Annotated in this window: 55 protein-coding genes, 1 other RNA gene and 1 pseudogene (2 of these 57 only partly in view); 30 read left to right on the top strand and 27 right to left on the bottom strand. The window is 45.8% G+C overall.

Annotation, left to right across the window (positions count from 1 at the left end; all coding sequences use genetic code 11):
- A protein-coding gene (putA, locus tag ACVLR6_RS08140; RefSeq protein WP_455994936.1) for a trifunctional transcriptional regulator/proline dehydrogenase/L-glutamate gamma-semialdehyde dehydrogenase crosses the window boundary here: on the bottom strand, nt 1-2700 show its 5' portion. The gene continues 1053 nt to the left of window position 1, outside the view; 2700 of the gene's 3753 nt are visible here — the first part of the coding sequence; it begins with the start codon at nt 2698-2700; its stop codon lies off the left edge, out of view.
- A gap of 129 nt (nt 2701-2829) precedes the next feature.
- Here putA and ACVLR6_RS08135 point away from each other — a divergent pair, with 129 nt between their 5' ends.
- Complete coding sequence (locus ACVLR6_RS08135; RefSeq protein ID WP_005178547.1) at nt 2830-3312, top strand: Lrp/AsnC ligand binding domain-containing protein; 483 nt, start codon at nt 2830-2832, stop codon at nt 3310-3312.
- A gap of 93 nt (nt 3313-3405) precedes the next feature.
- Here ACVLR6_RS08135 and putP read toward each other — a convergent pair whose 3' ends face one another.
- Nucleotides 3406-4914: a sodium/proline symporter PutP gene (gene putP / locus ACVLR6_RS08130; RefSeq protein ID WP_168397887.1), complete on the bottom strand. Its 1509-nt coding sequence runs from the start codon at nt 4912-4914 to the stop codon at nt 3406-3408.
- Between the two features lie 424 nt (nt 4915-5338).
- On the opposite strand from putP, the gene aspA reads away from it, so the two are divergent.
- Nucleotides 5339-6787 carry an aspartate ammonia-lyase gene (gene aspA, locus ACVLR6_RS08125; RefSeq protein WP_016659035.1) on the top strand — a complete coding sequence of 483 codons (1449 nt, stop codon included), beginning with the start codon at nt 5339-5341 and terminating at the stop codon, nt 6785-6787.
- Between the two features lie 89 nt (nt 6788-6876).
- On the opposite strand, the gene ACVLR6_RS08120 is transcribed toward aspA, so the two are convergent.
- Together ACVLR6_RS08120 and ACVLR6_RS08115 are read right to left on the bottom strand one after the other, a co-directional pair.
- Nucleotides 6877-7581 carry an SIR2 family NAD-dependent protein deacylase gene (locus ACVLR6_RS08120; RefSeq protein WP_455994932.1) on the bottom strand — a complete coding sequence of 235 codons (705 nt, stop codon included), beginning with the start codon at nt 7579-7581 and terminating at the stop codon, nt 6877-6879.
- Nucleotides 7574-8533, bottom strand: a complete 960-nt coding sequence (locus ACVLR6_RS08115) for a LysR substrate-binding domain-containing protein (RefSeq protein WP_455994929.1) — start codon at nt 8531-8533, stop codon at nt 7574-7576. The genes ACVLR6_RS08120 and ACVLR6_RS08115 overlap by 8 nt, the downstream gene beginning before the upstream one ends.
- 247 nt (nt 8534-8780) lie before the next feature.
- Between ACVLR6_RS08115 and ACVLR6_RS08110 the strand changes: the two genes are divergently transcribed.
- Together ACVLR6_RS08110 and ACVLR6_RS08105 are read left to right on the top strand one after the other, a co-directional pair.
- A complete protein-coding gene (locus tag ACVLR6_RS08110; protein ID WP_455994926.1) occupies nt 8781-10004 on the top strand; it encodes an acyl-CoA dehydrogenase in 1224 nt (407 codons plus the stop codon).
- Between the two features lies 1 nt (nt 10005).
- A pseudogene (locus ACVLR6_RS08105) lies at nt 10006-10311 on the top strand (CoA transferase); the annotation flags it as partial.
- Between the two features lie 93 nt (nt 10312-10404).
- Here ACVLR6_RS08105 and ACVLR6_RS08100 read toward each other — a convergent pair.
- Entirely contained in the window at nt 10405-11313 is a 909-nt protein-coding gene (locus ACVLR6_RS08100; RefSeq protein ID WP_455994923.1) for an alpha/beta fold hydrolase, read from the bottom strand.
- A gap of 21 nt (nt 11314-11334) precedes the next feature.
- Nucleotides 11335-11880, bottom strand: coding sequence for a PadR family transcriptional regulator (locus ACVLR6_RS08095; RefSeq protein ID WP_005178523.1), 546 nt, complete (start codon nt 11878-11880; stop codon nt 11335-11337).
- 134 nt (nt 11881-12014) lie between these two features.
- Here ACVLR6_RS08095 and ACVLR6_RS08090 point away from each other — a divergent pair, with 134 nt between their 5' ends.
- From ACVLR6_RS08090 to ACVLR6_RS08080, 3 genes are all read left to right on the top strand, one after another.
- Nucleotides 12015-14039, top strand: a complete 2025-nt coding sequence (locus ACVLR6_RS08090; RefSeq protein ID WP_104489246.1) for an NADPH-dependent 2,4-dienoyl-CoA reductase — start codon at nt 12015-12017, stop codon at nt 14037-14039.
- Between the two features lie 276 nt (nt 14040-14315).
- Nucleotides 14316-14723: a nuclear transport factor 2 family protein gene (locus ACVLR6_RS08085; protein WP_075166817.1), complete on the top strand. Its 408-nt coding sequence runs from the start codon at nt 14316-14318 to the stop codon at nt 14721-14723.
- An 82-nt stretch (nt 14724-14805) separates the two neighbouring features.
- Complete coding sequence (locus tag ACVLR6_RS08080; RefSeq protein WP_160241247.1) at nt 14806-15918, top strand: YheT family hydrolase; 1113 nt, start codon at nt 14806-14808, stop codon at nt 15916-15918.
- An 83-nt stretch (nt 15919-16001) separates the two neighbouring features.
- On the opposite strand, the gene ACVLR6_RS08075 is transcribed toward ACVLR6_RS08080, so the two are convergent.
- A complete protein-coding gene (locus tag ACVLR6_RS08075) occupies nt 16002-16418 on the bottom strand; it encodes a hypothetical protein (protein WP_005178512.1) in 417 nt (138 codons plus the stop codon).
- Between the two features lie 225 nt (nt 16419-16643).
- On the opposite strand from ACVLR6_RS08075, the gene ACVLR6_RS08070 reads away from it, so the two are divergent.
- The 6 genes from ACVLR6_RS08070 (at nt 16644) to rodA (ending at nt 22852) form a co-directional block, all read left to right on the top strand.
- Nucleotides 16644-18281, top strand: a complete 1638-nt coding sequence (locus ACVLR6_RS08070) for a CTP synthase (protein ID WP_005178510.1) — start codon at nt 16644-16646, stop codon at nt 18279-18281.
- Between the two features lie 30 nt (nt 18282-18311).
- Nucleotides 18312-19169: a 3-deoxy-8-phosphooctulonate synthase gene (gene kdsA, locus ACVLR6_RS08065; protein WP_005178509.1), complete on the top strand. Its 858-nt coding sequence runs from the start codon at nt 18312-18314 to the stop codon at nt 19167-19169.
- Nucleotides 19170-19213: 44 nt separating this feature from the next.
- Nucleotides 19214-20503, top strand: a complete 1290-nt coding sequence (gene eno, locus ACVLR6_RS08060; protein WP_016659026.1) for a phosphopyruvate hydratase — start codon at nt 19214-19216, stop codon at nt 20501-20503.
- Nucleotides 20504-20510: 7 nt separating this feature from the next.
- Complete coding sequence (locus ACVLR6_RS08055; protein ID WP_455994920.1) at nt 20511-20885, top strand: septum formation initiator family protein; 375 nt, start codon at nt 20511-20513, stop codon at nt 20883-20885.
- Nucleotides 20872-21609: a 2-C-methyl-D-erythritol 4-phosphate cytidylyltransferase gene (ispD, locus tag ACVLR6_RS08050; protein WP_168395816.1), complete on the top strand. Its 738-nt coding sequence runs from the start codon at nt 20872-20874 to the stop codon at nt 21607-21609. Before ACVLR6_RS08055 ends, ispD begins: the two co-directional genes overlap by 14 nt.
- Nucleotides 21610-21715: 106 nt before the next feature.
- The gene (gene rodA, locus ACVLR6_RS08045) at nt 21716-22852 is read left to right on the top strand and encodes a rod shape-determining protein RodA (RefSeq protein ID WP_005178500.1); all 1137 of its coding nucleotides are present in this window, start codon (nt 21716-21718) and stop codon (nt 22850-22852) included.
- Nucleotides 22853-22899: 47 nt separating this feature from the next.
- Here rodA and ACVLR6_RS08040 read toward each other — a convergent pair whose 3' ends face one another.
- Nucleotides 22900-23754: a YbgF trimerization domain-containing protein gene (locus ACVLR6_RS08040; protein ID WP_127801452.1), complete on the bottom strand. Its 855-nt coding sequence runs from the start codon at nt 23752-23754 to the stop codon at nt 22900-22902.
- Nucleotides 23755-24045: 291 nt separating this feature from the next.
- On the opposite strand from ACVLR6_RS08040, the gene ffs reads away from it, so the two are divergent.
- Nucleotides 24046-24142, top strand: an RNA gene (gene ffs / locus ACVLR6_RS08035) — signal recognition particle sRNA small type.
- 138 nt (nt 24143-24280) lie between these two features.
- On the opposite strand, the gene ACVLR6_RS08030 is transcribed toward ffs, so the two are convergent.
- From ACVLR6_RS08030 to ACVLR6_RS08015, 4 genes are all read right to left on the bottom strand, one after another.
- Nucleotides 24281-24892, bottom strand: a complete 612-nt coding sequence (locus ACVLR6_RS08030; RefSeq protein ID WP_411687415.1) for a regulatory protein RecX — start codon at nt 24890-24892, stop codon at nt 24281-24283.
- An 89-nt stretch (nt 24893-24981) separates the two neighbouring features.
- Entirely contained in the window at nt 24982-26025 is a 1044-nt protein-coding gene (gene recA / locus ACVLR6_RS08025) for a recombinase RecA (protein WP_005178495.1), read from the bottom strand.
- Nucleotides 26026-26170: 145 nt separating this feature from the next.
- Nucleotides 26171-26611, bottom strand: a complete 441-nt coding sequence (locus tag ACVLR6_RS08020) for an RNA-binding S4 domain-containing protein (RefSeq protein ID WP_005178493.1) — start codon at nt 26609-26611, stop codon at nt 26171-26173.
- Nucleotides 26604-27290 carry an HAD-IA family hydrolase gene (locus ACVLR6_RS08015; RefSeq protein WP_005178491.1) on the bottom strand — a complete coding sequence of 229 codons (687 nt, stop codon included), beginning with the start codon at nt 27288-27290 and terminating at the stop codon, nt 26604-26606. The genes ACVLR6_RS08020 and ACVLR6_RS08015 overlap by 8 nt, the downstream gene beginning before the upstream one ends.
- A 12-nt stretch (nt 27291-27302) precedes the next feature.
- On the opposite strand from ACVLR6_RS08015, the gene ACVLR6_RS08010 reads away from it, so the two are divergent.
- From ACVLR6_RS08010 to ACVLR6_RS08000, 3 genes are all read left to right on the top strand, one after another.
- Entirely contained in the window at nt 27303-28160 is an 858-nt protein-coding gene (locus tag ACVLR6_RS08010; RefSeq protein WP_180074751.1) for a 3'(2'),5'-bisphosphate nucleotidase CysQ family protein, read from the top strand.
- A 55-nt stretch (nt 28161-28215) separates the two neighbouring features.
- On the top strand, nt 28216-28950 hold the full coding sequence (locus ACVLR6_RS08005; RefSeq protein WP_005178488.1) for a histidine phosphatase family protein: 735 nt from the start codon (nt 28216-28218) through the stop codon (nt 28948-28950).
- A 361-nt stretch (nt 28951-29311) separates the two neighbouring features.
- Entirely contained in the window at nt 29312-31990 is a 2679-nt protein-coding gene (locus tag ACVLR6_RS08000; RefSeq protein ID WP_410487185.1) for a M66 family metalloprotease, read from the top strand.
- A 281-nt stretch (nt 31991-32271) separates the two neighbouring features.
- On the opposite strand, the gene rpsT is transcribed toward ACVLR6_RS08000, so the two are convergent.
- Entirely contained in the window at nt 32272-32541 is a 270-nt protein-coding gene (rpsT, locus tag ACVLR6_RS07995) for a 30S ribosomal protein S20 (protein WP_005178484.1), read from the bottom strand.
- Nucleotides 32542-32753: 212 nt separating this feature from the next.
- On the opposite strand from rpsT, the gene ACVLR6_RS07990 reads away from it, so the two are divergent.
- The 7 genes from ACVLR6_RS07990 (at nt 32754) to ACVLR6_RS07960 (ending at nt 41039) form a co-directional block, all read left to right on the top strand.
- Nucleotides 32754-33419 (top strand): NAD(P)H-binding protein, encoded by a 666-nt coding sequence (locus tag ACVLR6_RS07990; RefSeq protein ID WP_075167976.1) that lies wholly within the window; start codon nt 32754-32756, stop codon nt 33417-33419.
- Between the two features lie 11 nt (nt 33420-33430).
- Complete coding sequence (rraA, locus tag ACVLR6_RS07985) at nt 33431-33943, top strand: ribonuclease E activity regulator RraA (RefSeq protein WP_005178481.1); 513 nt, start codon at nt 33431-33433, stop codon at nt 33941-33943.
- Nucleotides 33944-33997: 54 nt separating this feature from the next.
- A complete protein-coding gene (locus tag ACVLR6_RS07980) occupies nt 33998-34774 on the top strand; it encodes a glutathione S-transferase N-terminal domain-containing protein (RefSeq protein WP_455996169.1) in 777 nt (258 codons plus the stop codon).
- A gap of 123 nt (nt 34775-34897) precedes the next feature.
- On the top strand, nt 34898-35254 hold the full coding sequence (locus ACVLR6_RS07975; RefSeq protein WP_005178476.1) for a hypothetical protein: 357 nt from the start codon (nt 34898-34900) through the stop codon (nt 35252-35254).
- Nucleotides 35255-35383: 129 nt separating this feature from the next.
- A complete protein-coding gene (mfd, locus tag ACVLR6_RS07970) occupies nt 35384-38845 on the top strand; it encodes a transcription-repair coupling factor (RefSeq protein WP_455994915.1) in 3462 nt (1153 codons plus the stop codon).
- A gap of 218 nt (nt 38846-39063) precedes the next feature.
- Complete coding sequence (locus ACVLR6_RS07965) at nt 39064-39498, top strand: HIT domain-containing protein (protein ID WP_005178471.1); 435 nt, start codon at nt 39064-39066, stop codon at nt 39496-39498.
- 83 nt (nt 39499-39581) lie between these two features.
- Nucleotides 39582-41039, top strand: coding sequence for an adenylate/guanylate cyclase domain-containing protein (locus tag ACVLR6_RS07960; protein WP_171525163.1), 1458 nt, complete (start codon nt 39582-39584; stop codon nt 41037-41039).
- Between the two features lie 95 nt (nt 41040-41134).
- On the opposite strand, the gene fdx is transcribed toward ACVLR6_RS07960, so the two are convergent.
- The 8 genes from fdx to ACVLR6_RS07920 all read right to left on the bottom strand — a co-directional run bounded on the left by fdx (nt 41135) and on the right by ACVLR6_RS07920 (nt 47306).
- Entirely contained in the window at nt 41135-41473 is a 339-nt protein-coding gene (gene fdx / locus ACVLR6_RS07955) for an ISC system 2Fe-2S type ferredoxin (protein WP_005178469.1), read from the bottom strand.
- A gap of 15 nt (nt 41474-41488) precedes the next feature.
- Nucleotides 41489-43348 carry a Fe-S protein assembly chaperone HscA gene (gene hscA / locus ACVLR6_RS07950; protein WP_411687417.1) on the bottom strand — a complete coding sequence of 620 codons (1860 nt, stop codon included), beginning with the start codon at nt 43346-43348 and terminating at the stop codon, nt 41489-41491.
- 39 nt (nt 43349-43387) lie between these two features.
- A complete protein-coding gene (hscB, locus tag ACVLR6_RS07945) occupies nt 43388-43903 on the bottom strand; it encodes a Fe-S protein assembly co-chaperone HscB (protein ID WP_005178465.1) in 516 nt (171 codons plus the stop codon).
- Between the two features lie 104 nt (nt 43904-44007).
- Nucleotides 44008-44328, bottom strand: coding sequence for an iron-sulfur cluster assembly protein IscA (gene iscA / locus ACVLR6_RS07940; protein WP_411687418.1), 321 nt, complete (start codon nt 44326-44328; stop codon nt 44008-44010).
- 37 nt (nt 44329-44365) lie between these two features.
- Nucleotides 44366-44752: a Fe-S cluster assembly scaffold IscU gene (gene iscU, locus ACVLR6_RS07935; protein WP_005178460.1), complete on the bottom strand. Its 387-nt coding sequence runs from the start codon at nt 44750-44752 to the stop codon at nt 44366-44368.
- Between the two features lie 102 nt (nt 44753-44854).
- The gene (locus ACVLR6_RS07930) at nt 44855-46072 is read right to left on the bottom strand and encodes an IscS subfamily cysteine desulfurase (RefSeq protein ID WP_005178458.1); all 1218 of its coding nucleotides are present in this window, start codon (nt 46070-46072) and stop codon (nt 44855-44857) included.
- Nucleotide 46073: 1 nt separating this feature from the next.
- The gene (locus ACVLR6_RS07925) at nt 46074-46547 is read right to left on the bottom strand and encodes an Rrf2 family transcriptional regulator (protein WP_005178455.1); all 474 of its coding nucleotides are present in this window, start codon (nt 46545-46547) and stop codon (nt 46074-46076) included.
- A 111-nt stretch (nt 46548-46658) separates the two neighbouring features.
- The gene (locus tag ACVLR6_RS07920; RefSeq protein WP_005178449.1) at nt 46659-47306 is read right to left on the bottom strand and encodes a hypothetical protein; all 648 of its coding nucleotides are present in this window, start codon (nt 47304-47306) and stop codon (nt 46659-46661) included.
- Between the two features lie 186 nt (nt 47307-47492).
- On the opposite strand from ACVLR6_RS07920, the gene ACVLR6_RS07915 reads away from it, so the two are divergent.
- From ACVLR6_RS07915 to ACVLR6_RS07905, 3 genes are all read left to right on the top strand, one after another.
- The gene (locus ACVLR6_RS07915; protein ID WP_455994911.1) at nt 47493-47960 is read left to right on the top strand and encodes a phasin family protein; all 468 of its coding nucleotides are present in this window, start codon (nt 47493-47495) and stop codon (nt 47958-47960) included.
- Nucleotides 47961-48129: 169 nt separating this feature from the next.
- Complete coding sequence (locus tag ACVLR6_RS07910; RefSeq protein ID WP_005178445.1) at nt 48130-48402, top strand: HU family DNA-binding protein; 273 nt, start codon at nt 48130-48132, stop codon at nt 48400-48402.
- A 129-nt stretch (nt 48403-48531) separates the two neighbouring features.
- Nucleotides 48532-50403, top strand: coding sequence for a SurA N-terminal domain-containing protein (locus tag ACVLR6_RS07905; RefSeq protein ID WP_104491556.1), 1872 nt, complete (start codon nt 48532-48534; stop codon nt 50401-50403).
- Nucleotides 50404-50473: 70 nt separating this feature from the next.
- Here ACVLR6_RS07905 and ACVLR6_RS07900 read toward each other — a convergent pair whose 3' ends face one another.
- A complete protein-coding gene (locus ACVLR6_RS07900) occupies nt 50474-51346 on the bottom strand; it encodes a DUF2797 domain-containing protein (RefSeq protein ID WP_455994908.1) in 873 nt (290 codons plus the stop codon).
- A gap of 35 nt (nt 51347-51381) precedes the next feature.
- Here ACVLR6_RS07900 and ACVLR6_RS07895 point away from each other — a divergent pair, with 35 nt between their 5' ends.
- Complete coding sequence (locus ACVLR6_RS07895) at nt 51382-51852, top strand: DUF6231 family protein (protein WP_455994905.1); 471 nt, start codon at nt 51382-51384, stop codon at nt 51850-51852.
- Nucleotides 51853-51959: 107 nt separating this feature from the next.
- The gene (locus tag ACVLR6_RS07890) at nt 51960-52571 is read left to right on the top strand and encodes a YidB family protein (protein ID WP_104498959.1); all 612 of its coding nucleotides are present in this window, start codon (nt 51960-51962) and stop codon (nt 52569-52571) included.
- 110 nt (nt 52572-52681) lie between these two features.
- On the opposite strand, the gene ACVLR6_RS07885 is transcribed toward ACVLR6_RS07890, so the two are convergent.
- From ACVLR6_RS07885 to ACVLR6_RS07865, 5 genes are all read right to left on the bottom strand, one after another.
- Nucleotides 52682-53722 (bottom strand): porin, encoded by a 1041-nt coding sequence (locus ACVLR6_RS07885; RefSeq protein ID WP_455994902.1) that lies wholly within the window; start codon nt 53720-53722, stop codon nt 52682-52684.
- A 346-nt stretch (nt 53723-54068) separates the two neighbouring features.
- Entirely contained in the window at nt 54069-54482 is a 414-nt protein-coding gene (locus ACVLR6_RS07880) for an HIT family protein (RefSeq protein ID WP_168390003.1), read from the bottom strand.
- 27 nt (nt 54483-54509) lie between these two features.
- Entirely contained in the window at nt 54510-54779 is a 270-nt protein-coding gene (locus tag ACVLR6_RS07875; RefSeq protein WP_045795400.1) for a YARHG domain-containing protein, read from the bottom strand.
- A gap of 82 nt (nt 54780-54861) precedes the next feature.
- Nucleotides 54862-55734 (bottom strand): NAD(P)-dependent oxidoreductase, encoded by an 873-nt coding sequence (locus ACVLR6_RS07870; RefSeq protein WP_168405787.1) that lies wholly within the window; start codon nt 55732-55734, stop codon nt 54862-54864.
- Nucleotides 55731-56837, bottom strand: a complete 1107-nt coding sequence (locus ACVLR6_RS07865; protein ID WP_171293484.1) for an alpha/beta fold hydrolase — start codon at nt 56835-56837, stop codon at nt 55731-55733. The genes ACVLR6_RS07870 and ACVLR6_RS07865 overlap by 4 nt, the downstream gene beginning before the upstream one ends.
- 137 nt (nt 56838-56974) lie before the next feature.
- Here ACVLR6_RS07865 and ACVLR6_RS07860 point away from each other — a divergent pair, with 137 nt between their 5' ends.
- Nucleotides 56975-57671, top strand: the 5' portion of a protein-coding gene (locus ACVLR6_RS07860; protein WP_455994899.1) for an O-succinylhomoserine sulfhydrylase. The gene runs 491 nt beyond the window's last position; the window shows 697 of its 1188 coding nt (coding positions 1-697); the start codon lies at nt 56975-56977; its stop codon lies beyond the right edge, outside the window.

Below are 57671 nucleotides of genomic sequence, written 5' to 3'. Positions count from 1 at the left end.
CACCGGGCCAATATCGGTTTTCAGCAAATAAGGATTACCGACGCGCAACTGCTGCATGGCACCTTTGAGCATAGTCAGTACCGTGTCGGCATTATCTTCCTGCACACATAGAATTCGCAGGGCAGAGCAGCGCTGACCGGCACTGTCGTAAGCAGAGCTGACCGCATCCAGAATCACCTGTTCAGTCAGGGCTGAAGAATCAACAATCATGGCGTTTTGCCCGCCAGTTTCCGCAATGAGCGGAATGGCACCACCAGTCTGGCTTAAACGTTTGGCCACGGTCTGATTCAGGATTTTGGCGACTTCAGTCGAGCCGGTAAACATAATGCCCTGAATCCGTTCATCCTGACTCAGCTGCGCACCGACTGTTTCACCACGTCCCGGCAGCAGTTGCAGTACATTTTGCGGAATGCCGGCATCCCATAAAATCTGCACCGCTTGCGCTGCAATCAGCGGGGTCTGCTCGGCCGGTTTGGCCAGAACGGTATTGCCAGCCACCAGTGCCGCGGCAATCTGGCCGCTAAAAATCGCCAGCGGGAAATTCCACGGGCTGATACATAGCACCGGCCCTAGCGGAATAATCTGGGTATTGATGTCCAGATCACGCATTTGCGCGGCATAGTAGCGCAGGAAATCAATTGCTTCACGCACTTCGGCAATAGCATTGGCATAGGTCTTGCCACTTTCGCGGCAGAGGAGCAGCATGAGCGGTTGCAGGCGTGCCTGCATTAAATCGGCAGCACGTTCCAGACATTGTGCGCGTTCATGTTTGGAAATATTGGCCCAGACGGCTTGTGCCTGTACCGCATTTTCCAGCGCCTGATTGACCTGTGCTGCAGTGGCTTCCTGCACATGACCAACAATATCCTGATGCTGAGCCGGGTTTAAAATTGCGTGTACATCGGCACTGTCTTCGGCGGTTAAGCCTTCACCCATCGGCTGGGCAGTCCATTGATGTTGATGCAGATGCTGCGCGGTTGTATTTAATGCCGCCAAGTCCTGATCATTGGCTAAGTCCAGTCCAGCAGAGTTGTCGCGCTGCACGCCGTACAGTTCATGTGGTAAGGGAATCGCCGGATGTTTCTGGCCGACTTTCTGTTCCTGTTGAGCTGTGGCTAAAATGGTCTGATGCGGATTTTCGATCAGATCTTCAATGTTTAGGGTCTTATCGGCAATACGGTTGACGAAAGAGGTATTGGCACCATTTTCCAGCAAACGACGCACCAGATAGGCCAGCAGGGTTTCATGGTTACCGACCGGCGCATAAATACGGCACGGCACACCGAGCTTCTGCTGCTGTTTCGAGCCGACCACATTTTCATACAACGGCTCGCCCATACCATGCAGGCATTGGAACTCGTATTGGCTAGCATAATAGCGCGCTGGATCGGCCAGATGATAAATCGTGGCCAGCGTTTGAGCATTGTGAGTCGCAAACTGCGGATAAATCTGTTCCGGTGCCGCCAGTAATTTTTTCGCGCAGGCAATATAGGACAGATCGGTATGCACTTTACGGGTAAAGACTGGATAATCTGACATGCCATCAATTTGCGCTTTCTTGATTTCGCTGTCCCAATAGGCGCCTTTCACCAGACGGATCATCAGGCGTTTCTGGCTGCGTTTGGCCAGATCAACCACATAATCTACCACATAGAAGCAGCGTTTCTGGTAGGCCTGAATCACAAAGCCAATGCCTTTCCAGTTATCCAGTGCCGGTTCAAAACACAGACGCTCCAGCAACTCTAAAGACATTTCCAGTCGTTCAGATTCTTCGGCATCAATATTCAGGCCAATATTGTAGTCCTTGGCCAGCACCGCCAGTTGCAGCACCTTGTCATACAGTTCGGTATGCACGCGGTCAATTTGAGCACGCTGATAACGTGGATGCAGGGCAGAGAGCTTGATCGAAATCCCCGGGCCGGTATAAACATCTTTATCTTTAGAGGCCTGGCCAATGGCGTGAATGGCATTTTGATAGTCATCAAAATAACGCTCTGCATCGTGTTCGGTCAGGGCTGCTTCACCGAGCATGTCATAAGAATAACGGAAACCTTTTTCTTCTAACGGTTCGGCATGTTGCAGGGCTTCGCTAATGGTTTCACCAGTCACGAACTGCTCACCCATCATCCGCATGGCGACATCTACCGCTTTACGGATAATACCACGGCCACTGCGCGCCAGCAGGCCAGTCAGAATACCGCTTAAGCTGTTCTGTTTCGGGGTTTCCATCAGCTTGCCGGTCAGCATTAAGCCCCAGGCCGCTGCATTCACAAACATCAGGTTACTTTGACCTAAATGCTCTTTCCAGTTGCCCTGGTTGATCTTGTCACGGATCAGCAGATCACGGGTTGCGGTATCAGGAATACGTAATAGCGCTTCGGCCAGACACATCAGGGCGATGCCTTCTTGTGAAGAGAGGGAGAACTCTTGCAACAGGCCTTGCACCAGACCGGCTTTACCGCTGGAATTTTTACGTTCACGCAGGGAGTGGGCCAGCTGAAAAGCCAGCTCATAAATCTGGCTGTTCAGTGCATCAGGAATTTCACTGTGCTCGAGTAAATGGCTGACACATTCACTTTCAGGGCGACGCCATGCGGTATTGATGGCAATTTCTGCCTCATTTTTTTCTTTGAATTCAGTGATGTAATCCAAATGCGGTTTTGCGTCGTCGAAATGGGTTTCGCTATCCATCATGTTCATGCCAACATCCTGTGACGATATATTTTAGTTGAACGGTGTACCTTATATAATTTATGATCACAGAAAATATGCCAAATAACTCACTATAATTTTTGTTATTTTTAGAGATAAATACGGATTATGAATGGAATGATGAGCCTGGATCGCACTGACATTAAAATTCTGGATATTCTGCAAAAAGATGGCCGGATTTCAAATATTAAACTGGCAGAAGCCGTCAATTTATCGCCAACTGCTGCGCTGGCGCGGGTACAGAAACTGAGTAAAGATGGCTTTATTTTGGGCTATGAAGCCAAGCTGAATCCGGAGTTGCTGAATAGCAGTTTTGTGGTATTTGTGGAAATTCTGCTGGATAAAACCACGCCGAATGTACTGGAAGAATTTTCAGATGCGATTTTGCAGCATCCGGAAATTGTGGAATGTCACATGATTAGTGGTGGTTTCGATTTTGTAGTCAAAATCCGCTGCGCCAATATGGAAGAATTCCGTAAGATTTCCGGGCAAATTTTATGGCAGTTGCCGGGGGTGAAAGAAACCCGCAGTTATCCGGTGATGGAAGTGATTAAGGAAAGCTCGCAATTGAAACTGAAATATCAGCACAAGGCCAAATAAACCGTCATCTTTGTCTGTATTTTCCGTTAAAACCCAAAAGGAGCCGAAGCTCCTTTTTTTATGGATGATCAATCAATTCGGTAGATTGCTGTGCTAGCTGTTCATTTCCTGCATGGCTTTTTTGTACTCGGCATCTGACTGTTCAAAGCGTTCAATCACCTCTGTACTTGGTGCCCGGTCGAGCAGACTGACTATTACAATACTCAGACTGGCCAGAATAAAGCCGGGAATAATCTCATAGAGTCCGGTATCGGCCATGACATTTTTCCAGACAATTACGGTGATCGCGCCAACCAGCATCCCGGCAATCGCGCCTTTCAGGGTCATGCGTTTCCAGAACAGCGACAGAATAATGAGAGGACCAAAAGCCGCGCCAAATCCGGCCCAGGCATAGGCCACCAGCCCCAGGACTTTACTCGATGGATTGCTGGCCAGCCAGATTGCCAGCATTGCAATCAACAGCACCATAAAACGGCCGACCCAGACCAGCTCTTTTTGTGAGGCATTTTTGCGTAAAAAGGCTTTGTACAAATCTTCAGTTAAGGTACTGGAGCAGACCAGTAACTGACAGCTGAGCGTACTCATCACCGCGGCTAGAATGGCGGCCAGAATAATCCCGGCAATCCACGGATTAAACAGGATTTTGGTCAGCTCCATAAACACGGTTTCCGGGTTCTGATTCACCACAGTCGCCAGTTCTGGAAATTGCTGGAAATAGGCAATGGCAATGAAACCGGCACCAACTGCGCCGCCCAGACAGAGAATCATCCAGCTCATACCAATTTTACGCGCCGCCGGAATGGTTTTGACCGAATCGGCTGCCATAAAGCGAACCAGAATATGCGGTTGTCCAAAATAGCCTAAGCCCCATGCCAAAGAAGATAAAATAGCAATAAAACTTAAACCGGACAGCATCTGCGTGGCATGTGGGCGCGCAGTTTCCAGTAACAGACCAATCTGCTGGCTATGATCACCCAGTGCCAGATAGGTCATGATGGGAGTAATCAGCAGGGCAAAAATCATCAGCCCGGCCTGGAAGGTATCGGTCCAGCTAATTGCCAGGAAGCCGCCAATACAGACATAGCTGATGGTGGCTATCGCGCCAATCCACAGCGCCGTGGTATAGGACCAGCCAAACAGGCTTTCAAATAAACGCGCACCGGCCACCATGCCGGATGCACAGTAAATCGCGAAAAATACCAGAATCACCAGTGCTGAACTGACGCGCAGGATTTTCTTGCGGTCGCCAAAACGGCTGGTGAAATAATCTGGCAGGGTCAGGGCATTGTTTTGTACTTCGGTATGAACCCGCAAACGCCCGGCGACCAGAAGCCAGTTTAACCATGCACCAATAATCAGGCCGATGGCGATCCAGGCTTCAGATAATCCGGCCAGATAGATTGCACCGGGTAAACCCATCAGCAGCCAGCCGCTCATATCCGATGCGCCGGCAGAAAGCGCAGTCACCACGCTGCCCAGACTGCGGCCCCCAAGAATATAATCCGAGAAATCTGTGGTGGCCTTGTAGGCATACAGCCCGATACCGATCATGGCCACGATATAAAATATAAAGGTAATTAATGTGGGATTCAGTTGACTCATATGCCCATCCTTTGTCTGTAAGCGTTCATCCATCCGAGATGATTTTTTGCGCATTTTTTCAAGGAGCTGATTCAAGCATGGAATTAAAATTACGTTCTGTAACATTTCGACGGGATTTATAGCGGTCTTATGTTGCAGTTTGTAGCTTTAGATACAATTGAAAAAATGGGAGCAATGAGCGGAAAATTATTAAGTCAAAATTTTGAATAAAGCGGTGAATATTTTTATTTTTGCAAATATGGAGAGAATCTGTTAAATCTGGCTTAAAAATGGAGTAAATTTACATTATGTTACATCCCGTACATTCAGAAAGAATGTGTAATTAAATATTTCAAAAAGCGTATCAATCTTGTGTAGTTTCAGGCTGGCACAGGTTTAAGATTTTCTTATGCACAATATTGGTGCGAAATAGTGAGTAAACAGTGTGATTACGGTTCAGACAGAGAAAACAAGAATAGAGCATGATTTGCTAGGTGCTAAAGAAGTGCCGGCAGACAGTTATTATGGTATTCATACCTTGCGTGCCTTGGAGAACTTCCAGATCTCTAATCAGCAGGTCGGTGAAAACCTGCATTTCATTCGTGCTTTGGCGCAAGTGAAAAAGGCATCTGCACAAACCAATTTACAGTTTGAAAAAATCTCCCCGCAGGTGGCTGAGGCGATTCAGTATGCCTGTGACCAGTTGATTGAACAGCCCGCCGCATGGCGTGCGCATTTCCCTTTAGATGTTTATCAGGGCGGTGCCGGAACGTCGATTAACATGAACAGCAATGAGGTGATTGCCAATATTGCCTTAGAACATCTGGGTCTGGAAAAAGGCAGTTATTTTTCTATTCATCCAAATGATCATGTTAATAAGTCGCAATCGACCAATGATGTCTATCCAACAGCCTTGCGTTTAGCGACTTATTACAGTCTGGATGATCTGTTCGTGCAGATGCGTAACCTGATTGACAGTTTCTACAAGAAAGTAGCTGAATTTCAGTATGTACTGAAAATGGGCCGGACCCAGCTGCAAGATGCCGTGCCGATGACCTTGGGGCAGGAGTTCCGGGCTTTTGCTACCCTGTTAAAAGAAGATTTAAAACTGATTGACCGGACCCGTCAGCTGTTGCTGGAAATTAACCTCGGTGCTACCGCGATTGGTACGGGCGTGAATACCCCCAAAGGTTATGCCCAGGAAGCGGTGCAGGCTTTAAAAGAGATTAGCGGCTTGCCATTAATTGGCGCAGAAGATTATGTCGAAGCCACCAGCGACTGTGGGGTTTTCATCATTTTATCCAGCACACTGAAACGTCTGGCGGTGAAGTTATCGAAAATCTGTAATGACCTGCGTTTATTAAGTTCTGGCCCGCGTACCGGTCTGGGGGAAATCCGGTTACCGGAGTTGCAGGCCGGTTCTTCGATTATGCCGGCCAAGGTCAATCCGGTCATTCCGGAAGTGGTGAACCAGATTGCTTTTAAAGTGATTGGCAATGACCTGACCGTGACCATGGCGGCCGAAGCCGGGCAGTTGCAGTTAAACGTGATGGAACCGGTGATTGCCGTGTCGATTCATGAATCCATCCAGTTATTGACTCAAGCCATGAAAAGTCTGGATGAAAAATGTATTCAGGGCATTCAGGCCAATGAACAGGCTTGCCATGATGCGGTGATGCGTAGCGTCGGTATTGTCACTTTGCTTGATCCGATTCTAGGTCATGCCAAATGTGATGAAATCGGGAAACTGTGTATTGCTGAAAACAAAACCATTCAGCAGGTGGTACTGGAGCAGGAATTACTGACTCAGGAACAGCTGGATGAAATTTTTGCCCTGCATAATCTGGTCAGTGAGGTAACACCACCGGAAGCAGTTTTTGCCCAAGTCAGCTAAGACACTGACTGCTTCAGTAAAACAGCAAAGGCTCAAGGTCATATATTGGTTTTGAGCCTTTTGTGTTTGGCCGATGGTTTTGATTCAACTTACAGGGCCGCCAGCAGACGTGGTTTTAACTGTGCCAAACCTTGGGTTGCAGTGGCGGCAATACATTCATATTGCGCCGGTAAACGCTGCTGATTGGCTTTCGGGTCAATATAATAGGCCTGACAGCTGGCCGGAATTTCATGAACCAGACCAGCCACCGGGTAGACTGCCAGACTGCTGCCAATCACAATAAAAATATCGGCATCCTGCACCCATTCAATCGCCTGTACATAGGCTGGTACCGCCTCACCAAACCAGACCACATGTGGCCGTAGCGGATAACCCACGTCACAGACATCGCGTTCCAAATCCAGCTCGGCGCCTTCAATCGGGTAAAAGTGGGTAGTGGTTTGTGCATCGGGTCCGGAAGTTTTGGCCAGCCGGATATTGCCATGCAAATGTAATACCTGCTGGCTACCGGCACGTTCATGCAGATCATCAATATTCTGGGTAATAACAGCCACATCAAAATACTGTTCCAGTTCGGCAATCAGTTGATGTGCCGCGTTGGGCTGGGCATTCAGAATATTTTTGCGTCGTTCATTATAAAAACGCTGCACCAGCGCCGGATTTTTGGCCCAAGCTTCCGGTGTGGCCACATCTTCCACCCGATGCTGTTCCCACAATCCTTCACTATCACGAAAGGTATTAATCCCGCTTTCGGCGCTCATTCCGGCACCGGAGAAAACAATCAGTTTAGGCATAGGCAGATTCCTGTGTGGCGATACTGTGCGTGACTTCCTGTTGCATCCATTCTACAAATTTCTGAATTAAAACTGAATTTTCCTGACTAGAATGTACCAGATAATAGGAGCGCCGGCCGCTGAGCTGCTGATCTGAGGCCAGTACCAGTTCACCGCTGGTTAATTCCTGCTGAATCAACATTTGCGGGATGAGTGCCATGCCCATGCCATGACTGGCGGCCACAGCCAGCATCGAAAACAGTTCATGACGCTGTCCATCATACGGATGGGCATGCTCAATCTGCTGGGTCTGGAACCATTCCTGCCAGATGGTCGGTCGTGTGGTTTGCTGTAATAAAGGCAGTTGCTGTAATTGTTCGGCAGCCAGGTTATAACCATAGCGATGGCTTTTCTGCGCCGCAGGAAAATGCCGGGCAATCAGCTGCGGTGAGCACACCGGCACCACATCTTCCTTCATTAAAAAATGGGTGTGGATTCCGGGCCAATGATCAATCTGCTGCTGCGTACCGGCATAAATGGCCGCATCAAAAATATTTTCATTAAATAAAAACGGTTTGGTGCTGGTTTCCAAATGAATAGTAATTTCCGGATAGCGCTGGTTAAAACGGTGCAGCTTCGGAACTAGCCAGCGCGTGGCAAAGGTCGGTACTACGCCCAGCTTTAAGGTGCCGCCTAATCCTTTATGCGACATCACATCGAGCGTGCTTTGCTCCAGCCCCAGTAAATAGGGTTTGATACTTTTATAAGAATGCTGTCCTGCAGGCGTCAGTTCGACTCCATGCCGGGTCCGGATAAACAGGCTTAAGCCAAGAAATTCTTCCAGCTGCTGGATTTGCCGGGAAACCGCACTCTGGGTAATAAACAGTTCTTGCGAGGCATGAGTATAACTGCAATGCTTGGCTGCCGACTCAAAGCAGAGCAAGGCCTGTAAAGAGGGAATATTACGCCGCATTTCAGATCATCCTTTATCTGCACAGGTATTTGAAAATAGCATAGATGAAGGCACTATGATCGCCAATTTGTTTATTTTTTATTGTTTCTTCACAGGTTTTAGCGCGATGCGCAGCTCCAGTATGAATATGCTTATTTAAGATATGCGGAGAATGCATATCTGCATTAAAAAATCTCGTTTGAAAATATTATTTTTCACACATAGTATCAACACAAACAACGAGAACATCATTCAGGCAGAGGAAGCTATGAATCAAATGGTAAATTCACATTCAGGCCGTAAAGAACATTTTGACTGGCAAGACCCATTCCTGCTGGAGCAGCAGCTGACTGCAGAAGAACGCATGATCCGTGATACTGCTGCGGCCTATTGTCAGGACAAGCTGATGCCACGTGTACTGGAACAGTTTCGTCATGAAAAAACCGATCCGACCATTTTCCGTGAAATGGGCGAGCTAGGCTTACTAGGCCCAACCATTCCTGAACAGTACGGCGGTGCCGGTTTAAATTATGTCAGCTATGGTCTGATTGCCCGTGAAGTCGAACGCGTCGATTCAGGTTACCGCTCTATGGCCAGTGTACAAAGTTCGCTGGTGATGGTACCGATTAATGAATTTGGCTCGGAAGAGCAAAAACAGAAGTATTTACCAAAATTAGCCACAGGTGAATATATTGGCTGTTTTGGTCTGACTGAGCCGGATCATGGTTCTGACCCGGGCAGCATGATTACCCGTGCCAAAAAAGTCGATGGCGGTTATCGCTTAACGGGCGCAAAAATGTGGATTACCAACAGTCCAATTGCCGATGTATTTGTGGTTTGGGCCAAAGAGGTTTCACCTGAAGGCAATGTCGGTGACATTCGCGGCTTTATTCTGGAAAAAGGCTGGGAAGGGCTGTCTGCGCCTGCGATTCACGGCAAGGTCGGTTTACGTGCTTCCATCACCGGTGAAATTGTAATGGATAACGTATTTGTCCCAGAAGAAAATGCTTTCCCAGAAGTTCGTGGCTTAAAAGGTCCATTTACCTGCCTGAACAGTGCCCGTTACGGCATTGCCTGGGGTGCGATGGGTGCGGCAGAGTTCTGCTGGCATACCGCACATCAGTACACCATGGAGCGTAAACAGTTTGGTCGTCCTTTGGCTGCCAATCAGTTAATCCAGAAAAAACTGGCTGATATGCAAACTGAAATTGCTTTAGGTTTACAGGCCGCATTACGTTTTGGCCGCATGAAAGATGATGGTATTGCCTCGATTGAAGGAACATCTTTAATCAAGCGCAATAACTGTGGCAAGGCACTGGATATTGCCCGTTTGGCTCGTGACATGATGGGTGGTAACGGTATTTCGGATGAATTTGGTGTGGCGCGTCATCTGGTGAATCTGGAAGTGGTGAATACCTATGAAGGGACGCATGACGTACATGCCTTAATTCTGGGCCGTGCACAGACCGGAATCGCTGCATTCTGTAATTAATGCAGAGGAATGGGTACGCCGGATTCATGCGGTCAAAGTGCCGGTCGGTGTAATTAACTCGATTGAAGATGCCTTGGCTGAGCCGCAAATTCAGCATCGGCAGATGCTGGTCAATTTGCCGCACAGTTTAAATGCGCAATTTAAAATGATTGCATCACCGATCAAGCTGTCAGATACACCGGTCGAATACCGGCAGGCACCACCGCAACTGGGTGAACATACGGCCTATATTTTGTCCCGCTTTAAATCTGCTGAAGAACTGCAGGCTTTAAAACAGCAGGGCATTATTGATGGGAAAATTGCCTAGTGCTTTGCCTTGATTGTTAGTCTTCACTTGCTTTTTGCCGAACCTTACACCGTTCGGCTTTTTTTATTCAGCTATAAATATTGATGTAGATATTTACTGATGCTGCAATAAAAAGCGTTTAAGTTCGCGGGTAAATTTCAGCGGCTCAGTCAGTAGCGGAGTATGCCCTGATTTTTCAAACAACACCTGCTGTGCCTGTGCCACACTTTGGGCAATCAGGGTTTGTCCCTGTACCGGATAGAGCACCGATTGCACCCCGCTAAAAAACACCGTAGGACAGTTCAGCTGGCTTAAGGCTTCACGATAATCTTCGGCATGTTCTAAATAGTTGCGGATATACCAAGTCATATAGTCCAGTCGAGATGAGGGTAACAGCAGATGTTGCAAACGTGGCTGTTGCAGGATTTTACAAAAGATGGCTCGCTGGCGAGGGTTGTTATTTTGCAGCTCAATAAACTGCATCCATAAAGCAAACAGTTGATCTGTGGCCGTATCATTTAAATCGTGAATCCACTGGAGATGTGCGTGTTCCGTAAATAGCGCGGACAGTTCGGATAAGATCTGTTTGAAGCGGCTGTGCTGCTGGCCAAACAGGCCATAGGCCCAGTGTTCATCCACCATGATTTTCGGGGTCTGATCAATATGCAAATAAGCTTTTAACTGCGCTGCCAGCTGTCCATATTGCATACCATGCATGGCAGTGGTCGCACCCATCGAATAGGCAACGATTATAAACTGTTGCAGCTGTAGTTGCTGAATTAAGGATTGCACATCCTGCCAGTGGCTGGAAATGGCATCCAGCTCCGGAATCCGGCACTGTTTCGAACCGCCAAAGCCGCGCCAGTCGGGAATAATAAAACGGAACTGTTTGCGTAGCGGCCACAAAAACGGCAGCCATTGCCAGCTGTGCATGCCCAAACCGGACAGCACCAGCACCGGTTGGCCCTGACCAAATTCACGTACAAATAAACCTTCGCCATCGGGCATGACATAATACGGCATGAGATTTCATTCCTTGAAATTTTATTGTTGTTGATCAAAAGCTTTTAGCGCAGGAATCACCGCGTCCAGCCAGCGAATCCAGCCGATTTCCTGCTCGATACCCAGCTGTAAAATCATTTTATGAATATATAAGGTACGATTTTCGTCGGTCTGCTGGGCAAAGTCTTTGGCATAAATGGCCTGATACAGCTGCAATTTTTCCTGATGCAACTGTAAATGCCGCTCTAGCTCGGGCAAAACCTCATTACCGCCGAGTTGTGCTTCGGCCCGTAAACGCACCATCAGTTCTTCACGGAGCTGCGCCGGAGGACCTTGCTTGACCATCCAGTCGGCCAGTTCGACCCGGCCTGCGGCCTCAACCTGATAGGTTTTTTTACGGCCTTGGGCATCTTCTTCAGCCAAAGTGGAAATCCAGCCTTTGCTGAGCATGCTGTTTAATTCACGATAAATCTGCTGATGGGTGGCATTCCAGAAAAAGCCCATCGAGCGATCAAAGCGCCGGGCCAGTTCAATGCCCGTGCTGGGTTTTTCAATCAGGCTGGTGAGTAATACATGGGCTAAAGACATAGACGAGATCATGCAAGTATGAATCTAAAATATTATGCAACATGTTGCATAAAAGTCAAAATTCGCATATAAATTTATGCAACAAGTTGCATTAACATAAAAATAGCCCGCTTTTGGCCAGCCAAGGAGAGAATATGTCGAATTATCCGCATCTGTTAGCCCCGCTTGATTTAGGCTTTACCACCTTAAAAAACCGCGTACTTATGGGTTCTATGCACGTGGGTCTTGAAGAAGCACCAAATGGTTATGCACGGATGGCAGCATTCTATGCAGAGCGTGCCAAAGGCGGCGTGGGCCTGATTGTGACCGGCGGGATTTCTCCAAATGATGCCGGCTTAACCTTTGCAGGTGGCAATAAACTTGACACCTTGGCCGAAGCTGAAAAACATAAAGTGGTCACCCAAGCCGTGCATGAAGCGGGCGGTAAAATTGCCTTGCAGATTTTGCATACTGGACGTTATTCCTATCAGCCGGATATTGTGGCGCCATCCGCGATTCAGGCGCCTATTAACCCGTCTAAACCGCATGCACTCACCTCGGCCGAAGTACAGCAGACCATTGCCGATTTTGCCAACTGTGCCAAGCTGGCCAAATATGCCGGTTATGACGGTGTTGAAATTATGGGTTCGGAAGGCTACTTGATTAACGAGTTTATTGCCAAGCGTACCAATCATCGTGATGATGAATGGGGCGGCAGCTATGAAAACCGGATTCGCTTTCCAATTGAAATCGTGAAACGTACCCGTGCTGAAGTGGGTGAAAACTTTATTATTATCTATCGTCTGTCAATGCTGGATCTGGTCGAAGGCGGATCAAGTTTTGAAGAAGTGGTGCAGCTGGCCAAAGAAATTGAAAAAGCGGGTGCGACCATTATTAATACCGGTATTGGCTGGCATGAAGCACGTATTCCGACCATTGCCACCAAAGTGCCGCGTGCGGCTTTTAGCTGGGTCACAGAAAAGCTCAAAAGTGAAGTCAAAATTCCTTTAATCACCTCCAACCGGATTAACACCCCGGAAATGGCAGAGCATGTACTGGCGACTGGCCAGGCCGATATGGTGTCGATGGCGCGTCCATTTTTGGCAGATGCCGATTTTGTAGTAAAAGCCGAGCAGGGCCGTAGCGATGAAATTAATACCTGTATTGCCTGTAACCAGGCCTGTCTGGACCATATTTTCTCCATGAAAATTGCCTCCTGTCTGGTCAATCCGCGTGCCTGTCATGAAACCGAACTGATCTTTAAAGAAGCCAGCCAACCAAAAAATATTGCGGTGATTGGAGCGGGTCCAGCCGGTTTAAGCTTTGCAATTTATGCGGCAGACCGTGGTCATGAAGTGACGATTTTTGAAGCCTCTAACCAGATTGGCGGGCAGTTTAATATTGCCAAGACCATTCCGGGCAAAGAAGAATTTTATGAAACCTTGCGTTATTTCAAGCGTCAAATTGAGTTGCAGCCACGCATTCAGCTAAAACTGAATCATACGGCCAGCTTTGATGAGCTGAGCAAGAGCAGTTTTGACGAGATTGTGGTGGCAACTGGGGTAACTCCACGTCAGCTGGACATTGAAGGAATTGATCATCCAAAAGTCCTGAGCTATCTGGATGTGCTGAAAGAGCGTCGACCGGTGGCGAAACGGGTTGCGATTATTGGTGCCGGTGGAATTGGTTTTGATACCGCAGAATACTTAAGTCATGCTGGTGAAAGTGGCAGTCTGAATCCGGAAAAATTCTATGATGAATGGGGGATTGATACCGAATATGAGCATGTCGGTGGCCTGAAACCGGCACAGGTAGAAGCCTCCAATCATGAAATCTATTTATTGCAGCGTAAAGCATCTTCGGTGGGAGCAGGCCTGGGCAAAACCACCGGCTGGATTCATCGTACCGGCTTAAAAAACCGCGATGTTAAAATGATGGCAGGCGTAAGCTATCAGAAAATTGATGATCAGGGCCTGCATATTACGGTCAATGACCAGCCGATGCTGCTGGAAGTTGAAAACGTGGTGATCTGTGCCGGACAGGAATCATATACCGCCATGTACGATCAGCTGCAAGCTGCGGGTAAAAATGTGCATCTGATTGGCGGTGCCAAGGAAGCCGGTGAGCTAGATGCCAAACGCGCAATCCGTCAGGGCGCAGAGTTGGCGGCGAAAATTTAATCTAATTCCTTCTCCCCTCCCTATGGAAGAGCGCTGGGGAGAGGGTGAATAACCGCCTCTGCCCTGTGCAGCAGGGTTGCTCATCTTCTGGAAGCTGAGGGAATTCACTGAATAGAATCAACTCCTTCCTTTGAAAAAGGGAGGTTGGGAGGGATTCTTGTAGAAAAACCCTTCTAAATCCCCCTTTCTTGCACTTCGTTTTAAAGCAATGCTTTAAAACTTGCTCAGGGGGAGTTTATATAGCAATGAAATATCAAAACAAAAAAGGACCCCAAAATGACCTTACACATCACCAAAACCGCGATTGCCCGTTGGCACCAGATGCTTGAACAGCGTGATATGGCCATCCTGAATGAACTGCTGGCCGATGAGGTGGTGTTTCGTTCTCCGGTGGCTTATCAGCCTTATGCCGGCAAGCAGGTGGTGTTTTTTATTCTGACCAATGTAATTCAGGTCTTTGAGAACTTTAGCTATCACCGTGAATTTTATGCTGCAGACGGTAACAATGTTGTGCTTGAGTTTTCTGCCCAGGTGGGAGATAAAAAACTCAAGGGTATTGATATGATCCGCTTCAATGATCAAGGTCAGATCATTGATTTTGAAGTGATGATTCGTCCTAAAAGCGGCCTCGAAGCTTTGGCTGCCGAGATGGGACAACGGATGGCACAATTTATGCCCACCTGATCTAAGCCCTGAACTCAACTGACTTCATAACATGAGAGAACTAGCATGATATAAGCCAAACCATAAAAGGGGGGAACAAAACATGAAATTTGTGATCCAGAAAATGGCCCAGCTCACCCAGCGCTTGATTGATGAATGGACCGGCGCCGCAGAACCGACCTTATATTTTAATCCCGAAGGTCAAATCCGGCGCTGTATAGATGTTTTACCGCAACTGAAACAGAAATACCGGCCAACCCCGTGGCTGTCCAATACCCATGCGCATCTGCTTTATTTTGACTTAATCAAGAAAAAAACCATCCGCCTGCATTACGATGCCATTGAGCAGCTGAACATGTCCGATGGTGGCGTAACGGCTATTGCCTGGTACGGTCTGCATCTGCCACCACGCACCCCAACCATTATTGTAATGCACACCATTGTCGGAACTGCCGAGAGCATGAGCGAGCTGGTGCGGGATTTACATCAGCAGACCGGCTGGCGTATTGCCTTATGTTTACGCCGTGGTCATGCCAACTTGCCTATGCCGGTTCCGAAAATCTGCCTGTTTGGTTCCACCGAAGATTTACGGGAACAGATCCAGTTTATTCAGCAAAAATTCCCGGTTTCTGCCCTATATGGGGTAGGTTCATCGGCCGGTACCGGTTTGCTGGTGCGTTATTTAGGTGAAGAAGGCGACAAAACGCCGCTAAAAGCTGCTTTTGCACTGTGCCCGGGGTATGACACCGAAATCGGCTTTAACCATGTTCATCCGTTTTATAGTAAGGTCATGACCAAAAAGGTGATTCAGGCCTTTATTGATCCTTATCGGAGTAGCTGGCAGAAAACCAAATCGCTGGCCAAAGTCATTACCGCGCAAAACCTGGCCGAATTTGAACAGGCCTATTTTGAGATGGCCGGCTATCATGATTATGAAAGTTATAGCAAAGCCATTAACCCGATTTATGTGTTCCAGAATGTCAAAATTCCCCTGATGATTTTAAACGCCGAAGATGATCCGGTTTGTCATATTAAAAATCTGGAACCGTATAAAGAAAGTATTCAGAAAATGCCGAATATTATGGTGGTGACCACCAAAAAGGGCAGTCATTGCGGTTTTTATGAAGGTTTAGGTGCGCCACAGTCCTGGGCCACACGTTTAATGGCTGATTATTTAAAGAACCAGCATCAACAGGGTGAACGTTCTTATTCCTGAATGGAACAGCTTCATAAAAAGGCCAATAAAAAACCCAGTACATGGACTGGGTTTTTTTATGCAACAGTGCTTGAAGGCTGAAATCAGTTTTCAAGCGCTGGGGTTGCTGCGGCAATGGCTGCGGCAACAGCGTCATCTTGTGACTGGCTGTCCGGGTCCGGGTTGGCTGGACGGGCTTCTACCGGCTTGTCTTCAGCAGGAGCGGCCTGAGCTGGCTGAGGGGCTGGCGCAGGTTCACGTGGCGTCACTTCACGACGAATTTCAGTTGTGGTGTTTTCAGTTTCAGTACGTTCAACTTCGTATTCCACTGGCGCTTCAGTTTCAGACACTTCTGGCGTTTCTGCTTCAAGTGGCTCGAACTGGGCTGGCTCAGTGATCTGCTCAGTTTGCTGAACCTCAACTTCAACCTGTTCTTCTTCCTGAGGTGCTTCTTTTTTAACACAGGCACTCAGGAATAAACTGGTTGCAATTGCACCACAAATCAAAAATTTTTTGTTCATAATCTAAAAAAGGAGGGTTCAACGAGATGCGCGTATTATAACAGCAAAAAATCAGATGAAAATCCTATGAATAAAATCTAATTTTTTATCGGAAATGCTGATAGAATAGCCAATTGTTTATTGTTCTATGAATTGATGCGGAATGACTTTGCTTTATAGGTGCAGAGTAAAGTAAAATTGCGCAACATTGCAGGCCAGTTTAGGCTCGATTGTACGAGAAACCCAATGACCCATTTTATTTTCGTGACTGGTGGTGTTGTTTCATCACTAGGTAAAGGTATTTCAGCTGCTTCAGTTGCTGCACTTTTAGAAGCCCGTGGTTTGAAAGTAACCATGGTCAAAATGGATCCATACATCAATGTCGATCCAGGGACGATGAGTCCTTTCCAACATGGTGAAGTTTTTGTCACAGAGGATGGTGCTGAAACTGACTTAGACTTGGGTTATTACGAACGTTTCTTGCGTCGTGCGAAGATGACGAAGTTAAACAACTTCACATCAGGTCGCGTGTACCAAGACGTCTTAAATAAAGAGCGTCGTGGTGATTATCTGGGCGGTACCGTTCAGGTGATTCCACACATCACAGATAATATTAAAGAGCGTGTCCTTCGCGCAGGTGAAGGTTATGACGTTGCCATTGTTGAGATTGGCGGCACGGTCGGTGACATTGAATCTCTCCCATTCATGGAATCGGTCCGTCAGCTCATGGTTGAGCTCGGTCATAAACGTACCATGCTGATGCATTTAACCCTGTTGCCATACATTAAGTCTGCAGCAGAGTTAAAAACCAAGCCAACCCAGCACTCGGTTAAAGAATTACTGTCAATCGGTATTCAGCCAGATATCCTGATCTGCCGTACTGAGCACGATGTAGACGCAGATACTACCCGCAAAATTGCACTGTTCACCAACGTTGAAGCGCGTGCAGTGGTGGTATGTAAAGATGCCAAAACCATTTATCAAATTCCACGTACCTTCTATGAGCAGGATGTTGATGATCTGATCTGTGAACGTTTTGGTTTTGATGTGCCAGAAGCAGACCTGTCTGACTGGGATAACGTGGTTGAAGCCTTACTGAATCCGGAATACACCGTACGTGTAGCGATGGTTGGTAAATACGTTGAACTGCCAGATGCCTATAAATCGGTGAACGAAGCGTTATTGCATGCTGGTATTCAAAACCGTGTCAAAGTACAGATTGACTATGTCAATGCAGAAGACCTGGAAAGCCAGGACGTTGCAGCCGTACTGAAAGATGCTGACGCAATTCTGGTCCCTGGCGGCTTTGGTGAGCGCGGTACTGAAGGCAAAATGGCGGCCATCCGTTATGCACGTGAAAACGGTGTACCATTCCTGGGCATCTGTTTAGGTATGCAGCTTGCCGTGATCGAATACGCACGTAACGTTGCCGGTATTGCAGATGCGACTTCAACTGAATTTAACCGTTCAACCAAATCTCCATTAATTGGTCTGATTACCGAATGGTTAGATGAGCGTGGTGAAGTACAGCAGCGTTCAGTTGATTCTGACCTCGGCGGTACCATGCGTTTAGGTGCACAAAAATCAGAACTGGTTGAAGGCACCAAAACCTGTGAAGTGTACGGTTCAGCAGAAATTATTGAACGTCACCGCCACCGCTATGAAATGAATAACCGTTATATTCCTGTTCTTGAAGAAAAAGGTATGAAAATCTCAGGTTATTCACCAGTACAGCACTTGGTGGAAACAGTTGAAATCCCTCAACATCCTTGGTTTATTGCGGTACAATTCCACCCAGAATTTACCAGCTCGCCACGTGATGGACATCCGCTGTTTGCAAGCTTTATTGATGCTGCCAAAAAGCAGTACCAAAACAAGCACTAAGCGGTAAAAGGAACAAACCAGGAAGTTTAAATGTCACAATTAAAAGCACAAGAAGTTGTACGTTTAGGCGATATACAAATGGCAAACCACTTGCCATTTGTACTATTCGGCGGCATGAACGTACTTGAGTCCAAAGATTTGGCCTTTGAAATTGCAGAAACCTATATTGATATCTGCACACGTTTGAATATTCCTTACGTTTTTAAGGCCAGCTTTGATAAAGCCAACCGTTCAAGCCTGAACTCATTCCGGGGCCCAGGCCTGGAAAAAGGGATTGAGTGGCTGGCAGACATCAAAAAACACTTCAATGTTCCGATTATCACCGACGTGCATGAGCCGTATCAGGCTGCGCCGGTGGCTGAAGTTGCTGACATTATTCAGCTTCCTGCCTTTTTAAGCCGTCAGACCGATTTAGTTGAAGCTATGGCCAAAACACAGGCCATCATCAACATTAAAAAAGCCCAATTCCTTGCGCCGCATGAAATGCGTCATATCCTGCATAAATGTCTGGAAGCTGGTAATGACAAACTGATTCTTTGTGAACGGGGCTCAGCCTTTGGTTACAACAATCTGGTTGTTGACATGCTGGGCTTTGACATCATGAAAGAGATGAATGTGCCGGTATTCTTCGATGTGACCCATGCGCTACAAACGCCGGGTGGCCGTGCCGATTCAGCAGGTGGTCGCCGTGCGCAAATCACCACACTGGCGCGTGCCGGTATGGCGACCGGGCTTGCAGGTTTATTCCTGGAAGCGCATCCAGATCCGGATGTGGCCAAATGTGATGGCCCGTGTGCGCTGCGCCTGTCACAATTAGAGCCATTCTTGGCGCAATTAAAAGAATTGGATACTTTAGTTAAAGGATTCAAAAAGTTAGATACTCATTGATGCCCGCAACAGCATCTATTATTCAATCAACTGAGGAATTGTTCATGAGCCAAATCGTTGACATTCGTGCACGTGAAATTTTGGACTCTCGTGGTAACCCAACCATCGAAGCAGACGTAATCTTAGCATCTGGCGTAGTTGGCCGTGCATGTGCACCATCTGGTGCTTCAACTGGTTCTCGTGAAGCTTTAGAACTTCGTGATGGCGATAAAGCACGTTACTTAGGTAAAGGTGTGAAAACTGCCGTAAACAACGTTAACACGCTAATCCGTGATGCGCTGGTGGGTAAATCAGTATTTGAGCAAAAAGACATCGACAATACGATGATTGCTTTAGACGGTACTGAAAACAAAGAAAAATTAGGTGCAAACGCAACGCTAGCCGTATCATTGGCTGCTGCACGCGCTGCTGCTGATGAAAAGAAAATTCCTCTTTTCCAATACATCGCAGATTTACGTGGTCAAACCATTTTGACTATGCCTGTGCCAATGATGAACATCCTGAACGGTGGTGCGCACGCAGACAACACTGTTGACATTCAAGAGTTCATGATTGAGCCAGTAGGCTTCACTTCATTCGCTGAAGCATTACGTTCAGGCGCTGAAGTATTCCACGCGTTAAAATCAGTATTAAAGAAAAAAGGTTTGAACACAGCTGTAGGTGATGAAGGTGGTTTCGCGCCGAACTTACGTTCAAACGAAGAAGCAATTACCGTAATTCTTGAAGCAATTGAACAGACTGGCTACAAGGCAGGTTCTGACATGATGCTTGCGCTTGACTGTGCATCTTCTGAATTCTACAAGAATGGTCAATACGTACTGGAAGGCGAAGGCAACAAAGCATTCACCAGCAACCAGTTTGCTGACTATTTAGCTGGCTTGGTAAACCAATATCCAATTATCTCAATTGAAGATGGTTTAGATGAATCTGACTGGGAAGGCTGGTCTTACCTGACGTCAATTCTTGGCGACAAGATCCAGTTGGTCGGTGATGACCTGTTCGTGACTAACCCTAAAATCCTGCAACGCGGTATCAACGAAAAAGTGGGTAACTCGATTCTGATTAAATACAACCAGATTGGTACCTTGACTGAAACTTTAGATGCCATCTACCTTGCAAAAGCCAATGGTTACTCGACTGTTATTTCTCACCGTTCAGGTGAAACTGAAGACTCGACCATTGCCGATCTTGCAGTAGGTACAGCAGCAGGTCAAATCAAGACTGGTTCTCTATGCCGTTCTGACCGTGTAGCGAAATATAACCAATTACTTCGTATTGAAGAATTGACGAATGCTGCATATCGCGGTAAAGCTGAGTTTAAAGGTTTAAACTAAGCGACAGATGTCAATGTTAAGTGTATTCGACTCGAAATCGAGTAAAGTACTGTTGGGCCTTGCGATCGTTCTGATCGCAGGGTTTCAATATTTATACTGGTTTGGTGAAGGTGGTTATCGTGAACATCAGGAACTGACCCAGAAAATACAACAACAAACCGAACTCAATAATGAATTAAAAGAACGTAACCGGGTTTTGGCCGCGGAAGTTTATGATTTAAAAAATGGTGTAGAAGCCATCGAAGAACATGCCCGTCTTGATCTGGGCTTAATTAAACCACATGAAACTTTTGTACAGATGAGTACCATCAGTACCCAATATAAGCCGATTTATATCAATCCGAATGCCCAGGTAGATTTACGTACCAATGAAGCACCATAGCCAGCTGCAACAACCCCTACACCATAAACTTTGGGCCGTTATTCCGGCAGCAGGCTCGGGCAGTCGCTTTTCCAAATCCGAACTCAAGCAATATCAGATGATCCAGGACCACACGGTGCTGGAGCATACGGTAGCGCGTTTAAATCAGTTGCCGCTGGCAGGTTATGTGCTGGCCATTGGTGCGCAGGATGATGTGGCCCAGCGTTTGCCGTTTGCACATCAGGATAAAGCCCATTTTTGTCTGGGTGGCGCAGAGCGGGTCAACTCGGTGCTGAATGCCTTGCAGTATTTATCTGCTATTGCATCGGATGAAGACTGGGTACTGGTGCATGATGCCGCGCGTCCCTGTGTGGCGGTTGAAAACTTATATGCATTGGTGAATCAGGCAGTACACAGCAACCAGAGTGCTATTTTGGCCATTCCGGTCCGTGACACCCTCAAGCGTGTAGAAACGCAGCAGCAGATTCAGACCACGGTAGACCGTGCCCAGCTGTGGCAGGCACAAACCCCGCAAATGGCGCACTTAGGTGAGCTTAAACGTGCGATTGAACAGGCATTGGCGCAAGAGGTGAATATTACCGATGAAGCCAGTGCGCTGGAGCATGGTGGCTATCCGGTACAGGTGGTACAAGGTCGCTCGGACAATATTAAAATTACCTATCCCGATGATCTGGAGCTGGCACGTTTAATTCTGCAAGCCCAGCACGCCGGAAGTACTGCATAAAAAATCTTTGCTGAAATCATGAGTCGGGTGTGTATTTCCGATTCACTCTGCGCATAGTTCATCCTATAATTGCCGATGATTTGTTATCTGGATTGAATGGGGCGCAATGATACCTTCTCAGCAGTATCGTTTTTTACGTCACTCTTTACGTGATGGAAGAAGCATTAAAAGCGATACCTCTCGCTGGACCAAACTACACCTAGATCCTTGGCTATTATGCTTCCTGATCCTGAATGCAATTTTAGGGCTGATGGTGGTGTATAGTGCCACCGCACAGGATATGGGAATGGTGATGCGTCAGGGCATCAGCTTTGGTATCGGCTTTATTGCCATGTTTATCTGTGCGCAGATTCCGCCCAAGGTCTATCAGGCCGCCAGTCCCTATTTTTATGCCCTGGCCGTGCTCATGCTGGTACTGGTGCTGCTGATTGGTGAAACCCGCATGGGGGCCAAACGCTGGATCAGTCTGCCCGGTATTGGCAGTATGCAGCCCAGTGAATTCATGAAATTTACCATGCCACTGATGATGGCCTGGTATTTTGCTCGTAAACCGTTTCCACCCAAATTCCTGCAAATCGTCGGTGCGCTGGTGCTGCTCGGCATTCCTTTTGTGCTGGTGGCGCTACAGCCGGACTTGAACATTGGCCTGATTATTCCGGGCATTTTTGTATTGTTTCTGAGCGGCATGTCCTGGCGTTTAATTGGCGGGGCATTTGCGGCGATGGCCATTGTTGCACCGCTGGCCTGGATGTTTTTATTACAGGAATATCAAAAGAAACGGATTTTAACCCTGTTTGATCCGGAATCTGATGCACTCGGCGCTGGCTGGAATATTATTCAATCTAAAATTGCCATTGGTTCGGGTGGTCTGACCGGTAAGGGCTATCTGGAAGGCACTCAGTCGCATTTGGGTTATTTGCCGGAGCATCATACTGACTTTATTATGTCGACCTATGCTGAAGAATTTGGCTTCTTTGGCGTATTTTTACTGTTCGCGCTGTTTGCTGCAATTATTATCCGCTGCCTGATTATCAGCCTGAGCTGTTTTCATAATTTCGGTCGCCTATATGCCGGTGCAGTTGGCTTGACCTTCTTCTTCTTTGTGTTTTTAAACTCCGGTATGGTCAGCGGGATTTTACCGGTAACCGGCGATCCATTACCGTTAATGAGTTATGGCGGTACGGCTGTGGTCAGTCTGCTGGCCGGGATGGGCATTGTTATGTCAGTACATACCCATCGTTAAACACGATCCTGCTGTTATAAAAAAAAGCCTCATCTGAGGCTTTTGGGTTATGAGCTTTTCACAAAGCTGGCTTCCTGGGAAGACGGGTATTTGGTCAGCAGGGTGCTACGATACTGCGCGGCTAGTGCATCATTCTTGTCGACATTTTTGGCAATGCTATACAGACGATACACCGCATTAGAGGCTTTAGACGAATTTGGATATTTGCTGGCAACAATTTCAAAATTCTTTTTGGCTTCGTTGTAGTTGGTTGGTTCAATTGCCAGATTAAACTCGGCCAGCCAGAAATAGGCATTGCTAATATACACGCTATTCGGATGGTTTTTAATAAAGTTTTGCATCGGGGCAATGGCTTTTTTTGCACCGCCTTGTTTATAGGCATCCAAAGCGATGGTATAGGCCGCTTTTTCCAGTTCTTCCGTCGAGCTTTGTGTGCTAACCACGGTGGTCGCTGCTGGCGCTGGGGCAGCGGTATTATTTACGGGGTTACTGGCGGGTTGGCTGCTGCTGGCTGTACTGGGAGAACTATCCTGTTGATTATCCTCCTCTACAGCAGGTGCCGCTTCCGGATCAATTTTCTGGTTCAGCAGTTCAAGACGCTGGTCTAAATCGGTATAACGGTTGGTCAGTTCATGCTTGAGCTGGGCAATCTCGTTTTCCTGTTCTTCCATTTTGCCACGCAGGGTGCGAATATCATTTTCAAGCTGCTGGTTTTTTTGCATTAATTGCCAGTTCAGGTTGGTGGTGACCGGAGCGCCGCTATTGGAGGCGCCAATGGCCGTCGGGGTGCTGGCACTACCGCTGTTCTGGCTTAAGCCGCGTGATTCAATGGGAATATTGGCCAGTGCTGGCGCAGAGCAGAGCAGGGTGAGTGCACAGAGCGTATGCTTTTTTAGCATCATTTTCATATCCATCTTTTATCTTTACTGGGAATGAGAGGGCAGGAAAGAGCTCATTCCAAATCATCATCATGTGCACATTAAAAACGGCCCGAACCCGAATTGCAATAAGCTTTTACAAAGTTGTCATGAATTAGGCATCTGTCAAAATTCTCGGAATTCTGTTGCAAAATAACCAATTAAATACAAACTGTTTTTTTAATAATCAAATAGATGACTAATTTATATAAAAGCGCAATCAGGACTTGCAAGTTCAATAAAATTGTCTATACTCTGTTTCTGCAATGGTAGCCCTGCCGGTTACTTCGCAATTTCACCCTGTGAACCCCGCCAGGACCGGAAGGTAGCAACGGTAGCAGACGTGGGATGTGCCGAAGCTTTGCTGGTAGGGTTGCCACCATTTTTATAATTCTTAGAATATCGCTTTTTTCTTTTTAATTTCCTTTCGATTTAATCCCTATATTATTTTCTTATATTTGTCGATGTTTCATCCTAGTTAGATGCTTATCTACATCTCTAGATTCAGTTTTTAATCTTCTGCTTTACGGTTAATCGCCTTCATAATCGCATCCATTTCAAAACCACGATACATTAAAAAGCGGATCTGTCTGGCTTTCAGTTTCGGGTCTTTCGTGACATCAGGACCAAACTTTTTAACTTTTAATTCGTAGGCTTGCTGCACCCAGTCGGTTTCTTTCAGTTCTTCTGAAATTAAAGCGGTATCAATTTTTTTGCTTTTCAGCTTCATTTTAATCTGATTGGGGCCTTTGCCTTTGCGCTTTTGGCTGGACAGCAGGGTTTCGGCCACACGCTGGTCACTCTGGTAATTCTCGCGTGACAGTTCATCGACCAAGGCGACCACTTCTTCACGGTTTTCTGCATACAGCGCCAGTTTCTCAATCAGTTCGGCTTTGGAATATTCTTTACGGGTTAGGACTGCAAAAGCATAAGAGCGCAAACGCGAGCCGCTTAAACCCGGTTTGTGCTCCTGACTGTTATTATGTTCGAATAAACGTTCTTCAGGATCAAATTCAGGCGGGGCAGTTGCAGATACAGATGGTGCTGGCTGATCTTCTGCATCGCCAAATTGCTGCTTTAAGGTTTCATAGTCCAACAGTTTAGTGAATTTCGCATCTGACATAAGCATCTCGCAGAAAAGGGCCATCAGCATAATAACAAAACGCCCCGTAGGGCGTATTGTGTAATGTCTAAAGTCTCAACAGTTGAGTCTTACAGATCTAATGAAAAGTCAGGTTCCTCTTCGTCTTTTTCTTCAACCACGTTGCCTGTGGTTAATAGCTGTTCACGAATCAGTTTTTCAATGGTCTGTGCCAGTTCAGGATGTTCTTCCAGATGGCGAATGGTATTGTTTTTACCTTGGCCAATCTTTTCACCTTGATATGAATACCAAGCACCAGCTTTTTGCACAATCTCTTGCTGCACAGCCAGGTCGACCAGTTCACCTAAATGGTTCACACCTTTGCCGTACAGAATCTGGAACAGCGCTTCACGGAACGGAGGTGCCATCTTGTTCTTCACCACTTTTACTTTGGTTTCAGAACCGACAATTTCATCACCTTCTTTAACCTGACCAACACGGCGAATATCTAAACGTACTGAGGCATAGAATTTCAGTGCGTTACCACCAGTGGTGGTTTCCGGGCTACCAAACATCACACCAATCTTCATACGGATCTGGTTAATGAAGATCACCATACAGTTAGAACGTTTGGCATTACCGGTAATTTTACGTAGCGCCTGGCTCATCAGACGAGCCTGCAGGCCCATATGTGAATCACCCATTTCGCCTTCAATTTCGGCACGAGGGGTCAGGGCCGCAACAGAGTCGACGACGATCAGGTCAATTGCGCCTGAACGTACCAGCATGTCGGCAATTTCCAGTGCCTGTTCACCGTTGTCCGGTTGTGAAACCAGCAGGTTGTCAATATCTACACCCAGTTTGCGCGCATATTGAGGATCAAGAGCATGTTCGGCATCAATAAAGGCACAGGTGCCGCCGGCTTTTTGACATTCCGCAATGGCTTGCAGGGTCATTGTGGTTTTACCTGAAGATTCAGGGCCATAAATTTCAATAATACGGCCTTTGGGTAAACCGCCAATACCGAGCGCAATATCCAGCGTTAATGAACCGGTAGATACTGCTTCTACAGCCTGTACGGTATTGTCACCAAGACGCATTACTGTGTTTTTACCAAACTGTTTTTCAATCTGGCTTAGGGCAGCATTTAGCGCCTTGCTTTTATTCTCATCCATCTTACAACCTCAATACGATGTCACCAAACAATATACTCAAGTGGATGTATGTACTTCAAACTCTTTCCACCCGAGTATAGTGACAGAATTTATGTTTCTCTTCTATGAAAATCAGTGGCCTTGCGACACATTCTGACGCCCAAAATTAATCATCATGATATGACCAGGACTGGTCATAGGACTGATCATTTTCTTGTTTAAATTTACTGATTTGTCGTCGGTCTTTTTTACTTGGACGATGATCAGGCCGTGCTAGATTATGCAATTTTCTTTGTGATGCAATCAATTCCCGACGAGCAATACTGACCTCAGTTTCTTCATAAAGTTGCTGGGCCACCGGTGCCGGACCGCGGACTGCTGATAAAGACAGCACTTTGACCGTTTTGCGGTCAAAGCCCTGTTGTACGGTCAGCTCCATGCCAACCCGGATTTCCTTGGAAACTTTGACGCGCTCACCATTATGATGCACCTTGCCGCCTTCAATGGCTGCTTTGGCAATTGAACGGGTTTTAAAAAAGCGGGCCGCCCAGAGCCACTTGTCAATACGCATGCTTTCTACAGCTTCGTGTTGAGCAGATTTAGGCATATATTTTGTTTTCCTCAGCGTGTTGCAATAGGGGAATCAGGTCGGTCAGCGCATGCAGCATCGGATAACGGCTGTCTGCACGGGCTGCTTTGCCTGATGAAGGCTGCTGAATGGTCAGCAGCTGTTGAATACCGAATTTTGCTGCACCATTGAGTACTTTTTCGGTATCATCAATAAAGTAACAGCGGGCAGGATCAAAAGGATGCTGCTGTGCCAGGTGTTGCCAGAACGCGACAAATTCTTTGGCATGTCCAACGCTTTCACTGCTGATCATGACATCAAAATAGTCGGCCAGACCAGTCTGCTCAAGTTTAAAGGCCAGGCCGGCGCAGTCGGCATTGGTGGCCAGCCAGATTGGATAGCCATTGGCTTTTAGGTAATCGAGCAGCTCGATACAGCCCGGTCTTAAAGCCACCTTATGTTTGTGCTCAATCTGCATGGCCAGTACATCGACCCCGACTTTACTGGTCCAGAAGCGCGATGAATACCAGTTGAGGGTATGGTTGTGTTCCTGATAAAACTGGAACAGGGTATCCCGGCTTTCGGCCAGACTGCATTGATGCAACTCGGCATAGCGGACCGGTAACAGCTCATTCCAGATGAAATCATCATAGGCAAGGTCAAGCAGCGTACCATCCATGTCAAAGATGATGGTGGGTTGATCAGAATAATTCGACATATAAGGCTATCTATGTTTAAAAAAACCACAGCACCACAAGATCCACTGATTTTGCAGCTGATGCCCATTGTGACACAGGCATGTGAAATCTTGCGAGAAGAATATCAGCGTTATTGTTCCGGTGCCAATTTTGATATTGAACACAAAAGCGATGAATCGCCCGTAACCCAGGCCGATTTTCGGGTGAATGCCTTCATTACAGAACAGCTGGCCCAGCAGTTTCCAGATGTGCCGCTACTGTCAGAAGAAGGCGCAGTTTATGATCGGGCGCGGTGGGACACGTTCTGGCTGCTTGATCCACTCGATGGCACCAAAGAGTTTTTACATCAACGTCCGGAATTTACCATTAACCTGAGTCTGGTCGAAGGCATTCATACCACCTTTGCCATTCTGGCGATTCCGGGCGAGCAAACGGTGTATATCTGCCCCAAACAGGGCCTGCCGCTACGGTTTAATATCCAGCAACAGCAATGGTACGCCTATCTATATGTAGACAGTGGTCCGCAGATTCAAGTCGGTTTAAGTCAAAGTAGCCAAAATAAACCGGTCTATGAGCAGTATCTACAGGCGCTCGCTACGATTGAACAGGACTATACGGTTTTTCGTGCTGGCAGTGCTTATAAGTTCTGCATGATGCTGGAAGATAAAGTGGATTTATATCCGCGTTTTCACCCAACCAGTGAATGGGACACCAGTGCTGGCCAATGCCTGATTGAACGGATTGGCGGTGGCCTGATTGATTTTCAGGGACGGCCATTTTTATATAACCATCGTGATACGCTGTTAAATGGCAATTTTATTGCCTATAAAAATGCCGAAATGAAAGAGATTGCCTTGCGTGCTCTAGCACTTATGGCGAATGAACATTGAGCTAATTTGCCAACATGCTATAGTGGGCTTAACACCTTTGTATTTGGCTTGATCCATGGCGTTAGAGCTGCTTCCACCGAGTATGTTAAAGGCAATTGATTTGTTGCCCGATGTGCATACTCCCGTGACCTTGTTTACCCGGCATTCCATTCGTGAAAATGTGGCTGGACAGGGACTGGCGGGCTATGATTTGCAGTTAACCGGTCCGGGACGTGAACTGGCGCAAAAATGGGGGGCTTATCTCATTGACCATAGCGGACGCGCCATTCAGCATTGTATCTCTAGTCCGATCCAGCGCTGTGTCGATACTGCCGCTTTAATGATTGAAGGCGCAGATTCGGTACATATTGCGCCAAATACCCATCATATTGAAATTGTCGAGCAGGGCTTGCTGGTCGAGCCAGGCAGTTTTGTGCTGGACATCAAGCAGGCTGGTCCGTATTTTCGCCAGCAGGGTGCGTTGGGCTTTATTAACAGCTTTGTCAATAATGCCTTGCCGGGCATGAAACATCCGATTCATGGCGTGGTGGATGTGCTGGAACTGATTTATAACACTCATCCTAACAGTCCGGGCGGCCTAAGTCTGGCGGTCAGTCATGACACCATTCTGGCTGCGATTATTGCGGTAATTTCAGGGCGTAATGAGGTGTCACAGGAAGACTGGCCACAAATGATGGAAGGGCTGTTTGTCTGGTTTGAAGGTGAAAATTTTCTGGAATCACAGTTGAAATGGATCTGGCGCGGCAAAGTACATACCTTGGATATCTCGCAGTTTCATCAAAAAGTTTAATATAAATTTGCGCTGGGGATGGTTTGTGAAGGTGAGCTATGGCTGGCTTTAATATATCTTGCTCACACTCAAAAAAAATCCACCTAAAATGACTATGTGTTACGCCTATTTCTATTGGGGTGCAAGAGTCTTGTTTGTCTAAAAACCGCCTAAATCAAAATTTTCTTTTCTGCTGCATTTTTGTCCATCATTTAAAAAATAAAAATTAGCTTTCTCTGTATCTGCTCAATAAAGTACAACACATTGCTTTGGACTCTAAACTACTTTAATATATTTAATTAAGTTATTGAAAAATATGTGTTTATTTTTTTATTTTTAGTCATAAATTGACATTGGGGTAAAGTAAATAGTGAAAAGTGTGATCAAGTTTCCGCTTAGTTTGTTAAGTGTAAGTATATTGTCGTTTATGCTGACGGCATGTGGCGGTGGTGGTAGTGATGGAGAAAGTCAACAGCCGAACAATGGGACAGCACCAGATGCTCCGCTGCATGGAAGTCATTATCCTGAGCCAACGCAAGATGTGGTAAGTCCATCTGTTTTGGGTTTTTATGATTTTAATGCCCAGTCTGAATCACGTGAAGTGCGTAATGATTTAACAGGTTCTTTGCAGGCGATGGTGCAGTTTGCCCAAGGCCATGTGGTTGACCCGAATGGTAACGAAGAGAAAAAAATGCCACGTTTAACCGCAGAACGGGAGGCATTGTTATTAATCACACCGATGCAGGAGATGGATCAGATTAATGCACTGCAGGTTGAGGTGTATCAGAATGAACGGCTGTTACGCCGTATCAACCTGGCTGATCCGACTCAAATTCCGGCCTCGGACCAGAGCAATCGTGATGGCCGTGCAGAAGTGCGCTACAGTAAACGGGCCTGGTCAGCGCGCTTAAACTGGGATGAAGTACGTCCGGGCTTAAAATTACGGATCATTGACAGCAAAAACCGCAGTGGTGATTTACTGGCAGAGCAGATTGATTTTGCTGCGCCTGGTGAACTGGTACTAAATAATATTCGGATTGGACTGCTCACTGCGCCCCCACATTCAACAGGGCATGCCATGCTGCTTGAACCGGAAAAGTCAGGCTCAGACTATTTCCAGACCATTCCGGCAGCGCACATGACGGTGGCTAAATATGATGATATTCAGCTGGATCGGGTGATGGTGGCCAACGGCACCATCTACGATAGTCAAAGTGCAGGCGAAGGCGGTGTTTATTCGGGGGATATGCGTGAAAACACGGCGAAATCGACCTTTAGTGTGGGAATTAACTTGGCCAACTGGGGGGTGACCAGTGCTTCGATGCTCAGTCAGCAACAGCCTCAACTGACTCAAACTGTGGTAACTCACCATGCGCGGGGTAAATATAGCAATGGTGAACAGACCCATGGCTTGAGTGGCGGTAACGGCATGTTGACCCTGTATAACTCGGTGGGTAACGAATTTAGCCATGAAATTGGCCATCATTATGGTTTAGGCCATTATCCGGGCTCTTTTAAAGTAGATGATACCACCACCAATTATTTCTGGTCGGCACATCATGCCGATAGTGGCTGGGGCTATATAGGCTATCGCAACAAAATGCGCGGTAATTTGGCTTGGCAATCCTCCAATCTGGGCGATGGCAAAAACGGGGTGCCAAATTTCCTGAAACTGTATCCGTATGGTTGGGATGCCATGTCAGGCGGTGCCACCAATAGCAGTATTTCACGTTATACCCATTACACCGGTTATAGTACCTTTTTGCGTATCCAGCCGCATTTTACCAATCGTCATGTGTGGGATGAAAGCTCGCCATCCGGCTATAAACGCTGGAATCCGGACAGCCGCCAGATGGAAGTGGTCTATCCGAAAGTGCCGAATTCAAGCGAGGTCTGGTATAACAGCGCCGATGGCTATTATTTAAAACCGCGTTTATTTGGGGTGCCGGTGATTACCATTATTGGCGGCTATGATCCGGAAACCCAGCAAGGGGTGTTGTATCCGGCAGCACGCAGCAACTGGGGCAATGTCTATGATTTGCCGGCTGCACAGCGTGGCGCAGAGCAGGCGGCTTGCTGGTTAGATGTTCAATATACCAATCGCAGCCAGAACGTGGCTTTGGCACCTCATCGTATGCGTGGTAATGCTAATAAGCTGCATGTGAACCTGGCCATTACAGATCAGCCGCAACAGGTTAATTTGTACTGCAAAAAAGCCAATGAAGCTGAGAAATTATTATCGACACTTACGATTCCTCAATACGGCACTGCCATTTCAGCTGCTGTAAAAATTGGACGTGAGGATGGTTATACGGCGCTTAGAAAAGTGGAATTGCCGGAATTCCAGCAGCAATTGGAAGCACAGGCCAATCAGGCGGTGATCGCTTTAAAGCCAGCTGCACAATTACTATATGATTCTTATGCAGAAAATCGTCATGAATTGAGTGCACTAGCTCAGCAGCAGTTGCAGCGTTATGAACAGCAGCAACAGAACATCTACCGTTTGAATCGCTGGATGAATGTCTACCGTGCCGATCTGGAGCATGCAAAACCTGAAGCGCAAACAGCGCTGGAAGGCTTCGTGACGCAGTTGGGACTGGCCAATGAAGATCTTCTGGCTGAAGCAACGCTACTTAAAAACAGAAATAACTGTTTGAAAGTGGAAACTCTGGCGACAGGTCAGAAAAATGTCTATATCAGTGGTGCAAGCGCCTGTACCGGAGATGACACCGAGCAATGGATTTATGATGGTTTGGGCCGGATTCATAGTAAAGCCGAGATAGATTTGTGTTTAAGCAATAACAGCAATGTGGTAACACTGGCCAGCTGTAGCACCACACAGGACAGTCAGGTGTGGACAATGCATACAGAAACCGGAACCATCCGCCAGGGTGCTCAATGTTTTGATCTGGAACATGGTTATTTAAAAGACAATCGTGCCCGTTTAATCCGCTATGGCTGTACCGGTGGGGCTAACCAGCAATGGACCCAGTTAAGCGCTAATAATAGTCTGCAACTGGCTTATTTAACCCCAGAAAACTTAAGACTGATGCTGAAATAACAATTCATATTCAACATTCTAGTCTGAATTATATAAACACCTTCTAAGTAGTTTAGGAGGTGTTTTTTTATGGGGGATGTTGTGGCAATCAAAAATATAGGGGGACAGATTTATTTTCTAGTGATGGTAGGTCGTGTGATGGTTAGATGTTTTTTAGACGGTTTAGTGTGGAATTGAGATGGAATCGATCGGGACGTAAACGTATTGAGGATAAGATCGGACCAAAATAAAATCTACAGATACAAAAAAAGCCCTGAATCAGGGCTCTTTCTGCTTTGCGATTAGTTAGAAGCTAATGCTTTAACTTGCGCGTTCAAGCGGCTCTTATGACGAGCAGCTTTATTTTTATGGATGATGCCTTTATCAGCCATGCGGTCGATTACAGGTACAGCTTTTTTGTAAGCTTCTGAAGCAACAGCATAGTCACCAGCAGCGATAGCAGCTACTGTACGTTTAAGATAGGTACGAACCATAGAACGCAAGCTTGCGTTATGTTTACGTGCTTTAACGTTTTGACGAGCACGTTTTTTAGCTTGAGCAGAGTTTGCCACTCGTGCACTCCTTGAAATAGATTGGTCTGGGCGGGCCGCAATTCAACTGAAAACCACATCAGCAGAATTTCACCAGCCCGTAAACAAGTGCCATATTTTGATTAAACAATGCGTCGAAGTCAAGTCTTGACAAGCTTTGACAACATTTAAGATGCAGAAAAAAATGAAAGAAAACGTTAGATTAGTGTGAGTGCCTGAATATTGGATAAAAAATGACTCAAATCATAAAAAAAGCCATTGTCATTGGATCGACCGGTTTGGTCGGCCGGGCGCTGGTTTCTGCCTTAAATGATCATCCTGCCTGTCAGCAGGTTACGGCGGTGGTGCGTCGTCCGGATGCAGCCTTTGAACAGATGGCCAAAGTACAGCCATTGGTGCTGGAAGATTTACTGATGCTGAATGATCAGGATGTCAGCGAGCATAGTCATGGCTTTAGCTGTTTGGGTACCACCCTGAAAAAAGCCGGCTCAAAAGATAACTTTTATGCGACCGACTTTACTATCAATGCCCATTTTGCCGAGCTGTTGCAGCAAACCTCTGCCCATTATCTGCTGGTCAGTGCCTTGGGGGCCAATGCCAGATCGCCATTTTTTTATAATCGGGTCAAAGGTGAACTGGAACAGTACATTCAGAACTTATCTTTAAGCAAAGTTTCACTGCTGCGCCCATCTTTATTGCTAGGCGAGCGTCAGGATGCACGTTTTCTGGAAGATCTGTCACAGCAGCTGTTTCAGCGCTGTTCATCTTTTTTGCCTAAAAATTTTAAACATCGGCCAGTGACAGCCGGGCAGGTGGCTCATACTATGGTCGAGGCTGCCTTAACTCAAACTGAAAAGTTTGAAATTTATGATAATTTACGCATACAACATACAAAATGAGGGAAACACACGTGTCTACAGTTGCTTTCGTTACTTGTGATTTGCTGGATGATAACCCGGATAAACAGCTGCAAGTGGTCACCCCATCAATGGATGGCAAATTTTTCAAAAGCTATGGCGCGCGTAAAAGTTTTGGCGGTCAGGTGGTGACGGTAAAATGCTTTGAAGATAATTCGCGTGTAAAAGAATTACTGGCGACTGAAGGCCGGGGCAAAGTGCTGGTGGTGGATGGTGGTGCGTCAATGCGCTGTGCACTTATGGGCGACCTGATTGCCGAATCTGCAGTAAAAAACAACTGGAATGGTGTGATTATTTACGGTTGTGTACGTGATGTCGATGCCATTGCTGAACTGGATTTAGGCGTACATGCGCTGGCAGCAATTCCACAAAAAAGTAACCGTAAAGGCGTGGGTGAGGTCGATATTCCGCTCAGCTTTGGTGGTGTGAATATTCAGTCGGGTGATTATATTTATGCCGATAATAATGGTATTGTGGTGGCCAAAGAAGCATTGGTGGAGCTGTAATCAACCCGATTCGGCATTCATCTTCTAGAACATAACAAGAACAGGAAGGTCATGATGTTGCATCATCAAATTAAAGTGGTACAGGCATTGGCTTCTGCTTTGACCGAAGGCGGGCGCGGAAGCAATGGCACAGCATTTCCCAAGCAACCTGAGCAGCCGCTCAAGTTGTATGAGTTTGAAGGTTCACCATTTTGTCGACGTGTCCGCGAAGTCATGACCTTGCTGAATCTGGATTATGAAGTCTATCCCTGTCCTAAAGGTGGTAAAAAATACCGTCCGCAGGTCAAGGAATTGGGCGGTAAACTGCAATTTCCATTTCTGGTAGATGAAAATACTGGAGATCATCTCTACGAATCGCAGCAGATTATTCATCATCTGTTTAAACACTATGGCAAAAGCGGGAAAACCCCGCGGCGCTATGCACATTATCCAAAAATTCCCTTTGTGGCCTTTGCTGGTACGCTGCTTAATGGTGCACGCGGGGTCTGGGTCAAGAAAAAGATTAAAAACCGTGCGGCACCAGAGCAACTGCTGGAGCTGTGGGGTTTTGAAGCCAGTCCGTATACGCGCATTGTGCGCAGTACCTTAACCGAGCTGGAATTGCCTTTTATTTTCCATATTGTGGCCAAAGAGCGCTGGCAGGATCAGGGGCTGGCCAAATTACGTTTAAAGCCAGGTAAATATGTACCTTTAAAGGGCGGTAAACGTGAGAAAGTCTTGGCACTGATGGGAGAGAATATTCAGGTGCCTTATCTGGTTGATCCGAATACCGGCGCTCATATGTTTGAATCGGATGATATTGTGCATTATTTGCAGCGCCAGTATGGTTAAAACTCTCAAGTTAAAAGCATCTTCGGATGCTTTTTTGTTTTTATGAAGATATCCGCGTTCAAACGCTGGATCTCCATGCTAAAGCCGATACACTAGGCACAGCGAATTTCAGGATATAACCATATGTTCAATAAAGTGGCGCAACTGTTTAAAAGCAAGCCCTCTCCAGAAGCAGAATTTCTGGCTGAACATCAGATTCAGTTTGATCCGCAACACGGCTATATCGTCGATGGTATTGTGCTGAATGATGCTTTATCGGAGCGGCTGGAGTATTTGTCTAATCGGCGTATGAACCGTTTTGATGACCTGAAAGAACTGTATTTTACCGCCATGCTGATCAATGAAAAAATTGATCTGGAAATTGCCACGCAAAGCTTTGTGACGCGTTTGGGCAACACAGAAGAAAACCTGTTGCAGTTTAAAAGTATCGTGAAACGCCTGAATGATTATTATCGTCAGTTTTTGCGTGAGAAAAAGTAAGCTTCAATCCATTTTTCAGCCAGATGCAGTCTCATTTTTTCAGATAAAGATTAAGAAAAATTAACGTAATGGATGGAAATGCTCGTGTTAGTATAAGCCGCATGTTGATTAGACCTAAAAGCTATATACATGTTCCAACACGAAAGCTCCCAACTCAATCTGAAACAATTAAAAACGGGCGAAAAACGCTGGGTGGGCAATTTGCAGGGCTCATCCGCGGCCTTGCTGATCAAGCAGCTGAGCACCCTGCATAAACAGTTATTGATTGTGGTGGCGCGTAACAGCCAGCATTTGGGGCAGTTGGAAAGCGAATTTGAGTTTTATGGTATTCAACCGACCATTTTCCCGGATTGGGAAATTTTACCTTATGACCGTTTATCGCCGCATCAGGATATTGTCTCTGAGCGTCTGGCGATTTTATCGAATATGCCACAGCAGGGCGTACTGCTGGTGTCGGCTGCAACCCTGGCGCAGCGTGTGGCGCCAACCTCTTGGGTCTTAGGTGAGCATTTTGATATTCAGGTTGGCCAGAAGTTTGAACTGGAACAGCAAAAGAAACGCCTGATTCAGGCTGGTTATCATCTGGTCGATACAGTCTATGACCATGGTGAATTTGCGGTGCGCGGCAGTATTATGGATATTTTTGCTTCAGGGCAAGAAGCACCAATCCGGATTGACCTGTTTGATGATGAAATTGAAAGCCTGAAGTTTTTTGATCCGGAAACCCAGCGGACTACCCAAACCATTCAGCAATTTTCAGTACTACCCGCCAAAGAGTTTCCTTTAAAAGAAGGCCGTTCGCTGTTCCGCGATCGTTATGCAGAATTATTCCCAAGTGCAAATCCAAAGAAAAGCCCGGTGTATCAGGATGTGCTCGATGGCATTGTCTCGCCAGGGATAGAGTTCTATTTTCCGTTATTCTTTAGCGCTCAGGCAATGGCTGCCGAAAGTACCTTAATGGCGTACTTACCTGAGAATGGCATTGTCATTACAGATAAAGAGCTGGAAGAAAGTTTAAACAGCTTCTGGCAGGAAGTAAACCGCCGTTATGAAGATCGCCGGCATAATATTGACCAGCCTATTTTACCGCCAGAGCAACTGTTTTTATCATCGCAGCAGGTGCTGGGACAGCTGAACCAGTTTGGCCGCATCATCGCCTCGGCAGATCATTTTGCTGAAAAAGCCGGTGTGGTAAATCTGGCCACTGAAGCACCGCCTAAATTGCCGGTCGATCCGAAACGGGAAAAACCATTTAGTCTAGTCAAAGAGTATATTAACGCGGCCAATCATCCGGTGTTGCTGGTTGCAGAAAGTGCTGGTCGCCGTGAAACTTTGAAAGATGCGCTGCGTTCCACTCTGGGAGAAATCCCAACGGTTGAGAACTTTGCTGAATTCCAGAAATCTTTATACGCCGTTGCCATTACCAACGCTCCTTTAGATCGTGGTCTGGTAATTCAGGGCCAGCTTTCGGTCATTTCGGAAAATCAGCTCTATGAACATCGTGTGGTTCAACGTCGGCGTAAACGTCAGCAGGAAGTCTCGGAAGAGTTTTTAATACGCAGTCTGACCGAGCTGAGTATTGGCGCGCCGGTGGTACATATTGATCACGGTGTGGGGCGTTATGCCGGACTGGTGACGCTGGAAATTGATCAGCAGGATCATGAATTCTTGCAGCTCGATTATGCCGATGGCGCCAAAGTCTATGTGCCAGTGACTAATTTGCATTTAATTAGCCGCTATAGTGGTGGCGATCCGGATTTGGCGCCGCTACATAAACTTGGCACTGATGCCTGGAACAAGGCCAAGCGTAAAGCTTTGGAGCAGATTCATGATGTTGCAGCTGAGTTGCTACATATACAGGCACGCCGTCAGTCCAAACCGGGCTATGCCTTTGAGCTGGATGAAAAACTGTATATGCAGTTTGCGTCCGGGTTTGCCTATGAAGCAACCCTGGATCAGGCCAATGCCATTGAAGCAACCTTATATGATATGCAGCAGGCCAAACCGATGGACCGTCTGGTTTGTGGGGATGTTGGCTTTGGTAAAACCGAAGTGGCCATGCGTGCCGCCTTTGTCGCCGTGCAAAATAATAAACAGGTAGCGGTCTTGGTACCGACCACCTTGCTGGCACAGCAGCATTATGAATCCTTTAAAGACCGTTTTGCCGACTGGCCGGTGCGTATTGAAGTCCTGTCGCGTTTTGGTTCATCCAAAACCCATACTAAAATCATTGAAGATTTGGCCGAAGGCAAAGTCGATATTGTGATTGGTACCCATAAAATTTTGCAGGAAAATGTCCAGTTCAAACAGCTGGGTCTGATGATTGTCGATGAAGAACACCGTTTCGGTGTGCGCGATAAAGAGCGGATTAAAGCCTTGCGCGCCGATGTCGATATGCTGACCTTAACGGCAACCCCCATTCCACGTACCTTGAATATGGCCTTTAGTGGTATGCGCGATTTATCCATCATTGCCACACCACCTGCGCGTCGTTTAGCCGTAAAAACCTTTGTGCAAGAACAGACTGGTGATTCAGTCAAAGAAGCGATTTTGCGTGAATTGCTGCGTGGCGGTCAGGTGTATTTCCTGCATAATGAAGTCGATACCATTGAACGTGCAGCAGAAAATATCCGCCAGCTGGTGCCGGAAGCGCGAGTTGCAGTCGCACATGGCCAGATGCGTGAGCGTGAACTGGAGCAGGTGATGCAGCAGTTCTATCATAAAGAATATAATGTGCTGGTCTGTTCCACCATTATTGAAACCGGGATTGATGTCCCGAATGCCAATACCATTTTAATTGAACGCGCCGACAAGCTCGGCCTGGCGCAATTACACCAGCTACGCGGCCGGGTCGGACGTTCGCACCATCAGGCTTATGCCTATTTGCTGGTGCCGTCGATTAAAGGCTTAAAAGGTGATGCTGAAAAACGTCTGGATGCGATTCAGCGTGCATCGACCTTGGGTGCCGGTTTTATGCTGGCCACCGAAGATCTGGAAATTCGTGGTGCCGGTGAACTTCTCGGGGAACAGCAAAGCGGTTCGATGCAGGCCATTGGTTATAGCCTGTATATGGAAATGCTGGAAAAAGCCACTAAAGCCATTCAAAAAGGCAAAACCCCAAATTTCGATGCGCCGTTGTCGTTAACAGCGGAAATCAACCTGCACATGCCAGCCTTGATTCCGGATGAGTATCTGGGCGATGTGCATCAGCGTTTATTATTCTATAAACGTATCAGCAATACCGATACACAGGAAAAACTCGACAACATCCGTATGGAACTGATTGACCGTTTTGGTATTCCACCACAACCGGTAAAACAGCTATTTGCCGTGCATCAGCTGCGTCTGAAAGCCGAGCAGCTCGGTATTACCAAAATTGATGTGGGTGCCAATGGTGGCAATATCGAGTTTTCACCAGATACCCCGGTGCAGGCAATCAGCATTATCCAGATGATGCAGAAACATCCGACCTATTTCCGGATGGATGGCGGACAGCGTTTAAAAGTCATGGTGCTGCTGGATGAACATCAAAAACGGATTCAGTTTATTTCCGATTTGCTGGAGCAACTGCTGCGTGAGCTGCCAGCCTGAGTTAGCGCTCAGTCCTGATGCAATTCCTGCTGTTTATTTAATCGCTGACTGCGCAAAGAAGTCTTGATTATTTAAGGAAATTTATTGAAGATAGGGGATTGCTCTGGCTGGCTGCAAATAGTGTGTTATTTGTGGTGAAACGGCCGTTATAGAATATTCACGTCCTTTGGGATGTGATAGTATTAGCCATCATTCTAATTTGCGTCATTTATAAAGATATGTTTAGTTTGCATCCACAACTTGCTCAAGATACTTTTTTTGTAGGCGACTTTCCCCTGTCAACATGTCGTTTAATGAATGATATGCAATTTCCTTGGCTCATTCTTATTCCACGTGTGCCGGGCATTACCGAACTCTATGAATTAAGCCAGGCCGACCAGGAACAGTTCCTGCGTGAATCGAGCTGGTTATCTAGCCAACTGTCACGTGTATTCCGTGCCGATAAAATGAATGTCGCTGCACTGGGTAACATGGTGCCACAATTACATTTCCATCATGTGGTGCGTTATCAAAATGATGTGGCATGGCCAAAACCGGTCTGGGGAACACCAGCAGTACCGTATAACAATGAAGTGCTGAACCATATGCGCCAAACGCTAATGTTGGCACTACGCGGTCAGGGCGATATGCCATTTGACTGGCGAATGGACTGATATTCGTGTTTGCATCATGCAGGGATGTATGGTGTGACCAGATCCGCTAAGGAGAGTAGAGTACGGTGTCACTAGGTTATTGGATGGATCGAGATCCTACACAATTTGATTACCTGCATCGGGTTATGGGCTATGCCAGTTTATCGCTGATCCTGATTGTCTATCATTACACCTATCCAGACACCCAGTACCAAATTTATATTCCGGTTTTATTGGCATTTTTGCTGTTTATTACCCCGAAACTGTCGCGCTGGCTACAATCTAAATATAACTATCAGATTAAAAGAAATATCTTATTTATTATAGATATTATGATTGTGGCCATCTGTCTGTCGGCCGTGCATTTAAATCTGGTCCTGACCTTTGCGGCTATTTTTGCCTTGCTGTATACCGCCATTAACGTCAAAGTGTCGTTCTTTTTGGTGTCGCTGGCGGCTTTATTTGCAGCGTCGGTATTCTATCTGTGCAATATTTTCGTATTTGGCTTTGGTGAATATTTTGAATACACCACCAATGAGCTGACCATTCTGGCCTTCCTGTGCATGATCGTGTATTTCGGGATGGGCAGTGTTTATCAGACCCGCCGGATTCGTGCCTCTAACCATAAGCGTGAACATTATTATCAGCAAATGAACCGCTATATGGAGTTTGCCAACCAGTTGAGCCGTTATGCGCCGCTTCAGCTCTGGCACTCGATCATGAAAGGCGAGTCAGAAGCCAAAATTGAATATAAACGTAAAAAACTCACCATCTTCTTTTCCGATATTCAGGGCTTTACCGAGCTGTCTGAAACCCTGATTCCAGACGATTTAGCCTACCTGCTGAATGATTATTTGAGTCATATGACTGAAATTGCCAAGCAGTATGAAGCCACCGTCGATAAGTTTATGGGGGATGCCATCCTGATTTTCTTTGGTGATCCAAGCAGTCAGGGTGTAGAAAATGATGCCAAGACCTGCGTTGAAATGGCCATTGCCATGCGCCAGCAGATGAAACTGCTGCGTGAACGCTGGATTAAAATGGGCTATCCGCCGTTACATATCCGCATGGGCATCAGTACCGGTTATTGCCACGTGGGTAACTATGGTGCGGCGCATCGGATGGCCTATACCATTGTCGGCCGCGATGCCAATCTGGCAGCGCGTTTGCAAAGCGCAGCCGAAGTTGATGAAATCCTGCTGTCAGATGATACCTATCAACTGGTGAAAAATGATTATCTGTGTGCGCCGAAAGCGCCAATTTTCCTGAAAGGTATTCAGGGTCCGGTGAAAACCTGGCAGGTCATGGAAAAATATGCGGCCAGAAAATCCGATTATCAGCGCTGGTTTGACTATGAATACAAAGGTTTTCATCTGTTGCTGAATCTGGATGAAGTGCAAAACTTTGAATATCCGGAACTGATTGGTGTGCTGGAAAAAATGATTAAACGGATTCAGACCCAGCAAAAACTGACCAACTCGCAGGGTATTGTGAAATTAAAACTGGAAGATGAAGTGATTGAAGAAGTCGAGGTTAATCGACCAGATCGGGAATTTCATTAAATTATAAAGATAGATGATCTGCTTGATCGAAGATTGTTGAGTGTTCTATCAAGTCAAAAAAACCACGCCGGAGCGTGGTTTTTCTGTTTTAAGTCTTAGTGATTTTCAGAAGCATGGTTAATGGTGTATTTTGGAATTTCAACTTCCAGATCTTCATCAACCACCTGTACCTGACATGATAAACGTGAGTCAGGTTCTAGACCCCAAGCACGATCTAACAGATCAGCTTCGACATCATTCATTTCTTCCAGGCTGTCAAAACCGCGGCGTACCACCACGTGACAGGTGGTGCAGGCACATGACATATCGCAGGCATGTTCAATTTTAATGCCGTTTTTTAACAGGCTTTCGCACAGGTTGGCATTTTGTTCAACTTCAAACTCAGCACCTTCTGGGCAGAATTGCGCATGTGGAAGTACTTTAATACGTGGCATAGTCTTTACCTTAAATTAGTTTGAGTTTGACCAGTCGTCGAGCTTGGTGCCTTTAAGAGCAGCATCAATATGCTGGTTCATGCGAAGCGCAGCAAAAGCATCACTGTGTATTTTAAGCTGTTCAATAGCCTGTTCAATAGCCTGAATATCGGTTGTTTCAAGCTGGCTGTACAAATGGGTTTTCGCACCATTCAATGCGTCCAGTTGTTCTGTGCTCAATAGCTGTGCATCAACTTTTAACGCCTGTTCCAGGGCTTCCAGTTCACGCTGTGCTTCGACCTTGGTTTCCTGTAAATGACGCAGGTGTTTGTCTTCTTCTGCGTATTTGAAACCGTCAAGCAGTAAACGTTCGGTATCTTCGCTCGATAAACCATAAGACGGTTTAATGTCGATATGCGCGGAAACGCCAGAAGTCGTTTCTTTGGCAGAAACACTAAGCAGGCCATCGGCATCAACCTGAAAGGTCACTTCAATACGCGCCTGACCGGCAGTCATTGGTGGAATACCATGCAGGACAAAACGGCCTAAACTACGGCAATGCTCAACCAGATCACGTTCACCTTGCACCACATGAATCAGCATGGCGGTTTGTCCATCCTGATAAGTGGTGAATTCCTGACGACGCGCGACTGGAATTGCAGTATTACGTGAAATTAAACGCTCGACCAGACCGCCCATGGTTTCCAGACCTAAAGACAGTGGGGTAACATCTAAAAGCAATGAACCATCTTTGGTATTACCAATCAGCTGATTGGCCGTAATAGAGGCGCCAATCGCAACCACTTCATCCGGGTTAATAGTACACAGCGGTTCCTGGTTAAATACCTCACGGACAGCTTTTTGCACCGCATAGGAGCGGGTAGAGCCGCCAACCAGTACCACGTTTTGGATATCGGTCAGTTCCAGTTTGGCATCGCGCAGTACGCGTTTGCAGACGCTAATGGTCTTGTCTAACGCCACCTGAATAATGCTTTCAAAAGTTGCACGATCCAGTGTCAGTGTTTGATCGAGTAGTTGCAGTTCTACTGATTTCGCATCCGATAGCGCTTCTTTGGCTTGACGCGCTGCAACGACAAAGTGGGCATATTCGGTGTCATTTAATGTGTCAATATTCAGCTGTTTTTTCGCCCATTTGACAATTAAACGATCCAGATCGTCACCGCCTAATGCAGTATGACCGCCGGTCGCCAGTACTTCAAATACGCCTTGCGAGAAACGTAAAATCGATACGTCAAAGGTACCGCCGCCTAAGTCATAAATCACATAGTTGCGATCGGTACTTAAATTGCTGTCCTGATCCAGACCATAGGCTACTGCAGCAGCAGTCGGTTCATTGAGTAAACGCAGCACATTCAGACCGGCCAGTTGAGCTGCATCACGTGTGGCTTGACGCTGGGCTTCATCAAAATAAGCCGGAACGGTAATTACTGCGCCATTGACCGGATTTTTCAGGCTGTCTTCAGCACGGTCTTTCAGCTGTTTTAAAATTTCAGCCGAGATTTCTACTGGTGTTTTACGACCCTGCGCAGTTTCAAAAGCCGGCATTTCATTGGCTTCACCCACTAAATCGTAAGGATGCTGAAATTTGATGTCTGCCTTGGAGCGACCCATAAAACGTTTTACTGAAACAATGGTATTTTTCGGATCGCTGGTGATAAACGGTTTGGCATCATTGCCATATTGCGTGGTATTTTCGGCATAATGAACAATTGAGGGAAGTAACACACGACCTTGTTCATCATGAAGGACTTTGGCTTGCGCCGAAAGAACAGTGGCCACCAGTGAATGTGTGGTGCCTAAATCAATTCCAATCGCAATGCGATGTTCATGCGGTGCGCTTGATTGTCCTGGTTCTGCAATTTGCAAGAGCGCCATTGTGTTACATCCTTTGCACGTTAATTTGAAAAAATAAAATTAAAAATCGTCATCTAGGTCAAAGCTGTCGTCGTCGAGGAAACGATCTTCAGCCTTGTCAATATCGGTCATGACTTTCTGGAAGAAACGCAATTTACGTACTGTATCGCGTGCTTCGCCCCAGTCTTCATCTGCATAATCAATTTTAAATTCGCGAACCAGACCATCAATCCATTGCTGGACTTCGGTTTTTAGGGAAGCCAGTTCATCGGCAGAGTGGGCATCATCCAACTGCTCACGAATTTCGAGGGCAGACTGTAAAAACTCAAAATCACTGATTGACTGATCCAGATGATAGTCCTGTTTTTTTAAGCTCAGTAAATAACCTGCGCGGCTGTCAACTTGAGATAAAACTTTATACGCCTGGTTGATTTCGCTGGACTGAATCAGCGCCTGGTCTTTATCTTCGGCTTTATCGGGGTGATATTGTTGCTGTAACTTTAAAAATTCTGCTTTTAAAGTAGCCAAATCAATATCGAGTGCTACAGGCAGGTTAAACAGCTCAAAATGATTCATGGGAGAGATAATCCGCGATTGATTGCAAAAAAGGACTGCATAAATGCGATTAAAACAGTGTACAAGACACTGTTTTAATCTGCAAAAGAAGGGAGGGTCGGGAATTAAACCGTGAAGGATTCACCACAACCACATTCACCTTTTTTATTCGGGTTATTGAATTCGAAGCCTTCATTCAAGCCGTTTTTGACATAGTCCATCTCTAAATCTTCAAGATAGACCAAACTTTTCGGGTCAACGAATACTTTTACACCGTGCTGTTCAAATACCTGATCGTATGCATTGACGTCATCAACAAACTCAAGCACATAGGCCAGACCCGAACAGCCGGAAGTTTTCACGCCAACGCGAATACCTTCACCCTTACCGCGATTCTTTAAGTAATTGCTGATATGAGTTGCAGCATTTTCAGTTAAATGGATCATGAAAACTCCGTTAATCTGTCTTTAAAACGAGAAACAATTAAGCTTTTTGCTGTTTGGTACGATAGTCTTCAACAGCCGCTTTAATCGCGTCTTCTGCAAGTACAGAGCAGTGTACTTTAACTGGTGGTAAAGCCAGTTCGTTTGCAATATCAATGTTTTTGATGGCTTGAGCTTCGTCCAAGGTTTTACCTTTTAACCACTCAGTCACCAGTGAGCTTGATGCAATTGCCGAACCACAGCCATAGGTTTTAAAGCGTGCTTCTTCAATTACACCGTCATTATTCACTTGAATCTGTAAACGCATTACGTCGCCACATGCTGGTGCACCGACCATGCCTGTACCTACGTTGTCTGCATTTTTGTCTAAAACACCAACGTTGCGTGGGTTTTCGTAATGATCAATTACTTTTTCGCTATATGCCATTTTGCTTCTCCAAACCTCGGGGTCAGCGTTAATATTAATATGGGGTCAATATTCGTTTTATCAATGAGATGAAGCTGAATAAAGCTTCATCTCAGTGTCGAATTAGTGTTCCGCCCACTCAACTGTAGAAAGGTCGATACCTTCCTTATACATATCCCAAAGCGGAGAAAGTTCACGTAATTTCTCAACAGCAGCTTTGGTAATTGATAACACATGATCAATATCTTCTTCAGTGGTGTATTTGCCAAAACTGAAGCGAATTGAACTGTGCGCAAGCTCGTCAGACAGACCTAGCGCACGCAGTACATAAGATGGCTCAAGCGTTGCAGACGTACATGCAGAACCTGAAGATACTGCTGCATCTTTAAGCGCCATCATTAACGATTCACCTTCAACAAAGTTGAAGCTGACGTTTAAGTAGTTGGCTACGTTTTGAGTCGGGTGACCGTTCAGGAACACTTGTTCAAGGTCTTGCAGGCCATTCCAGAGTTTGTCACGTAACACGCGTAAACGGGTTTGTTCAGCTTCCAGGTTTTTACCTGCCAGCTCAAATGCTTCGCCCATACCTACGATTTGATGGGTCGCCAGCGTACCAGAACGCATACCGCGCTCATGACCGCCACCGTGCATTTGCGCTTTCAGACGCACACGCGGGCTACGGCGTACAAATAAGGCACCAATGCCTTTAGGGCCATAGATTTTGTGTGCAGAGAAGCTCATTAAATCAACTTTTAAGGTTGAAAGATCAATCTCGACTTTACCCGCAGCCTGTGCAGCATCAACGTGGAAGAAGATTTTGTTGGCACGGGTAATTTCACCAATTGCAGCAACGTCAGTCACGGTACCAATTTCGTTGTTCACCATCATCAGGGAAACAAGAATAGTATCTGGACGAATTGCGTCTTGAACCATTTCCGGGGTAATTAAACCGGTTTGTGGTTGTGGCTCAAGATAGGTAATTTCGAAGCCTTCAGACTCAAGCTCGCGGCAGGTATCTAAAATTGCTTTGTGTTCAATTTTAGAGGTAATGATGTGCTTGCCTTTAGATGCATAGAATTGAGCCACACCTTTTAGGGCAAGGTTGTCAGATTCAGTTGCGCCTGAAGTCCAGACAATTTCACGTGGGTCAGCTTTGATCAAGTTCGCAACTTGTTCACGTGCATATTCCACTTTTTCTTCTGCTTGCCAGCCATAGGCATGTGAACGAGATGCTGCATTACCGAAGGTGCCTTCGAAAGTTAAGCATTCCATCATACGTTCTGCAACTTGAGGGTCTACAGGAGTTGTTGCTGCATAGTCAAGATAGATCGGACGTTTCATGTCAAATACCTGTAACCGATAAAAGGGCTGAATCAAAAGATGCTGAATTTTGGCGAATTGCAACGGCTTGAACGTTGTCACGAGCTACAAGGTCAGCAAGGGTGATTTTTGCAAGATAATCGGCAATATGGTGGGAGAGTTCTTGCCATAAATCATGGGTTAAGCACATTGCACCATTCTGGCAGTTGCCTTTATGGTCACAACGGGTGGCATCAACCGTTTCATTTACAGCTTCAATGATTTCTAATACGGTGATTGTATCGGCACTGCGCGCCAGGTGATAACCACCATTGGCTCCACGAATACTGGAAACCAGGCCGTGACGCTTTAATTTCGCAAATAACTGCTCAAGGTAAGCGACAGAAATAGATTGTCGAGCTGCAATTTCTGCAAGAGTGATCGTTTGTTCAGTTGGCTGCAAAGCTAGATCAAGTAGAGCAGTCACTGCGTAGCGACCGCGAGTGGTTAAGCGCATGATTCGATACACATGGTTGGACTAGATGTGTAGATTCTATGAATCCTGACTAAAATAGTCAAGTTTTTTTATTATTCGGATATTCGATTCAATCGCAGGGAAATTAAGGATTTAAACGATCCATAAATTATACACTAATAACGCAATTAATAGCAGAGTAATTAGACTAAAAGCCAGATTAATTCGCTTTTGGTTGCGCTGCATGCGACGAATGCGGTTTTTATACTGTTTAACTTCTACCTGCAGGGTATTAATGGTCGAGCGTTGCAGGTCAATTTTCTCTAATAATGGGGCAATCCGGCGTTTAGAGGTTTCCAGTTCCTGCTCGTGTTCAGGATCGGCCAGCCATTGACGCCAGTCCGACAGTACTTTAGGAATACTGAATAAGGTCAGCAGATCACGGAATTCATCTTTTAAAGTCGGGTCGCCTTCAATGCGCATGGCTCGAATACTGCGGCGATTCCCCAAGACAAAAATCTTGATCAAATCCAGCAATGTGGTACGGACATCTAATTCGACGGCTTTTTCAGGTGCTTTTAGATCAAACAGGATGCCGTGTTCGCTAAACTGCACATAGAAGTCGAAATAGGGGATATAGCTGTTAATTTTGACTGCAATTTTCTGGTCTACAAATTTTTTGGCCTGAAGTGCAACAACACGATCATATTTCAAGATAAAGCTAAAGATTGTTTCCAGAACAATCATCACCATCGTCAGCAACAAATGTGATTCATTTTGTCTTTGTTGCGATTCATTCATACAATTTAGTCCCTAACCAGATCGAGTCGTGCATATCCAAGCAGTGCATTACCAGGAAGTAATACATAATATTCTTGCTTTGTAGAACAGTTTAACAAAACGTTCAAGTGCTTAATTTGCTATTATAAGAGCATTTTGTTGGTTTATGATATTGAATGGTATACAAAATAAGCAGGAGAAATGCGAATGGATGAAGCAGCAGTAGAATTGCCAGAACCACAAAACGAAAATGAAAAAGCGTCTAAAAACAAAGCAAGAGTACGTTCAGGGCGTAAATCGGCGCTAGACTTTCGCAAATATACCAAACAGATCTGGCTGGCCGGCTTAGGCGCATTTTCCCGTGCTGAAGAAGAAGGCAATAAATTATTTGACTCACTGGTCAAGGTGGGGGAAGAACTGGAATCCAAAACCACCGAAATTGCCGATCAGACCGTAGAAAAAGTTTCTGAAAAGGCCAAAGAATCGGTGGTCGATACCAAAGATAAGGTCGAACGGATGATTGACCATAGTGTTCATCATTCCTTGAACCGTATAGGGCTGGTAACCGTGAAAGATATCCAGCATTTAGAGCAGCTGGTGCTGCAACTGCACAGCAAAGTCGATGCTTTAATTGAAGAAAATAAGCAATTAAAAGAACAACTCCTGAAAAAGTGAAAATCTCGACAGCTTTGGCATTTTTTTGGCAGATTTTTGCAACTTATTTTGTATAAATGCGTCTGGAGAGTATTGCTTTTACCCTCAAAGCATTGCTATAAAGGCATTACGGTAACTTAAACGAAATCTTTGGACCTTAAATAAACGATATTAAGAGGACGTAATCTTCATGAATAAATCAGAATTAATTGATGCAATTGCAGAGAAAGGGGGATTGTCTAAGACTGACGCTGGTAAGGCTTTAGACGCTACAATTGCTTCAATCACTGAAGCGCTGAAAGCAGGCGACACAGTGACTTTAGTGGGCTTCGGTACTTTCAATGTGAAAGAACGTGCTGCTCGTACAGGCCGTAACCCACAAACTGGTGAAACACTTGAGATTAAAGCAAGCAAAGTACCTAGCTTCAAAGCGGGTAAAGGTTTAAAAGATTCTGTAGCTTGATCTTTTAAGCAGTATTAAACGCGCCTCCTGGCGCGTTTTTTATTAATAATCAGAGTTTCGGGTTTTAATACATTCATTCGCTGAGGGTTTTCGGTTAAAATCCTGCACAAGTAAAATATTGGAATACTTATGGAATCTTTTCGTAATGTTATTAAGGGCTGGTTGGGCAAGGTTTTGCTCGTTCTGTTTCTGATCCCTTTAGCACTTGTAGGTATTGAAGGATATTTTAGTGGCGGCAATTCTGCCGACTCGGCAAAATCAGTAAATGGGCAACAGGTTTCCAAACAGGAATTAGAAGCCTTAACCAACTCATTAAAACAACAATATCTCAGCTATACACAAGGCGATGAGACCTTGTTGAATCAGGCGTATATTGAAAATAAAGCACTCGATACTCTGATTGCACGTACCTTGCTGTTACAACAGACGGAACATTTGGGTATTTCCTTAAGCGATGCGCAAATTGAGCAGATGATTGCCCAGCAACCAAGCTTTCAGGAAAATGGCCAGTTTTCTGAAGCACTGTATGCCAATTACCTGCGTTCAGTGGGCATGAGCAGTCAGGCTTTAATCCAGAACCTGCGTCAGGATCATGCCTTGAAAATGCTTAGCGCGAGCTTTATGGATCATGCCTTAGTGAGCGAGCTGGATATCCAGCAGATTGCCAATTTACAAACCGAACAGCGTACCTTGCATTTATCCAGCATTAAACTGGATGAATATAAGAAAAATATTCAGGTTTCAGCGCAAGAAATCAGTGATTATTACAATAAACATTCGACCCTGTTTAAGCAGGTCGCCAATGTTGATGTCGACTTTATTGTTCTGACGCCAGCACATATTTCCGCGACTGAAGCTGCAATCACCGATGCAGAATTGCAACAGGCCTATGACAAGTTTGTTGAAGCCCAGCAAAAAAATGCAGCGCGTGAGGTTAAACATATTTTAATTACCACCGATGCACGTGATGATGCAGCTGCCAAAAAACTGGCGGATCAGGTGTATGCTGAAATCCAGCAGGGCACCAGTTTTGCCGCTGCTGCACAGAAATATTCAGAAGACCCGGAATCTAAAGACAAGGGTGGCTTATTTGAGGCTTATGACGTGGGTGCCTTTGGCAATGCCTTTGATCAGGCAGTCACCAGTCTGAAATCAGGTCAGATTTCTCAGCCGGTGAAAACCCAATATGGTTATCATCTAATTCAGGTTGAAACCGATGCAGTTCAGGTGCCTTCTTTTGAAGCGGAAAAAGCCCGTTTAACTGCAGAACTGAAAAAGACCAAACAGCAAAATGCCTTCTCGGATACGGTAAATAGCCTGAATGAGATGGTGGTGGGTAGTGATGCGCTGGATGTGGTATCTCAGGAAGTCAAAGGCACCAAGGTTGAATCGGTAAAAGGCTTTAGTCTGGCCTCTCAGCATCCAGTATTATCTGATCCAAGTGTGAAGGTGAAACTGTTTAATGATGATGTGAAAAACGGCGATCGTAACGCTTCAAGTAACATTCAAATGGCCAATGGTAATGTGGTTTGGGTGAAAGTACGTGAGTATCATGCTGCGGGTGTGCAAACCCTGGCTGAAGCAACACCACGTGTACGTGCCAAACTGATTGAAGAAAAAGCCTTTAATGCAGCCAAAGCCAAAATCCAGAAATCACTGGATGAGTTCAAGACGCAACCGGCTGCAGAAGTCTTGGCTCAGCAGCAAATCCGTTTTGAAGATGCTGGTGTATTTACCCGTGCTGAAGGTCGTTTAAAGCGTGAAATTGAGCGTGCTGCATTTAGCTTGATGCCACCGAAGCAAGGGATGTGGTCTGTGACCACGGCAGCTTTGCCAAATGAACTGGTGGTCGTGGCAGTATCGAATGTGAACCGTACCACTTCAAATGCTTTAACGCCTGAACAGTTACAGGAGCTGGCCAAGTTGTATCAACAGCTGCGCGCCCAGCAAGAACTGGATGACTATACCCAGTATCTGAAAGCTAAAGCAGATATTGAATAAGTCTGACTGCATAATAAAAAACCGGCGCAAACGCCGGTTTTTTTATTGTGCTTATATTTTGGTGAAAAGTTTATTCAGTACGGATAATCAGTTCATAGCCGGTATATTTACGGATATTAATTACGCCAGTATCTAAAATTAAATATTGTCCTTTAATCCCGAAAAGTTTGCCGCGAATCACCGGGGTCTTATCCAGATTATGCGATTTAATTTTTTCAGGATACTGTTCCACCGGATAAATAAACTCACGTGGACGTTCCTGCTCCATCAATTCCAATGTTTCATTAAACTCAAGATTCTGGTTAAATTCTTCACGAATGGTGCTGATTTTTGGTGAAAATTCTTCAATCAGCTGGTCACGGGTCGCAATTAAATCGACCGGTTCAGCTTCACCTTTGAGCAGTTTGCGCCAGTCAGTTTTATCGGCAATTTGTGAACCAAACATGATTTCCAGTTGCCCAGATAAACGACGAGAGCCGACTTTCATAATCGGTAAGGCCTGAGTCGCCCCTTGATCCAGCCAGCGTGTTGGCATTTGGCCAATACGGGTAATCCCGACCTTTAAGCCACTGGAGTTGGCTAGGTACACCACATGCGGCTGGAAGCAGACAGATCGTGCAAATTCTTCTTCGCGGCAAGTGCCTAAATGATAATGGCAGGTTTCCGGTTTCATAATACACATGTCACAGGACGCTTTGGTTTTAAAGCATTTAAAGCAGTGACCTTGTGAATAGGATTTTGGAGTTTTGCTGCCGCAAGAAACACAGTAAATATTGCCGGTCCATTCAATTTCTATTTCTTGACCCAAGCGAAAAGGCAGTTCGATTTCTGAGCGATCCAGAATAAATTTATATTCAACATTTGCCCGGTGTGTCTGTTGATCAGTTACACTAAGGTCCTTTAGACCTGCATGCATTTTATGGCAAATGCCTTGTAGTTCCATAAAAAATACTCACTTTCATCATAAGGAATGCAGTCATGGCTGAGATGAATGTCATCACTTCTATGCTAGACGATTTAACCCAGGAGCAGCCAGTTTCTACTGCATTGTGTATTGGTCAACATCTTGAACAATACGATCATCATCAGACAATTCAATGGCAATATTTTAACGTAACTACGCTTTTAAATCTGCCTTTTACCCAGCGTTTTGATTTGGCTTTTGTACTACTCGATACTGAAGAAATGGCAGATTTGAGCAGCGTGCAGAAATCGCAGCTTTTGGTGAAACTGCGTGATTTGCTGGCCAAACGTATGGTGGTGGTGACTAAACGTCAAGATGAACCTTTATTACGTGCCTTGGGCTTTACTCAACTGATGGATAAAAGCCAGCCGCAGCATGACCTAATGTTGTGGCAATTTAATATTTTGACCTATAAGCATGTACCGGACTGGTTTAATTCCAAATTCTGGGCTAACCCGGAAAACTGGGATAAATATCGCTGGTAATGCTCAGCTTTTCTGCGGTTTTTGCAAAAACATAACAATTTCGGATGTTTCAGATGAATGAAGCATCGTATGCTGAGTGAATGTCATTAAAGGAAGAAATAAAAATCATGACAAACTTAAGCAATATTGTGGAAATTTTGGCGAAACAGGCCTTAGGTTCAAATTCCAATCAGCAGCAATCCCAACAAAGTGGTGGGCTAGGCGGTATTCTCGGTTCAGTTCTAGGTCAACTTGGAAATAATCACCAGCAGAGTGGGCAAAGCCAGCAAGGCGGTTTGGGTGGGATTTTAGGCTCTGTGCTGGGCCAATTCGGTGGTTCCAGTCAGGGGCTAGGTGGTAGTTCTAAAACTTCTCTTCTGGTTGCGGTATTGCCTTTGGTGCTGGCCTGGATTCAAAAGCAGGGTGGTTTGCAAGGTGCACTGGACAAATTAAAAGGTCAGGGCCTAAGCAGCCAGGTGGATGACTGGGTTTCGACCGGGCCGGGCGAGAATGCCAGTGTGAATCCGCAGGAAGTCCAGAATCTGTTTGATGATGAAGAAGTGGAACAGGTAGCGCAGCAAACCCATGCCCCTAAACAGGATATTTATGGCGCAATTTCACAGGTGTTGCCACAGATTATTGACTCTTTAACTCCACAGGGTGAGCAGACCAGTAAAACTGAAGCCAATAATGATATTCAGAATGTGCTGAATATGGTGTCAGGTTTCTTGAAAAGATAAGCCTGTTTATATAATGAAGCCAACCTGAGGTTGGCTTTTTAAATCCATAAATCTGGATATAAAAAACACGCCGAAGCGTGTTTTTTTTGCTTTTTAGGTAGAGGTTAGACTTAGAAGTCGTAACGGAAACCTAGAGAAAGACCGAATGCATCTTCACCACGTGTACCACCTACGCTATTTGAGCGTCCTTGAGACCATGGAGTCAGATTTGAGTTTTCATCATTCAGTACAGTAGCCAAGTTACCATATACACGTACTGCTTTGTCTAGGCGATGTTCAAGACCCACTGCAAGAAGAGTTGCATTTTCATCATCTGCATCTACATCACGGTGGAACACTTGACCACGTAAATAAGTTTTTGGTGCAAACTTATAATCCGCTGCTACACCAAATACTTGAGCATCTGGGTTGTCAGCATCGTTATCATGCGTTAAATACTGATATAAACCACCGAAGTTTAATTCAGGTGTGATTTTATATGCAGCTGCAACACGGAAGCCATCACGTTCACCACGGTTTGCATCTTCTTCATAGTGTTCATACGCAGCAGCAAAATCAACTGGACCTTCTTTATATGTTAAAGCAAGGTCATAAGCTTTATCTTTATTTGCTTCGTTATCTACGCTGTTATCTTCGTGTAGAGATAATGCACCGATTACATTAAAGCCACCGCCAAATTTTGGTGATTTATATTCAATCGTATTGGCATTACGTTCATCAAAACGTAAGTCACCTGCACGTGTTACGTTACGGATATCACCTAATTGGTCACCAAAGAAGTTGACTGGACCGCGAGCAACTTTAAACGGGCTGTCAAAGCGACCTACACGTGCCTGACCAAAATCACCTTTTAAACCAACGAAAGTATCGCGAGTTGCAAACTCTAAATCATCGTTTGCTGAACCGCTAGCGAAGTTAATTTCTTGTTCGATTTGACCAAAAACAGTCATGCCGTTTTCTAATTTTTGTTCAGCTTTGAAGCCTAAACGAGAAGAGTTTGAAGATAGTCCAACTTCGTTGTAGTCTGCACCATCATCAAGATAGTCTAAAGATACGTGTGCACGACCATAAACTTTAACATCAGCAGCCATAGCTAGTGCTGGTGTAAATAAGGTTGCCCCAACTGCTAATGCGCAAAGCGTTTTTTTCATGTGTAGCTCCAATACAGACTATTGTTTTTAGTCCTAAACATTGTTCAGAAGTAGGGTTGATCTACCGCTGCTCTCTATTGGTGCTAAGTATTCCTTACAAATGCGACAGTAATATTAAGGAAATATTTCAAAATTATTAAAAAGAACAAATCAGATCAAAAACTTACCTTTAATCGCAAATTTTAAGTGAACAGGTTTTTAAATTTAGAAAAAATTTATGAAATGAATAACTTAATTGCAAGCGAATTGACACCTTAGTGTCATAAAAATAGGTTTAGCAGAAGTTCTGCTTAAAAAAATGGAGCAGTCGCTCCATTCATTTTTACATTTCACCGGGGAAAATATTTTAAAGCACTGCCTTAATCTTTTCAGCCAGTTGCATGATTTTTTCCTGGTCACCCATCTGCGCAGCATGTTTACCGAGTTGATGTACCGAGGTTGGAATGAGGTGGAAATGAACATGCGGTACAGTTTGTCCCGCAGCAGCGCCAGACAGCTGCATTAATACAATTCCATCTAGCCCTAAGGCTTTTTCCATGGCTTTGGCAACTTTCTGCACCACCTGAATGGTGTAGGCTGCCACTTGTGGATCTAAGTCGAGCAGGGTAACCGCAGGTGATTTCGGGATGACCAGTGTATGACCATCTGCCTGAGGCATGATGTCCATAAACGCAAGAACCTGATCATCTTCATAGACTTTAATTGCAGGCAGTTCTCCACGCAGGATTCTTGCAAAAATATTTTGATCATCGTAAGCCATGATATTTCCTTTAATCAATGCATTGAATTATTTACAGTTCAATTCTTTCTGACGCGCCTTGATTTCGTCAAGTCGTTGTTGCTCTCTTTCAGAAAATTTTGGCTTGGTGGTATAGCAGTTGTCATTGCCAAACTTGGCTTTGGCTTCAGGATCTTTAAAGCAGAAGCCTTTTGATGCATAAATCACATCATGATCATTTTTCAGCTTTTGACATTCCTGTGCTGAAGCAAAAGCCGTGGTATTTGCCCCAATGAATGTTGCAAGACTGGTCAATAATGCAACAGTGAGCTTATTCATACGAGTTTCCTCTGTAATAACATTGTGGGTAAGCATCTACTCACAATATTAGGTTTTATTCTGATTATTCAATGGCCAGATCTTACTCAATTGTAATCTTGCTCCAGGCCTCATACATTTTAACGGCGCTGGAGAAGTCGCTATCTGGTTCAGCAGTAGCATTGGCAGCCTGTATCAAACTTTGGGCCAGCCCCAGTACCGGTGCTGAAAGTTTTGCATCGCGTACCAAGTCTAAAGCAATTCCGGTATCTTTGGCCAGTAGCGGCAGAGCAAAGGTCAGTGGAAATGCGCGATTAAGAATACGTTGAGGTAGCACCATTTCCGTTACCGCGCTTTTGCCGCTTGAGGCATTAATACAATCCAGCGCTTCGTTTAAGTTTACCCCATGCGCTTTTAAGGTGGTAAATCCTTCGGCAACGGCGCATAAATTGACAGCCATCAACATGTTGTTAATGGCTTTAACAGCAAAACCAGCGCCCGGTTCACCGACATGCTTGATCAGTTGCCCAAAAGCCTGCATCGCGGGTAGGGCTTTTTCAAATGCTTGCGCATCACCGCCCACCATCACGGTTAAGGTGCCTTTTTCTGCACCGATGGTTTGCCCACTCACAGGTGCATCTAAAAAATCTACCTGTTGTGCTTTGAGCTGTGCAGCTACTTTTTGGGCAGAATCTGGAACACCGCTGGTACAGTCCACCCAGATAGAGCCGGCTTTTAGCGTCAAACCCTCTAACAGATGTTCTACATCCTGGCTGGTCGGCAGGCAGGAAAAAATCACATCGGCCTGTACGGCCTGTTCAAGCTGAACCGCCTGTGTAGCATATTCCGCTGCGTGTTGCTCGGCTTTGGCAAAATTACGGTTCCAGACATAGACTGTATCAAAATGCTGGGGTAAATGTGCGGCCATGCGGTATCCCATAGCGCCCAAACCAATAAATGCAACAGACTGAATCATGCGGTTTCCTTGTGTATTTTTGTTGATCTTTGCTCGAGCCACCGGGTCAGCTTGGGCCAGAATTCATTGGCACTTTTCTGGCTGGACATCAGGCCTAAGTGACCACCCGGAATAAGAGTAAACGTGACATCTGTACTACTTGTCAACTGGCTTAAAGGCTGTGCAGCGGCAGCCGTCACAATCTGGTCGCTTTGCCCGGCCCCGACAAATAAAGAACAGCGAATATTTTTTAGTTCAATATGTTCATCCTTCAGGCGGATAATGCCGTTTTTTAACGGATTTTGCAGCCAGACATTCAGTACCATGTCCTGATTAATCCCGCCCGGATAATCAATCATATTGTTCAGGAAATTCCCCAGCGTGGCATGTTCATGCAGTATTTGCGGATCATGCAGGTTGAGAAACAGCTGGCGCTGACTGTCCAGCCAGCCTTTAGGATCTAGAATTTTAAAACCTAAAGCGTTGATGATGCCGGGCGTATGAATGAAATGTGGGGGAATAGAGCCCTGATGTAAGGCCTGTTTTAATTTGTGATTACGTGAAATCAGCTGGTTGCTGCGTTTAAACAGCTGGCCGATGCGACCGGAAGCATAACTATCTACCGGGCTGCCCAGCACCATCAGGTTTTTCACAATCTGAGGTTGACGATAGGCGGTATACAGCATCACAAAGACGCCGGCCATACTCCAGCCATGTAGGGAAATCTGCTCACTATGGGAATGCTGTCGAATCTGTTCAATACAATGCGGAATTGCGGCATTAATAAAGTACATAAAATTTAAATGACGATGGGCATAGTTTAAACGTCCCCAGTCAATCAGATAGACATCAAAACCGCTATGCTGGAAATGCTTGATTAAAGAGCGATAGGGATACAAATCATAAATCGCCATATTAATCGCCAGCGGCGCAACAAAGACCAGCGGCTCCTGATAGGCTTTATTGGGTGAAGCGTAATAACGGATTTGTGCGTGTTGGTATTCGCCAATGATCTCATACGGTGTGGTTTGGGAGATCACCAAAGTCTTGCTGTTAAAAAGCCGGGTCGATAAGTTTTTTAACTTCTTGCGTTGATCTGCAAATTTTTTCTGTACTGGGTTCATAGCCTCTATCTGCTTGTCATGACGCTGAGTTGGATGAAGTCTAAGCGATATTTCCATATTTTACCTTGACCTTAAACACCTTGGGCGCTCAAAATGTTGGCAATTCTTATAACGGTAGTCTAAGGGCGAAAATCGAGATGAGCGAACAAGACGAGATCGAATATCAGTTAGATACTTTGGCAATTCGTACTGGTCATGACCGTACCTTCGAGGGTGAGCATAGTGAACCCATCTTTTTAACATCGTCTTTTGTTTGCGAAAGTGCAGCTGATGCAGCCGCCAAATTTTCTGGGCAAATTGAAGGGAATACCTATTCCCGTTATACCAATCCGACTGTCCATACTTTTGAAAAACGCTTAGCAGTGCTCGATGGCGCAGAACGTGCCGTGGCCACCAGTTCAGGTATGGCTGCAGTACATGCAATTACCCTGGCCTATTTAAAAGCCGGCGATCATGTGGTGTGTTCACGCGCGGTATTCGGCTCGATCATTTCATTATTTGAAAAATATGTCATGAAATTTGGCGTAGATGTAACCTTTGTTGATCTGGAAGATTTAGCGGCCTTGCAGCAGGCGATTCGCCCAAATACACGCTTACTGTTTATTGAAACCCCATCTAATCCATTGGCACAAGTGGGTGATTTGCAAGCGATTGCTGATATTGCCCATGCAGCCAATGCCTTGTTTGCCGTTGACAATACCTTCTGTACCCCGGTTTTACAGCAGCCGATTAAATTTGGTGCGGATTTAATCATTTATTCATCAACCAAATATATTGATGGTCAGGGCCGTGCCTTGGGTGGTGCTGTTGTCGGTAATCATCAGTTATTGGAAG

Source organism: Acinetobacter sp. T63, from assembly GCF_053852345.1.
Note: the sequence above shows the minus strand (reverse complement) of the source record. Positions and strands in the feature narration are given on the sequence as shown.

What these genes read in the sequence shown, in the direction of transcription:
- ACVLR6_RS08135 (WP_005178547.1), top strand. Translation starts at nt 2,830, where the DNA reads ATGATGAGCCTGGATCGCACTGACATTAAAATTCTGGATATTCTGCAA.
- putP (WP_168397887.1), bottom strand. Translation starts at nt 4,914, where the DNA reads ATGAGTCAACTGAATCCCACATTAATTACCTTTATATTTTATATCGTG.
- ACVLR6_RS08120 (WP_455994932.1), bottom strand. Translation starts at nt 7,581, where the DNA reads ATGCCTAAACTGATTGTTTTCTCCGGTGCCGGAATGAGCGCCGAAAGC.
- ACVLR6_RS08115 (WP_455994929.1), bottom strand. Translation starts at nt 8,533, where the DNA reads ATGCGGCGTAATATTCCCTCTTTACAGGCCTTGCTCTGCTTTGAGTCG.
- ACVLR6_RS08110 (WP_455994926.1), top strand. Translation starts at nt 8,781, where the DNA reads ATGAATCAAATGGTAAATTCACATTCAGGCCGTAAAGAACATTTTGAC.
- ACVLR6_RS08100 (WP_455994923.1), bottom strand. Translation starts at nt 11,313, where the DNA reads ATGCCGTATTATGTCATGCCCGATGGCGAAGGTTTATTTGTACGTGAA.
- ACVLR6_RS08095 (WP_005178523.1), bottom strand. Translation starts at nt 11,880, where the DNA reads ATGTCTTTAGCCCATGTATTACTCACCAGCCTGATTGAAAAACCCAGC.
- ACVLR6_RS08090 (WP_104489246.1), top strand. Translation starts at nt 12,015, where the DNA reads ATGTCGAATTATCCGCATCTGTTAGCCCCGCTTGATTTAGGCTTTACC.
- ACVLR6_RS08085 (WP_075166817.1), top strand. Translation starts at nt 14,316, where the DNA reads ATGACCTTACACATCACCAAAACCGCGATTGCCCGTTGGCACCAGATG.
- ACVLR6_RS08080 (WP_160241247.1), top strand. Translation starts at nt 14,806, where the DNA reads ATGAAATTTGTGATCCAGAAAATGGCCCAGCTCACCCAGCGCTTGATT.
- ACVLR6_RS08075 (WP_005178512.1), bottom strand. Translation starts at nt 16,418, where the DNA reads ATGAACAAAAAATTTTTGATTTGTGGTGCAATTGCAACCAGTTTATTC.
- ACVLR6_RS08070 (WP_005178510.1), top strand. Translation starts at nt 16,644, where the DNA reads ATGACCCATTTTATTTTCGTGACTGGTGGTGTTGTTTCATCACTAGGT.
- kdsA (WP_005178509.1), top strand. Translation starts at nt 18,312, where the DNA reads ATGTCACAATTAAAAGCACAAGAAGTTGTACGTTTAGGCGATATACAA.
- eno (WP_016659026.1), top strand. Translation starts at nt 19,214, where the DNA reads ATGAGCCAAATCGTTGACATTCGTGCACGTGAAATTTTGGACTCTCGT.
- ACVLR6_RS08055 (WP_455994920.1), top strand. Translation starts at nt 20,511, where the DNA reads ATGTCAATGTTAAGTGTATTCGACTCGAAATCGAGTAAAGTACTGTTG.
- ispD (WP_168395816.1), top strand. Translation starts at nt 20,872, where the DNA reads ATGAAGCACCATAGCCAGCTGCAACAACCCCTACACCATAAACTTTGG.
- rodA (WP_005178500.1), top strand. Translation starts at nt 21,716, where the DNA reads ATGATACCTTCTCAGCAGTATCGTTTTTTACGTCACTCTTTACGTGAT.
- ACVLR6_RS08040 (WP_127801452.1), bottom strand. Translation starts at nt 23,754, where the DNA reads ATGATGCTAAAAAAGCATACGCTCTGTGCACTCACCCTGCTCTGCTCT.
- ACVLR6_RS08030 (WP_411687415.1), bottom strand. Translation starts at nt 24,892, where the DNA reads ATGTCAGATGCGAAATTCACTAAACTGTTGGACTATGAAACCTTAAAG.
- recA (WP_005178495.1), bottom strand. Translation starts at nt 26,025, where the DNA reads ATGGATGAGAATAAAAGCAAGGCGCTAAATGCTGCCCTAAGCCAGATT.
- ACVLR6_RS08020 (WP_005178493.1), bottom strand. Translation starts at nt 26,611, where the DNA reads ATGCCTAAATCTGCTCAACACGAAGCTGTAGAAAGCATGCGTATTGAC.
- ACVLR6_RS08015 (WP_005178491.1), bottom strand. Translation starts at nt 27,290, where the DNA reads ATGTCGAATTATTCTGATCAACCCACCATCATCTTTGACATGGATGGT.
- ACVLR6_RS08010 (WP_180074751.1), top strand. Translation starts at nt 27,303, where the DNA reads ATGTTTAAAAAAACCACAGCACCACAAGATCCACTGATTTTGCAGCTG.
- ACVLR6_RS08005 (WP_005178488.1), top strand. Translation starts at nt 28,216, where the DNA reads ATGGCGTTAGAGCTGCTTCCACCGAGTATGTTAAAGGCAATTGATTTG.
- ACVLR6_RS07990 (WP_075167976.1), top strand. Translation starts at nt 32,754, where the DNA reads ATGACTCAAATCATAAAAAAAGCCATTGTCATTGGATCGACCGGTTTG.
- ACVLR6_RS07980 (WP_455996169.1), top strand. Translation starts at nt 33,998, where the DNA reads ATGTTGCATCATCAAATTAAAGTGGTACAGGCATTGGCTTCTGCTTTG.
- ACVLR6_RS07975 (WP_005178476.1), top strand. Translation starts at nt 34,898, where the DNA reads ATGTTCAATAAAGTGGCGCAACTGTTTAAAAGCAAGCCCTCTCCAGAA.
- mfd (WP_455994915.1), top strand. Translation starts at nt 35,384, where the DNA reads ATGTTCCAACACGAAAGCTCCCAACTCAATCTGAAACAATTAAAAACG.
- ACVLR6_RS07965 (WP_005178471.1), top strand. Translation starts at nt 39,064, where the DNA reads ATGTTTAGTTTGCATCCACAACTTGCTCAAGATACTTTTTTTGTAGGC.
- ACVLR6_RS07960 (WP_171525163.1), top strand. Translation starts at nt 39,582, where the DNA reads ATGGATCGAGATCCTACACAATTTGATTACCTGCATCGGGTTATGGGC.
- fdx (WP_005178469.1), bottom strand. Translation starts at nt 41,473, where the DNA reads ATGCCACGTATTAAAGTACTTCCACATGCGCAATTCTGCCCAGAAGGT.
- hscA (WP_411687417.1), bottom strand. Translation starts at nt 43,348, where the DNA reads ATGGCGCTCTTGCAAATTGCAGAACCAGGACAATCAAGCGCACCGCAT.
- hscB (WP_005178465.1), bottom strand. Translation starts at nt 43,903, where the DNA reads ATGAATCATTTTGAGCTGTTTAACCTGCCTGTAGCACTCGATATTGAT.
- iscA (WP_411687418.1), bottom strand. Translation starts at nt 44,328, where the DNA reads ATGATCCATTTAACTGAAAATGCTGCAACTCATATCAGCAATTACTTA.
- iscU (WP_005178460.1), bottom strand. Translation starts at nt 44,752, where the DNA reads ATGGCATATAGCGAAAAAGTAATTGATCATTACGAAAACCCACGCAAC.
- ACVLR6_RS07930 (WP_005178458.1), bottom strand. Translation starts at nt 46,072, where the DNA reads ATGAAACGTCCGATCTATCTTGACTATGCAGCAACAACTCCTGTAGAC.
- ACVLR6_RS07925 (WP_005178455.1), bottom strand. Translation starts at nt 46,547, where the DNA reads ATGCGCTTAACCACTCGCGGTCGCTACGCAGTGACTGCTCTACTTGAT.
- ACVLR6_RS07920 (WP_005178449.1), bottom strand. Translation starts at nt 47,306, where the DNA reads ATGAATGAATCGCAACAAAGACAAAATGAATCACATTTGTTGCTGACG.
- ACVLR6_RS07915 (WP_455994911.1), top strand. Translation starts at nt 47,493, where the DNA reads ATGGATGAAGCAGCAGTAGAATTGCCAGAACCACAAAACGAAAATGAA.
- ACVLR6_RS07910 (WP_005178445.1), top strand. Translation starts at nt 48,130, where the DNA reads ATGAATAAATCAGAATTAATTGATGCAATTGCAGAGAAAGGGGGATTG.
- ACVLR6_RS07905 (WP_104491556.1), top strand. Translation starts at nt 48,532, where the DNA reads ATGGAATCTTTTCGTAATGTTATTAAGGGCTGGTTGGGCAAGGTTTTG.
- ACVLR6_RS07900 (WP_455994908.1), bottom strand. Translation starts at nt 51,346, where the DNA reads ATGGAACTACAAGGCATTTGCCATAAAATGCATGCAGGTCTAAAGGAC.
- ACVLR6_RS07895 (WP_455994905.1), top strand. Translation starts at nt 51,382, where the DNA reads ATGGCTGAGATGAATGTCATCACTTCTATGCTAGACGATTTAACCCAG.
- ACVLR6_RS07890 (WP_104498959.1), top strand. Translation starts at nt 51,960, where the DNA reads ATGACAAACTTAAGCAATATTGTGGAAATTTTGGCGAAACAGGCCTTA.
- ACVLR6_RS07885 (WP_455994902.1), bottom strand. Translation starts at nt 53,722, where the DNA reads ATGAAAAAAACGCTTTGCGCATTAGCAGTTGGGGCAACCTTATTTACA.
- ACVLR6_RS07880 (WP_168390003.1), bottom strand. Translation starts at nt 54,482, where the DNA reads ATGGCTTACGATGATCAAAATATTTTTGCAAGAATCCTGCGTGGAGAA.
- ACVLR6_RS07875 (WP_045795400.1), bottom strand. Translation starts at nt 54,779, where the DNA reads ATGAATAAGCTCACTGTTGCATTATTGACCAGTCTTGCAACATTCATT.
- ACVLR6_RS07870 (WP_168405787.1), bottom strand. Translation starts at nt 55,734, where the DNA reads ATGATTCAGTCTGTTGCATTTATTGGTTTGGGCGCTATGGGATACCGC.
- ACVLR6_RS07865 (WP_171293484.1), bottom strand. Translation starts at nt 56,837, where the DNA reads ATGAACCCAGTACAGAAAAAATTTGCAGATCAACGCAAGAAGTTAAAA.